Below are 57,671 nucleotides of genomic sequence, written 5' to 3'. Positions count from 1 at the left end.
GGATCACCTCGCGCAGCGAGCGGTGTTCGGTCTCTTGCGCGAAGCGCTCCTTGTCCGGGTCCATCAGCTCGGTACGGCCCTTGTACACCACGCCGGCCAGGTCGGTCACGAAAATGTTCTCGATCGGGAAGCCGAGGTCGACGATCAGGTCGAGGCAGGCCAGCGCGGCCGCGCCGGCGCCGGACACCACCAGCTTGCAGTTCCTGATGTCCTTGTTGACGACTTTCAGGCCGTTCAGGATGGCCGCGCCGACGATGATCGCGGTGCCGTGCTGGTCATCGTGGAAGACCGGGATCTTCATGCGCTCGCGCAGTTTACGCTCGATGTAGAAGCACTCCGGGGCCTTGATGTCTTCCAGGTTGATGCCGCCGAAGGTCGGCTCGAGCGAAGCGATGATGTCGACCAGTTTGTCCGGGTCGTTCTCGTTGATCTCGATGTCGAACACGTCGATCGCCGCGAACTTCTTGAACAGCACGCCCTTGCCTTCCATGACCGGCTTGGAAGCCAGCGGGCCGATGTTGCCCAGGCCGAGGACGGCGGTGCCGTTCGAGATTACGGCGACCAGGTTGCCGCGCGCAGTGTACTTGTACGAGTTGGCCGGGTCCTTGACGATTTCTTCGCAAGGCGCGGCGACGCCCGGCGAATACGCCAGCGCCAGGTCGCGCTGGTTCAGCAGGCCCTTGGTCGGGGTCACGCTGATCTTGCCGGGGCGGGGAATCTGGTGATATTCGAGTGCTGCTGCACGCAGTTGTTGACGCAATTCTTCTTTCTTGTCCGATGACGAGTCCATGCCGGGCAGCCTTCCTGAAACTAGAGGGGAACCTCCAATTTTATCAGACTGGGCTTTGACAAAGGCTACGTATTTTCAACAAGAAGCCATTTGATGTAGAAGGCTTGCCAATAAGTCAAGCTCATCCATTAGCATTGCTTATAAATCGGTACAATCCGCTCCATGCTTTCCGAATTCGACCTCATCAAGCAGTTCTTCCAGCGCGCGCGTCCGGGCAGGGCCGACCTCGGCATCGGCGACGACTGCGCGCTGATCACTCCCGCGTCCGGCCGCCAGCTGGCGATCTCTTCGGACATGCTGGTCGAGGACCGCCATTTCTTCAAAGGCGCCGACCCTTTCATGCTGGGCCATAAAAGCCTGGCCGTGAACCTGTCGGACCTGGCCGCGATGGGCGCGCGCCCGCTCGGCTTCACCCTGGCGCTGGCCTTGCCGGCTGCCGATCCGGTGTGGCTGGAAGGATTTTCGCGCGGCCTGTTCGCGCTGGCCGACGCCCATGACTGCGAACTGATCGGCGGCGACACGACCAAGGGGCCGCTCAACATCTGCATCACCGTGTTCGGCGAGCTGGCGCCAGGCCACGCGTTGCGGCGCGACGCGGCGCGGGTGGGAGACGACATCTGGATCTCGGGGACGCTGGGCGATGCGCGCCTGGCGCTGGCCGGGTACTGGAAGGAAGTGGCGCTGGATGATGCAGACCATGCCCAGGCGGCGCTGCGCATGCACATGCCCACGCCGCGCGTGGCACTGGGTCTGGCGCTGGCGCAGCAGCCAGTGGCGCATGCGGCGCTCGACATCTCGGACGGGCTGGTGGGAGATCTCGGGCATATCCTCGCGGCCTCGCAGGCCGGGGCGACGCTGGATGTCGACGCCTTGCCGGCGGGGCCAGTACTGGCGCGGCAGGCGCTGGACCTGCGGCGCCGGTTCACGGCGGCGGGCGGAGACGATTACGAGCTGTGCTTCACGGCGCCCATCGAGCAGCGCGAGGCGGTACTGGAGGCGGGGCGGGTCAGTGGCACTACCGTGACACGGGTCGGGCGGATCGAGGCCGAGCCGGGTTTGAGGTTCGTTGCTACGGACGGCGCGCCGCTCGACCTCAAGCTCAGCGGATGGGATCACTTCAGCTGAACGCGCTCAGGCGGCGCTTGACCTCTCCTCTTCCCGCGGCGCCTTGCGGTCGTCGTAGGGCCCATACGTCAGCCAGTAATGCCGGAACGCCAGCCGGATGTTCTCGCGCAGCTGCAGGTCATGCCAGGGCTTGGTGTAGAAGCGGTAGATCGCCCCGCGGTTGATCGAATCCAGCACCGATTCCACCCCCGTGTAGCCGGACAGGATGATGCGGATCGTTTCCGGATACATCTCCTTGACCTTGCTGAGGAACTCCGTCCCGCTCATCACCGGCATGCGCTGGTCGCACACGATTACCTGCACCCGGTACAGCGCCAGCAGCTCGAAGCCTTCGGCCGGCGAAGACGCCGTCAGCACGCGGTAGTTGTCGCGCCTGAACAGGCGGTGCAGCGAAGTGAGGACGTTGACGTCGTCGTCCACGATGAGCAGGGTCTGCACCTTGTCGTCATGGGCCGGCGGCTGGTCGGGCTGGGCGCGGTTCTCCTCGACCAGCCGCGCCAGTTCGTCGGCGGGCAAGGCGCGCGAAAAGTGGAAGCCCTGGATCTCGTCGCAGCGGTTGCGCCGCAAATACGCCATCTGTGCGCGCGTCTCCACCCCTTCCGCGATCACCTGCATGTGCAAGCTGTGCGCCATGCTGATGATGGCCAGCGCGATCGCGGCGTCGTCCGGCGTGGTGACGATGTCGCGGACAAAAGCGATGTCGATCTTGAGCTTGTCGATCGGGAAGCGCTTGAGGTAGGCGAGCGAGGAATAGCCGGTGCCGAAGTCGTCGATCGCGATGCGGATGCCGAGATCCTTCAGGCGCCCCAGCACCTCGATGGTGTGCTCGGCGTTCGACATCAACGCGCTCTCGGTGAGCTCCAGTTCCAGCAGGCCCGGCTCCACGCCGTGCTTCTCGAGCGAAGCGCGGATCACGCCTTCCAGGTCGCCTTCGACGAACTGGCGGCTCGACACGTTCACCGCCACTCGCACGTCGCGCACGCCGCCCGCATTCCAGGCCGCGATCTGGCGGCAGGCTTCGTCGACGATCCACTCGCCCACCCGCACCACCAGCCCGGTCTCTTCCATGATGGGCACGAACTCGGCCGGGTAGACCAGCCCGAAGCCCGGACGGTTCCAGCGCAGCAGCGCCTCCACGCCCGAGATGCGCCCGGTGTTCAGTTCCAGCTTGGGCTGGTAGTACAGCACGAACTGGTTGCCTTCGAGCGCGCCGCGCAGCGCCAGCTCGAGGTCCAGGCGCGCCAGCACCTGCACGTTCATGCCGGCGGTGAAGAAGCGGTAGCCGTCGCGCCCTGCTTCCTTGGCGCGCACCATCGCGGTGTCGGCGTATTTGACCAGCGCGCCCGGTTCGGTCGCGTCTTCCGGATACATGGCGATGCCGATGCTGGCCGTCAGCGCGGCCTGCTGGCCGTGCAGGTCGAACGGTGCGCGCAGGGTTTCGCGGATCTCGTTGGCCACGCTCACCGCTTCCTGCTGGTCGCGCGTCATGGTCAGGAACAGCGCGAACTCGTCGCCGCCCAGGCGTCCGACCGTATCGCGCAGGCGCACCACCCGCACCAGGCGCGTGCTGAACTGGCCCAGCAGCTCGTCGCCGCGCGCGGTGCCGAGCGAATCGTTGATGATCTTGAAGCGGTCGAGCGTGATGCACAGCACCGCCACGCGCCAGTTCTTGTCGCGCGCCAGCTCGATGGCTTCGCGCAGGTTCTGGAAGAACAGGGTGCGGTTCGGCAGGCCGGTGAGCGCGTCGTAGCTGGCCATGTGGCGCATCCGCTCCTGCGCGTGCAGGCGTTCGCTGATGTCGCGCGCCACCGCGATCAGCATGCGGCTCTTGCCCAGGTCCTGCAGCTTCCAGCTGATCTCGACCGGCACCGCGCCCGCGCCGCCGGCACGCAGCAACTCGGTCTCGACGATGTCGCCCGGCAGCGCGCCGAACTCCACCTTGCCGTCTCGCTGTTCGTCCGCCCCTTCCTTCCTGGGAGGACGCGCCGGCAGGTCGGCGGCCAGGTGGCGCTCCAGCAGTTCGCGCGTGGCCAGGCCCAGGGCCACCGGGTCGATGCGCAGCAGCGCGTCGCGCGAGAAGCCGAGCATGCGGCAGGCCCCGTCCGAAACGTCGACCATCGCCATGCTGGCGGTATCGATCAGGAAGATCGCATCCGGTGTCGCATCCATCGCGCCGCGGAAACGCGCCAGCTCGGCGGTGCGTTCGCGCACCTCGCGCTCGAGCTGCACGCCGTAGTCCTGCGATTCGCGGTGCAGCAGGCGCACTTCCAGCAGGTTTCGGATGCGCGTCATCACCTCGACCGTGTCGAAAGGCTTGCCGATGAAGTCGCGCGCCCCGGCTTCCAGCGCCGCCAGCTTCTTGTCCGGCTCGGCCGTCACCACCAGCACCGGCAGCCAGGAATCGCTTTCCAGGGGTTTCAGCGCCTCCATCACGTCGAAGCCGTCCATGCCCGGCATGTGCAGGTCGAGGATGATCAGGTCGTAGCGGTGCTTCAGGTGCATCGACACCACCTGGCGCGGGTCGTAGGTCGCCGAGACGTTCTCGTACCCCGTGGTCTTCAGGAGGTATTCGAGCAGCTGGACGTTGACGGGTTCGTCGTCCACGACGAGGATGCGCGCGCGGCGGATGTCGTTCAATGAAATCATTCGGCCTTCCTTTCGGCCGGCGCGTCGTCCCCGGGACGGCGCTGCGCCAGCGTACTGTTGATCGCATCGGTGAACTTGTCGATGTCGATCGGTTTGGTCAGGTAACGGGTGAAACCCGCAGCCATGCCGCGCTCGATGTCGCGCGGCATGGCGTTGGCGGTCAGGGCGATGACCGGAATGCCCGATGTGAGCGGGTCGGCGCGCAGCTGCTTGAGCACCTCGATGCCGCTCATGCCCGGCAGGTTCAGGTCCATCAGGATGAGCTCCGGCTGGTGCGCGCGCGCCAGCGACAGGCCGATGTGGCCGTCCAGCGCCGACAGCAGGCGCAGGTCGGAACGGAAGCGCACGATCTCTTCCACCAGGCGCAGGTTGGCCGGGTTGTCCTCGACATACAGGATCAGGTGGGGCTCGCCTTCATCGGGCACGGTCTGCACGTCGGGCGTTTCGCTCGCCACACCCTCGGCGCTTGGCGCGGCCAGCGGCGCGGTGGTGGCCAGCTCGATCCAGAACACGCTGCCCACCCCCGGGCTGCTAGTGACGCCGATGTTGCCGCCCATCAGTTCGACCAGGCGCTTGGTCACCACCAGGCCGATGCCGGTGCCCTCCTGGCTGCCGCCCTCCTGGCCCAGGCGGTTGAAGGGCTGGAACAGGCTCGCGACCTGTTCGGCGTCCAGGCCCGCACCGGTGTCCTGCACCGACAGGCGCAGCCGGTTTGCGGCCACCTGTTCGCAGGTGACCACCACGGCGCCCGACTCGCGGTTGTACTTCACCGCGTTCGACAGCAGGTTGAGCAGCACCTGTTTCAGGCGCGTGCGGTCGGCCAGCACCACCGCACCCGGCGTGTCGGGGAACAGCACGCGCACACCGCGCGCGGCGGCAATCGGCTCGACCATGGTGCGCGTCTCCGCCAGCGTGTCGCTGAGCGCCACCGGCTCCATCGACAGCGTCACCGTACCCGACTCCACCTTGGCCAGGTCGAGGATCTCGTTGATCAGGGTAAGCAGGTGGCGGCCGCTCTTCAATATATGGCTGGCGAACTCCTTCTTCTGTTCGAGCGTCGAGGGCAGCGAATCGGACGTCAGGATCTGGGCAAAACCCAGGATTGCGTTGAGCGGCGTGCGCAGCTCGTGGCTCATCGAGGACAGGAAGGCCGACTTGGCCTGGTTGGCGCTGCGCGCCTCTTCGATCGCATTCGCCAGTTCGGCATTGGCCAGCGCCAGCTGCAGGGTGCGCTCGTCCACGCGCTGCTCCAGTTGCTCGTTCAGGCGCATCACTTCCTGCTGGGCGCGCGAGCGCTCGGCCGCCTCGCGTGCGATCTCGCTGCTCGAGGTTTCCAGCTCGCGCGTGCGGACTTCGATCTCGGTCAGCATGGCGTTGAAGGAATCGACCAGCTCCCCCGCTTCGTCGTTGCTGATGCGCGGCGCGCGGCGCGAGTAGTCGCGGGTGGCGACGACGTCGCGCGCGATCTCGGTGATGGCGACGATCGGCGCCGTCACCACGTGGCCCATGCGGCGCATCAGCAGGTAGGCCACCCCCATCGCGAACAGTGTCACCCCCAGTGCGATGCTGAGGTAGTCGAGGGTGCGCTGCACCAGCCGGTTTTCGGCGCGCAGGTAGACGGTGCCGAGCGTGTCGCCGTTCTCGACGATGCGCTGGTGGATCACCAGGTCCTCGCCCTCGCTCGACGGCGCGCCGGACAGCGCGGCGGGCAGCGCGCGCGTCTCGCCTGGCGACTGGTAGGAGGCGAACAGGTCGCCGTTGGCATCGTAGATGGCGGCGGCGCGCACCTGCGGACGGGTGCGCAGCAACGCCAGGTTCTCGTTGGCCAGGCGCGGGTCGTCGAAGCTGAGCGCAGCCGAGCTCATGTGGCCGACCAGCTCGGCCTGGGTGGCGAGGTCGTTCAGCAGGCTGCGCTGGTAGCTGCGCAGGTCGTAGACAATGATGATCGCAATCGATACCAGCAGGGCGACCAGCGTGGTGGTCATTACGGCCCGCACCAGCTTGCTACGGATGGAACGGCGCTGGCTCATGCGCTCTCCAGCGCGGGCCGGCCGGGCGAGCGGACGCCGCCAGCGTGGAAATGCCGGCCCATCGGCGGGGACGCAGGGCGGACGGCGGCGGCGCCGCCCGCCTGCGCCGGCCCCATCCGGTCACGCGCATGTCGTTCGAGCGGCATCCAGGGTCCTACGGAAAACGGAAAAGAAGTCGCCGGCCCGGTGGGCGGCGCTGACAGCATAGCCGACCGTTTCGTGTCATGTCGCACGGAACTATTTACGATTCAAATTCATGCCTGGCGGGTAGCTCGCCGTGTTCACCACGGTGCTTTTCCTGCGCGCTTCTGTGTCAGCGCGGCACGGACCGCGCTAGAATGAACCACACGCCCGTGTGCGCCACATCCGCATCAGGGCATCACGGCATCGCCCACGCACCCAAAGGAGCCTCACGTGACGAACGATATCCTAGATCTTGCTACCAAAGTTGGCCGGGCGCTCGAGGCCAAGCGCCTGGTGCTGGCCACCGCCGAGTCCTGCACCGGGGGCGGCGTGTCCCAGGCGATCACCGAAATCCCGGGTTCCACCGGCTGGTTCGACTGCGGCTTCGTCACCTATTCCAACAATTCCAAGACCGAGCTGCTGGAGGTGCCGGCCGCGCTCATCGCGCAGTTCGGCTCAGTGAGCGAGGAAGTGGCCGGCAAGATGACCGAGGGGGCCCTGTCGAACAGCACCGCCGACGTCGCGGTGTCCACCACTGGTATCGCCGGCCCGACCGGCGCGGTGCCGGGCAAACCGGTGGGCACGGTCTGCTTCGGCTGGTCGCGCGGCGACACGACCTATACCGAGCGCCTGGTGTTCCAGGGCGACCGCCAGGCGGTGCGCGAGCAGACCGTGGCGCATGCGCTGCGGGGCCTGCTGCGGATGATCGAATAAGACCCGGGACCTGGCCATGATCCGATTGGGGCAGCCCCTGCTGGCCGGCCTGGCGCTGCTTGCAGCGGCTGGACCGGCCCTGGGCGCCGCCTATACGGTCTACGCGGCCGGCGACATCGCACGCTGCAAGCATCCCGACCCGCGCTGGTCGGGCGCGGCCGCCACCGCCACCCTGGTGGAAGGGCTGCTGCGCGCCGACCCGCAATCCGCCGTCCTGAGCCTGGGCGACCACACCTACCCCAGGGGCGCGGCGGCGGAATTCGCGCGCTGCTACGGCCCGACCTGGGGGCGCTTCCGCGAGCGCACCTGGCCCACGCCCGGCAACCATGAGTACCAGACGCCGGGAGCCCGGCCTTATTTCGCCTATTTCGGCGAGCGCGCCGGCAAAGGCTATTACAGCCTGCGGCTGGGCAGCTGGCTGGTGATTTCGCTCGACAGCAACCTGGCGGGGGCTGCGCACGCCGCCCAGATCCGCTGGCTGCGCGCGGAACTGGCGCGCCAGAGCGCCACCTGCACCCTCGCCTTCTGGCACCACCCGCTGTACAGCTCGGGCGGACACCTCGGTCCGGGCCGCATGCGCGACGCCTTTGCGCTGCTGCACGCGGCCGGCGCCGAGCTGGTCCTGTCGGGCCACGACCACGACTACGAACGCTTCGCGCCGCAGGATGCCGCCGGGCAGCTGGACCCTGCGCGCGGGCTGCGCCAGTTCGTGGTCGGCACCGGCGGCGCCTATGCCACGCCCTTCCTCCAGCTCACCGCGCACAGCGAAGTGCGCGAAGCCAGTTATGATGGCGTCCTCGCGCTGCGCCTGCTGGACGGTAGTTACGAGTGGCGCTTCCTGCCGGCCGACCCAGGTCGCGTGCCGGCCGGCGCCACACTCGACCATGGACGTGCCACCTGCCACTGACCGGAGCACGAGATGAAATTCTCCTGGCTGCTCTTTCCAATATTGATGCTGACAACCTTTACCCCAACGGCCGGCGCCGAACCCGCGCCGGCTCCGCTGCCCGCCGTCGCTTTCGAAAAAACCACCCTGGCCAACGGCCTGCAGCTGATCCTGGTCGAAGACCGGCGCCTGCCGATCGTGGCCGTCAACATCTGGTACCACGTCGGCCCCGCCAACGAGGCGCCGGGACTGACCGGCTTCGCCCACCTGTTCGAGCACCTGATGTTCGCGCAGACCCGCCACATCCCGCGCGGCATGGCCGACCGCCTGCTGGAAGGCGCCGGCGCCACCGACAGCAACGGCGGCACCGGCTACGACCAGACCAGCTACTACGACACCGTGCCCTCGAACCAGCTGGAGCTGGCGCTGTGGGTGCACGCCGACCGCATGGGCTACCTGCTCGACGTGATCGACCACAAGGCGCTGCGCAACCAGCAGGACGTGGTGCGCAACGAGCGCCGCCAGACGGTCGAAGAGGAGCCTTACGGGCTGGTGCACGAGGCGCTGGCCCATGCGCTGTTCCCGAAGGGTCATCCCTACTACGCCTCGATCATCGGTTCGCACACCGACATCCAGAACGCGAAGCTGGAGGACGTGCGCCAGTTCTTCGCCAGCTACTACGGCCCGAACAATGCCAGCATCGTCATCGCCGGCGACATCGACAAGGCCAAGACCCGCGCCCTGGTCGAGCGCTACTTCGGCAGCTTCCGGCGCAGCGCGCCCGTGGCCCGTCCGGCCGTGGTGACGCCGCCGATCACCAGCGAGCGGCGGGTGGTCGTGTACGACCGCGTGGAGCTGCCGCGCGTGTTCATGGGCTGGCTCACGCCGCCGGCCTACCAGAGCGGCGACGCCGAACTGGCGGTGGCGGCGGAGATCCTCGGCGGCGGCAAGTCCAGCCGCCTGTACAAGAAACTGGTCTACGAGCGCCAGATCGCGCAGGACGTGGACGCCAGCCAGAATTCCCAGGGCCTGACCTCGACCTTCGTCATTGACGTCACCGCGCGCCCAGGCATCGAAGCGCGCGCGATCGAAGCGGCGATCGACGCGGAACTCGCCGCGCTGCGCGAGCACGGCCCCTCGCAGCGCGAAGTCGAGCGCGCCCGCAACAGCCTCGAGACGGCGCTCCTGAGCACCATCGAAAAGCTGGGCGGCGACGGCCTCGCGGACCAGCTCAACCACTACAACCAGTACACGGGCGACCCCGGTTACCTCGCCAAGGACATCGAGAGCCTGCGCCGCATCACCCCGGCCGACGTGCAGCGCGCGGTGCGCACCTACCTGGCCAAGCAGGCGCGCGCCGTCGTTACCGGCCTGCCGGGCAAGCCGGTCATCACCGATCCGCGCTTGGCCAAGGCGAAAAGCCCGGCGAAGGCCGCAGCCAAGCCGGACGCCATCGATGCGATCAATGCCCCCGAACCCTGGCGCGCGCAGCAGCCCAAGCCCGGGCCCGCGCCGCGCTTCACGCTGCCGCAGGGCGAAGCCTTCAAGCTGGCCAACGGCCTGACCGTGATCCACCACTACAAGCCGGGCCTGCCACTGGTGTCGGCCGAGCTGGTGGTGCGCAGCGGCAGCGCCGCCAACCCGGACGGGCTGCCCGGCCTGGCTGGTTTCACCGCCCAGATGCTGGAAGAAGGCACGGCCACCCGCAGCGCGCCGCAGATCGCCGACGAGATCGCGCAGCTGGGCGCTTTCCTCGACACCGGCAGCGGCGCCGACGCCTCCACCGTGTCGCTGCTGTCGTTGCGCTCGAGCTTTGCCCCGGCGCTCGACATCCTGGCCGACATCGTGCAGCGTCCCGCCTTCCCCATCGCCGAAGTCGAGCGCCAGCGCGCCGACCGCATCGGCGACCTGATCCAGCAGCGTGACGACGCAGAAGCTGTCGCCGCGGTGACGGCGCTGGGCGCCCTGTACGGCAGCGAGCACCCGAAGGGCTATGGCCAACTCGGCACCGAACCGGCGATCCGCGCCGTCACGCGCGACGACCTGGTCGCGTTCTGGCGGCGCCACTACGTGCCGGAGAACGCGGCGCTGGTGGTCTCGGGCGACATCGCGCGCACCGAGCTGAAGGCGCTGGTGGAAGCGCGCTTTTCCAGCTGGGCGCGCGGCGAGGCGCCGGCCGGGACCCCGGGCGACCCGGCGGGAACGCGCGCGCGCCTGGTCCTGGTCGACCAGCCCGGCGCGGTGCAGACCGCGCTGCGGGTCGGCAGCATTGGCGTCGCGCGCGACAACGCCGACTTCGCGGCGCTGCAGGTGATGAACGGCGCGCTGGGCGGCATGTTCTCCAGCCGCCTCAACAACAACCTGCGCGAGACCGAGGGCTATACCTACGGCATCTACTCGCACTTCCGCTACGACCGCACGCCGGGTCCCTTCATCATCGCCGGCAGCGTGCAGCAGGATGCCACCGGCGCCTCGGTGCGCGAGATCTTCAAGGAAGTGAATGCGATGCGCAACGCGCCGCTCAGCGCCGCCGAACTGAATGCGGCGCGCGACGCCCAGGTGCTGTCCTTGCCGGGACAGTTCGAGACCAATGCCGACATCGGCGCCAGCCTGGCCGAGAGCTTCGTCTACGGCTTGCCGCTCGATTACTACGCGCGTCTGCCCGCCCAGCTTTCCAGCGTGACGGCTGCCCAGGTGCAGGAAGCAGCGCGCAAACACCTGGCGCCGGAAAAGATGGTGGTGGTCGCGGTCGGCGACCGCAAGCGCATCCTGCCGCAGCTGCAGCCGCTCGGGCTGGGCGCGGCGGAAGTGCGCGACAGCGACGGCCAGCTGCCGCCCCCACGCCCTTGAAGATTCATGGAAGCAGAATCAGCCTGAATCCGATCATCGTCAGGAACATCCCTGAGAAGCTCCGGATCCAGGCGCCATACCGGTGGTAGCCTGCCTGCAAGGCTTCAGCCTGGAACATCCGGGCCAGGCCGACGTGGAAGATACTGGACATCGCGGCAATCATGGCGACGATCCCGACGGCGAGCCAAACGGGTGCTTGACCCGGAACGTTGGCGGCGAAGACGCCCGTCCAGAACAAGCCAGCCTTGGGATTGGAAAGGCTTGCTGACAAGCCGGTGCGGAAGGGATGTCGATGCATCCCCGACGCCGATTCCCTCCCTGCCGCCGGACCGAAGGACGGGACGCCTGCGCGCCGTAACATCGACATTCCACACCACATCAGGTAGGCGGCCCCAAGCGCGCGCCAGGCGAAGCCGAATTCCGGATACCGGGCCAGGACCGTGGCCACGCCCGTGATGCTCAGGGTTGCCCAAGTGGTCGAGCCGGCAGCAATGCCAAGCGCGACCTGGACCGCTTCGCGGCGCCGCTGCGACACCGCCAGTTCGCCGATCAGGAACCAGTTGGGGCCAGGGCTGATACAGGCGGCCAGGTAGATGCCGGCCAGGGTGGCCAGCAGCGCGCTCGCCTGGCTCATCCGTCGAAACCGCTCAGGACGATCTTTCCCGACACGTGGCCTTGCCGCAGCGTCGCCAGCGCATGATGCACGTTGGTGCTGTTGATGGGCTGGAGTACCTTGGCCACTGTCGTGCGCAGCACGCCGGCATCGATCAGGTCCGCAAGCTGCGCCAGGATGTGGCCCTGCCGCTCCATGTCCGCAGTCTGGTAATCAGTGCGGGTAAACACCATCTCCCACACCAGGGTGATGCTCTTGTCCCACAACAGATTCAAGTCGACCGGCGCCGACGCTTCGACAGCCGCGCATATCTTGCCTTGCGGCGCCACCACCTCGGCCGCGACCTGGAAGTAGGCCGCGGTGTCGCCCAGCAGCAGCACATAGTCGATGGGCCCCACTTCGAGCTCCCTGATCTGGGCCGGGATATCGCCGAAATGATTGACCACGTGGGACGCGCCCAACTCCCGCACCCAGGCTTCGGACTGCGGTCGCGAGGCCGTGGCGATGACCTGCAGGCCGGCATATCGGGCAGCAAGCTGCACCGCCATCGAGCCGACACCGCCGGCTGCGCCGATGATCAGGATCGACTTGCGTTCGCGATCCGCCTCCTGGTGCGGCGCGATCGCGAGCCGGTCGAACAGCGCCTCCCATGCCGTGAGTGCGCTCAAGGGCAGGCCGGCTGCGGATTCGAAATCGAGGCTTGCAGGCATGTGGGCGACAATGCGCTCGTCGACCGCATGGAACTCGCTGTAGCCGCCGGGACGTCCCAGGTCACCTGCGTAATACACCTTGTCGCCCTGCTTGACGCGGGTGACGGCAGCGCCGACCTCCACCACGGTTCCCGCGACATCCCAGCCGAGAATACGCGGCGTGCTCTCGATCTTGTCCTTCGGCTTGCGCACCCGGTTGTCCAGGGGATTGACTGCCACCGCCTTGACGGCGACCAGCACGTCCCTTTCCCCGATGGCGGGAACCGGGACGTCGAAGTCCTGCAATGAATCGGGCAGTTCCAATGGGAGGTACCGCGTCAGGCCAACTGCTTTCATGAGATCACCTTGATGTGGACAGCGTTCGAAGTGTTTGCATTATCGGGGCGCTCTTCGGCAGAATACAGGCATGGGAATTTGAATTACTTTCAAACAGGATTTGATCATGTTCCACCTGGCCGAACTTCAGCTGTTCATTCAAACGGCACAACTAGGAAGCCTGACCAAGGCGGCGCAGAACCTTGGCCTGCTGGTGGCGACGGCCAGCGCCAGCATCAAGCGGCTGGAACGGACGCTGGAATGCCGCCTGTTCGAGCGCTCGACCCGGAGCATGCGCCTGACTCCGCAGGGCGAGAGCTTCCTGCGCTATGCACGGGACGCGGTCGACACGCTCGATCGCGGGATCGTCCTGCTCAGGGAGGGAGCGCAAAACATATCGGGACTGCTGCGCATCTCGGCGCCGTCCGACGTCGGGCGCCATGTCCTGCAGCCCTGGCTGGACGAGTTCCAGGAGCGCCATCCCGAGCTGCGGGTGCATTTGCAGTGCGTCGACCGGTTTGTCGACATCTTCCAGGAACCATTCGACATGACGTTCCGGTATGGGCGCTTGCGCGATTCCTCGTATATCAGCCAGACGCTCGGAGCAAACCGGCGCGTCATCGTGGCGTCCCCAAGCTATCTGGCACGGCACGGGCTGCCGGGCCGTATCGAGGATCTGGCGGATCACAATTGCCTGATCCATGGCCTGGATGCCGGCGGCTTCAATACCTGGCGCCTGACCGACCGGCGCCGCGCGGTGCAGGTCAAGGTGCACGGCAACCGCTCGAGTGACGATGGCGCCTTGATTCATGCATGGGCAGTGGCCGGGGCCGGCATCGCGTATAAATCGCGGCTCGACGTCCATGCCGAGCTGGCAAATGGCAGGCTGGTCAATCTGTTTCCCCATCTGCTGGGCGAGGATTGGCCCCTGCGGGTGGTCTATCCACACCGCGCCAGCCCCTCGCCGGCTGCAAGGGCATTGACCGGTTTTGTGCGCGAAAAGATCGCAGCGCTTGGTAACGCATGAGCGCAGGCCTACTTGCCAGGCGCGGCGAGCTCACGTAACATGTGAACAAATCTTCATATATTGAATATGACAACAGCTACCGAATTCGGATACGCGGCCGGCGCCGTCGAGGAACTGGCCGACCTATTCCACCTGCTCGGCGACGCCACCCGCCTGCGCATCGTGCTGGCCTGCCTGGCGCAGCCGACCGCGGTGGGCGACATCGCCGCTTCCCTCGAGTTGTCCAGTTCGCTGGTCAGCCACCACCTGCGCCTGCTGCGCGCGGCCCGCATCGTCAAGGCCGAGCGCCAGGGCAAGCAGGTCTTTTATTCGGCTGCCGATGCCCACATCAGCAGCCTGCTCGCCAACATGTTCGAGCACATCGCCGAACCAGCAACCGGAATGGACGCATGAGTAACACGCACAAGCACGACCACGATCACCACGGTCACGACCACCACCACGGCTTCGGCCACCACCATCACCACATGCCGGACCCGGCCGGCCACGGCCGCGCCTTTGCGCTGGCGATCGGCGTCAACACGCTGTTCGTGGCCATCGAATTCATCTACGGCTTCATCGCCCACTCCACCGCGCTGATGGCGGACGCGGGCCATAACCTGTCCGACGTGCTGGGCCTGGTGCTGGCCTGGGGCGCCGCGGTGCTGGCCAAGAGCGCGCCGAAGGGCCGCTATACCTACGGCCTGCGCGGCTCGTCGATCCTGGCGGCGCTGGGCAACGGCCTGCTCCTGATGGTCGCTTGCGGCGCCATCGCGCTGGAAGCGGTGCAGCGCTTCGCCGAGCCGGCCCCGGTGCAGGGCATGACGGTGTCGATCGTCGCGGCGATCGGCGTGGCGATCAACGGCTTCTCGGCCTGGCTGTTCATGGCCGGCAGCAAGGGCGACCTGAACGTGCGCGGCGCCTACCTGCACATGGCGGCCGACGCAGCGCTGTCGCTGGGCGTGGTGATCTCGGGCCTGGTCATCATGAGTACCGGCTGGACCTGGATCGACCCGGCGGTGAGCCTGGCGATCGTGGTCGTGATCGTGCTCGGCACCTGGTCGCTGCTGCGCGAGTCGGTGCAGATGTCGATGGCGGCGGTGCCGCCCAGCGTGGATGCGGGCGCGGTGCGGGGCTACCTGGCCGGCCAGCCGGGCGTAAAGGAAGTGCACGACCTGCACATCTGGGCGATGAGCACCACCGAGAACGCGCTGACGGCGCACGTGGTGATGCCGGGCGGGTATCCGGGCGACCGGGTGCTGGACGAAATGGTGGCGAAGCTGCGCAGCGATTTCGGCATCCACCACTGCACGCTGCAGGTGGAGGAAGGCACGACGCATCATGATTGCGCGCTGGAGGGACAGCACGACCACGATCATGATCATGATCATGATCACGACCACCATCATGCGCATGCGCACTGAGTGCGTTTGGAGCAGAAGGGACGCTACGAACTTGGGTTCCGGCCTTCGCCGGAACGACGGTTTTAAGAGCAGGTGAATAGAAGTAGCGCCATCGTTCCGCCCGCACCATCCGCACGTCGTCCCGGCGAAGGCCGGGACCCAATTCCGATGAGCAGTGAGAACAGAAGCGTTTAGCCCGCCAAATTGGCGTACAGCGCTGTACTCAAATACCGCTCCCCAAACGACGGAATGATCGTCACGATCATCTTCCCCGCATTCTCCGGCCGCCGCGCCACCTGGATCGCGGCCCACAGCGCCGCGCCCGACGAAATTCCGACCAGCAGGCCTTCCTCGCGCGCCGCGGCGCGCGCCGTCTCGAAGGCATCCTCGTTCTTCACGGTGATGACTTCGTCGTAGGCGCTGGTATTGAGTACTGCCGGCACGAAGCCGGCACCGATGCCCTGGATCGGGTGCGGGCCCTTGGTGCCTTTCGACAGCATCGGCGAGGCTTCCGGTTCCACGGCGATCGCCTTGAAGCCGGGTTTGCGCGCCTTGATCACGTCGCTCACGCCGGTGATGGTGCCGCCGGTGCCGACGCCGGCCACCAGGATGTCGACCTTGCCGTCAGTGTCGCGCCAGATTTCCTCGGCGGTGGTGTTGCGGTGGATTTCCGGGTTGGCCGGATTATTGAACTGCTGCGGCATGAAGCAGTTCGGGTCCGACGCCACCAGCTCCTCGGCGCGGCGGATCGCTCCCAGCATGCCTTCGCTGCCGGGCGTGAGCACCAGCTCGGCGCCGTAGGCGCGCAGCAGCATGCGGCGCTCGTTGCTCATGGTTTCGGGCATCACCAGCCTGCAGCGGTAGGCGCGCGCGGCGCACACCATGGCCAGTGCGATGCCGGTGTTGCCGCTGGTGGGTTCGACGATGATGGTGTCCGGCTTGATCAGCCCGGCCCGCTCGGCAGCCTCGATCATGGCCAGGCCGATGCGGTCCTTCACGCTGTGCGCGGGGTTGTGGTACTCGAGCTTGCCGAGGATCTCGGCCCCGGCGTTCGGGGCGAGCCTGCGGATTCGTACGAGTGGAGTGTTGCCGATGAGTTCAGTAACGTCGTTCGCGATGCGCATGCCGCTCTCCCACAGTTTAGGAGGCGGGCTCTGCCCGCCCCTGCTTGGCTTTGACTTACTTGACGTTCACCAGTTCCACGTCGAAGATCAGGTCGGCGTCGGGCGGAATCATACCGCCGGGAGCGCCGCGCTTGCCGTAGGCCAGCGCGCTCGGGATGATCAGGGTGCGCTTGCCGCCCACCTTCATGCCGGCCACGCCCTGGTCCCAGCCCTTGATGACGCGGCCCGCGCCCAGCTGGAAGTCGAGCGGCTCGCCGCGGTCGACCGAGGAATCGAATTTCTTGCCGCGCTGCTTGGGCGCCAGTGGCTTGTGCAGCCAGCCGGTGTAGTGGACGTAGACGGTGCTGCCGACAGTGGCTTCCTTGCCCTTGCCGACCACGCGGTCGATGATCTCGACTTGCGGCGTCGGCACGGCCGGAACGGCCGGTTCGGCCTGCGGCTGGGTCGCCTGTGGCACGTTCTGCTGCTCCGGCGCGGGCTGGGTGGTGGGCTTGGACGCGTCCTGCTGCTGGGCGGTGTCCTGGGCGGATGCGGCAGAAGGTGCAATAACTGCAGCCAGCATCAGCGCGGCGAATACGGTACGACGGATCATGTGGGCTCTTCCATCAAAGTGATCAATAACTGATCCTATGATAGCAAGGCCTCTTCCGCTTGCACAGTTTCCGCTTTGACCACGGGTTCCACCGCCGCCGCATTGGCCGCGTCGGCCAGCTTGCGCAGCAGGTGGCCGGCCGCCACCATGCCGAAGCTGGCGGTAACGACCATGCTCGAACCGAAGCCGGCGCAATTCAGGCCGGTAATGCTGTTCGGGTCGACCGCGCAGGCATCGCCGCTTTCCGGGTAGCGCAGCGGCTCCATCGAGAACACGGCGTCGATGTGGTACTTGTTCTTTTCGCCCTTGGCGAAACCGTACTGTGCGCGCAGGATCTTGCGCACTTTTTTCAGCAGCGGTTCCTGCTCGGTACGGGCCAGGTCGCGCACCTCGATTTTGGTCGGATCCGTCTGGCCGCCTGCGCCGCCGATGACGACCAGCGGCAGCTTGTTGGCGCTGCAGTAGGCGATCAGGGCCGCCTTCGACTTGACACCATCGATGGCGTCGACCACGTAGTCGAAACCTTTACCCGCAATCATGGACTCGAGGTTCTCCGGGTCGATGAAGTCCTCGACCAGGGTCACCTTGCAAAACGGGTTGATCTGCGCGATGCGTTCCTTCAGCGCCTCGATCTTCGCCATGCCGATGGTCGAGGTGAGCGCCTGCAGCTGGCGGTTGATGTTCGATTCGGCCACATTGTCGAGGTCGATCAGGGTCAGGTGGCCCACGGCGCTGCGCGCCAGCGCCTCGACGATCCAGGAACCGACGCCGCCGACACCGATCACGCAAACGTGCGCCGCACGGAAGCGTTCAAGAGCACGCTCGCCATAGAGGCGCGCGATCCCGCCAAAGCGGCGCGCAAAGTCGACTTCATCGTCCAGGGTGCTTGCAAAGGATGGGGTATCGATCAGGTTCATCCCGCCATTTTAACGGACCTTCGTTTCGTAACTGCACTAAAATAACTTCTCGTCAATCAAATTCTTCTCGTGTGTCAACAAAACGCCAATGACTCAACTCCTCCACGACACCGCCCCCGATTTCGACCAGCCGATCGCCGTCCTCAAGCACTGCCACGGACGCATCCGCAAGCAGCTGGCGACCCTCGACAAGCTGCTCGCCCACCTGCCGGAATTCGGCGCCGACGAGCAGGCGCGCCAGGCCGCGCGCGCGGTCCTGAACTACTTCGAGAAGGCGGCCCACCTGCACCACGACGACGAGGAACAGGACCTGATCCCGATGCTGCGCGCCGTTGCCCAGGGCGAGGACGCGGCCACGCTGCAGGCGCTGGCGCCGGTGATCCTGCAGGACCACAAGGACATGGACGCACTGTGGCAGGACTTGCATGAACAATTGACAGCGATTGCAGAAGGCCAGTCGGCGGTGCTGTCGGCCAGCGCGGTGCAGCGCTTCAGCCAGCGCTACTTGTCCCACATGGAGCGCGAGGAAGGCACGATGGCGCCGATGGCGCTGCGCCTGTTCAGTCCGGAACAGATGGCGCAGCTGGGCCAGGCCATGCAGCGCCGCCGCGGCATCGGCGCCGAGCCGGCGCCAGCGGCGATCGGCCAGGCGGTGGCCGACCTGCGCAAGGACTACGGGCAGGCCAGCCTGAACGAGACCGACGTGATGGACGACCCGATGCTGCAGTTCACGCAGTGGTTCGAGCAGGCGCTCAAGGCCGAGGTGAACGAGCCGAACGCCATGTCGGTGGCCACGGTGGCCGCCAACGGCCGCCCCAGCTCGCGCATCGTGCTGGTCAAGCAGTTCGACGAACGCGGATTCACCTGGTACACCAACTACGACAGCCGCAAAGGCCAAGAGTTAGAGGATAATCAATATGCTGCTCTGTTATTCTTTTGGAGCGAACTCGAACGCCAGGTTCGCATCGAAGGAAGAGTTGAGCGCACCGCGAGCGAGGAAAGCGACCGGTATTTCCGCAGCCGGCCACTGAAGAGCCGGCTTTCGGCCATCGCCTCGCACCAGAGCGCTCCCATCGGCAGCCGTGCCGAGCTGGAACAGAATTACGAAGCCGTGGCACGGCAGGCCGGTGACAATCCAGCGCGACCGGATAACTGGGGCGGTTTCCGCCTCGTGCCCGAACGCCTGGAATTCTGGCAGGGGCGCCGCTCCCGCTTCCACGACCGCATCGTCTACGAGCGGCAGGAAGACGGCAGCTGGACGCGCCTGCGCCTGCAACCCTGAGCGGCCGCGGCGCCTCGCTGGCGCACGCCGGCCGGCGATGCCGGAGGTGAGCGTGTTCGAACAGATGATGCTGTCGGCCTGGCGCGAAGGCCTGCGTGACAAGCTTTCCCTGCCCTTGCGGGTCGAACTCTGGGACGGGCGGCAACTCGAGTTTTCGTCCGAGTCGCCGCGCGTGACCATCCGCGTCCCCGACCGCTCCGCCCTGCGCTACCTGCGCTCTCCCTCGCTGTACAACCTCGGCAAGGCCTACGTCGAGGGCGAGATCGACATCAAGGGGCGCGCCGCCGACATCATCAGCGTCGGCAATGCCCTCGCCGCAAGCCTCGACAAGGGGCGCAGCCGCCTGGGCGAGGTGCTGCGCCGCGCCGCGCCGCACACGCGCCACACCGACGCCGAGGCGATCCGCTACCACTACGACGTCTCCAACGATTTCTACGCCGCCTGGCTCGACCCGGGCATGGTGTATTCCTGCGCCTATTTCGAGAACGGCGACGAAGATCTCGCCACGGCGCAGCAGAAGAAGATCGACCACATCCTGCGCAAGATCGACCTGCGGCCCGGCCAGGCGCTACTCGATATCGGCTGCGGCTGGGGCGCGCTGGTGCTGCGCGCCGCACAGCATTTTGGAGCGCGTTGCGTCGGCGTCACGCTGTCCGAGAACCAGGCTGCGTTGGCGCGCGAGCGGGTCGAACGCGCCGGCCTGCAGGGGCAAATCGAGATCCTCCTGCAGGACTACCGCGACGTCGACGGCCAGTTCGACCGCATCACCAGTGTCGGCATGTTCGAGCACGTGGGCGTGCAGCACCTGTCCGAGTATTTTTCACGCGTGAACCGCCTGCTCGCTCCGGGCGGCGTGGTGATGAACCACGGGATCACCACCACGAACGTCGACAACGGCGCCACGCCCTACGGCGGCGGCGAATTCATCGACCAGTACGTCTTTCCCCACGGCGAACTGGCCCACCTGTCGACCGTGGTGCGGGCCATGCAGGAAGGCGGGCTGGAAGTGCGCGACGTGGAAAACCTGCGGCGCCACTACGCGAAGACCTGCGCCATCTGGACCGACAATTTCGAGAGCAATGCGGAGCGCATCCGGACGTTGACGGACGAGAAGCGTTTCCGCATCTGGCACGTCTACCTGGCTGGCTGCGCGTATGCCTTCGCGCATGGCAGGATCAATCTGTACCAGATCGTGTGCGGGAAGGCGGAGGGGGATGTGGAGCAGTTGCCGTGGTCGCGGCGCTACATGTACCCGTAGGGGTGATCTGGTCCAGTGGAGCAGATCACCCCTACTTCAAGCGCTCCGTAAAGGTCTTGCGAAACTTCGCCACCTTCGGCGCCACCACGAAAGCGCAATATCCCTGCAGCGGATGCTGCGCGAAATAGTTCTGGTGATAGTCTTCAGCCTTGTACCAGGTCTCCTGCGGCAAGAGCTGGGTCACGATCGGCGCATCCCACACCGCCGCCATTTCGGCCATCACCTTGCGCGCGGTCGCTTCCTGTTCCGGCGAGGTGGTGAAGATCACGGAGCGGTATTGCGGACCGACGTCGTTGCCCTGGCGGTCCTGCGTGGTTGGGTCGTGGATCGTGAAGAAGATCTCGAGGATGTCGCGGTAGCTGATCACCGACGGATCGAACTCCAGACGCACCACCTCCGCGTGGCCGGTAGTGCCCGCGCACACTTGCTCGTAGCTTGGCTTGTCGACGTGGCCGCCCATGTAGCCCGATTCCACGCGCGTCACGCCGCGCGCCTCCAGGTAGACCGCTTCCAGGCACCAGAAGCATCCGCCGCCCAGGATGGCTACCTCGCTCCCGCTTTGCTCACTCATTGCATCCACCTTTGACATTTCGTCAGTTTTGATAGTTCTTAATGTAACGCAAAGCCGGGTTTTGTGCAGTGCACGCGGGATGCGGAACCGGCGGGACGCCCGACAGTGGCATAATGGCGGTCCAATGAATACACGTGCTCCCCGCGCCACGACGCGCGGTTTCGATTCGGCGCATTTTCGCCACGCTTTGTCGCAATTCGCCACCGGTGTCACTGTCATCACCACGCGCCTTGCCGACGGCAGTTTCCGCGGGCTGACCGCCAGTTCCTTCAACTCGGTCTCGCTCGAGCCTCCGCTCGTCCTGTGGAGCCTGGGCGCCGGCGCCAACAGCCTGCCCATCTTCAGCGGCAACTCCCACTACGTCATCAACGTCCTGGGCGCCGGCCAGGAGGAACTGGCGATGCGCTTCTCGCGCCGCACCGACAATCCATTCGAGGGCGTCGAGTACGAACTGTCACGCACCGGCCAGCCGATCCTGAAAGGCGTCTCGGCCTGGTTCGAATGCCATAACCGCAGCCGCTATCCGGAAGGCGACCACGTCATCTTCGTGGGCGAAGTCGAGGAATGCGCGGTGCACCCACAGCCGGCGCTGCTGTTCCACGGCGGACGATTCGGTCAAACGGGCTAAAGCCGGCCAGAATGCAGCTGGCGACGATCGCGCCAGTTGTCCGGATTTTCAGGCAAGTCCCGGCGCATCCCGCGTCCTACCATTCTCTTCACCTTAACGCCGCTTATGCGGCACAACATGGAGAAGAGAATCATGTCCAAAGTCTGGTTCATCACCGGCGCCGGCCGCGGCATCGGCGCAGAAATCGCCCACGCAGCCATCGCCAGCGGCGACCGCGTCGTTGCAGCGGGGCGCAATCTGGAACAACTGAAAGCCGCCTTCGCGGCAGCCGATCCGGCCCAGGTCGCGCTGGTCGAGCTCGACGTTTCGCGCGAGGCACAGGCCCCGGCCGCCATCCAGGCCGCAGTGGCGCGCTTCGGCCGCATCGACGTGCTCGTCAACAACGCCGCCTACGGGCTGCTGGGCAACTTCGAAGAACTGTCGCCCCAGGAAATCGAGCAGCAGTTCCAGGTCAACGTGTTCGGCGTCATGCACGTGCTGCGCGCCGCCCTGCCGGTCCTGCGCAGCCAGCGCGCAGGCCACGTCATCAACATCAGCTCGATCGCGGGCCTGACCGGCTTCGACGGCGCCTCGGTCTACTGCGCCACCAAGTATGCGATCGAAGGCCTGTCCTCTTCGCTGGCGCTGGAGCTGGCCAAGTTCGGCATCAATATCACCACGGTCGAGCCCGGCTTCTTCCGCACCGATTTCCTCGACCAGAGCTCGGTCCGCTACGGCCAGAAAGTGATCGAGGACTATGCCGCCCACGGCACGGTCGAGAACGCTTACGGCGCCTACCACGGCAAGCAGCTGGGCGATCCGGTGAAACTGGCCGCCGTCGTGGTCCGCCTGGCCGGCATGGAGAATCCGCCGAAGCAATTCCTGGCCGGCAGCGATGCCGTCGCCATGGCCAATGCGGAACTCGATGCACGCTTCAGCTCGTTGAACGGGATGGCGGAGCTGTCGCGTTCGACCGACCATGAGGCGTGAACGGCGCGAGCGCCTGGTGTATCCTGCCTTTTGACAAGGCCATGAACTCACCTGACCAATTGCCCATCCTTGCCGGCGCCCAGCCGGCCACGCAGTCCGCCCTGCCCGCGCTCGCGCGGCTGGCGCGGCTGCTGGTCGCCAATGCGCCGCAGGACGGTTCCTTCGAGACCTGTATCCCGGGCGTGCACGCGATCCGCGCTTCCACCACCAGCGCGGAACTGGTGCACGGCCTGCACCGCCCTGCCCTCTGCATTGTGGCGCAGGGCGCCAAGACCGTCATGTTGGGCGACGAGTCTTACGAGTACGATCCCTCGCGCATGATGATCTTCTCGCTCGACCTGCCGATCGCCGCCATGATCCGGCAGGCCAGCGTGGCCGCGCCCTACCTGTCCTTCCGGCTCGACTTCGACCAGGCGCGCCTGGCGGAACTGATCCTGAAGGCCTACCCGGACGGCGTGCCGGCCGTACCGGACAAACGCGCCATCTACGTAGCCCAGGCGGGCGAAGCCATCGTCGACGCCGCCGCCCGCCTGATGGCCCTGGCCGGCCAGCCGGAGGAAGCGGCCCTGCTGGCGCCGCTGGCCATCGACGAGATCGTGCTGCGCCTGCTGCGCGGCCCCTTCGGCGCCCGGCTGGCCCAGCTCGGCCGCGTCGAGTCGCACCGCATCGGGCGTGTCGTTGACTGGATCCGCCGCAACTACGACCAGCCGATCCGCATCGACGATATGGCCCAGCTGGCGCACATGAGCCCCTCGTCGCTGCACGAGCACTTCAAGTCGCTCACCTCGATGAGCCCGCTGCAATTCCAGAAAACCCTGCGCTTGCAGGAAGCGCGCCGCCTGATGTTGTCGACAGGCATGGATGCCGGCCTGGCCTGCCAGCGCGTCGGCTACGCCAGCCCCTCGCAGTTCAGCCGCGAATACGCGCGCCATTTCGGCTCGGCCCCCACGCGCGACATGCTGCGCCTGCGCAGCGCCGGCCTGGCCGACGCTGTATCATTTACACAATAAAATCGGCGCCTTGCCGGCCGGTCAAAAATGAAAATGCCTGTCGCAGATTCAAAAGATGCGGTGGCGCGGCATTTCTATAATGGTCAGGCTATGGCGGGGCCCAGGGACGGGCACGCGCTTTTACCAAGAACCTATCGAGACAGGAAGATCCATGAGCCACTCCCGTAAAGCAGCCTTCCACTGGGACGACCCGCTGCTGCTGAACAGCCAGCTGACCGACGACGAACGCATGGTGCGCGATGCCGCGGCCGCTTACTGCCAGGACAAGCTGCAGCCGCGCATCCTCGAGGCCTTCCGCCACGAGCGCATGGACATCGAGATCTTCCGCGAGATGGGCGAACTCGGCCTGCTCGGTCCGACCATTCCGGAACAGTACGGCGGCCCCGGCATGAATTACGTCGCCTACGGCCTGATCGCGCGCGAAGTCGAGCGCGTCGACTCCGGCTACCGCTCGATGATGAGCGTGCAATCCTCGCTGGTGATGGTGCCGATCTACGAGTTCGGCAACGAAGCGACCAAGCAGAAATACCTGCCGAAACTGGCCACCGGCGAATGGATCGGCTGCTTCGGCCTGACCGAGCCGAACCACGGCTCCGACCCGGGCTCGATGGTCACCCGCGCACGCAAGGTCGAGGGCGGCTACAGCCTGAGCGGCTCCAAGATGTGGATCACCAACTCGCCGGTCGCCGACGTGTTCGTGGTCTGGGCCAAGGACGACGAAGGCGCGATCCGCGGCTTCGTGCTCGAAAAAGGCTGGAAGGGCCTCTCCGCTCCCGCGATCCACGGCAAGTTCGGCCTGCGCGCCTCGGTCACCGGCGAAATCGTCATGGACGAAGTGTTCTGCCCGGAAGAGAACGCCTTCCCGGAAGTGCGCGGCCTGAAGGGCCCGTTCACCTGCCTGAACTCGGCGCGCTACGGCATCGCCTGGGGCGCGCTGGGCGCGGCCGAAGCCTGCTGGCACACCGCACGCCAGTATGTGCTGGACCGCAAGCAGTTCGGCAAGCCACTCGCCGCCAACCAGCTGGTGCAAAAGAAGCTGGCCGACATGCAGACCGAGATCACCCTCGGCCTGCAGGGCTGCCTACGCCTGGGCCGCATGAAGGACGAAGGCACCGCCGCGGTCGAGATCACCTCGATCATGAAGCGCAACTCCTGCGGCAAGGCGCTGGATGTTGCCCGCACCGCACGCGATATGCTCGGCGGCAATGGCATCTCGGACGAGTTCGGCATCGTGCGTCACATGGTCAACCTCGAGGTGGTCAACACCTATGAAGGCACCCACGACATCCACGCGCTGATCCTCGGCCGTGCCCAGACCGGCATCGCCGCGTTCTGATTCTCCTCTGCGCGTCGCTGCCCGGCGGCGCGCTTTCTCTACGGGCACTGCCCCGTTACAACATTCCTTTTCGGATTTCAATCGAACTGCGTCAATACGGTGCGTTTTTGCGTTAGGATAGTTACCAGCGTCGCATAACTAAATATATACGCAACTCAGACCACTTCGAGAGGCCCGATGAGTGCCCTTGACGGACCGCAATCGCCTGCTGATACGGGGGCCTGTGTCACTGAGGGACAGCCTGGTGACGCCCACGCCTTGTCGCTCGATCTGCTGCTCCAGAACATGCCCGGAGCCGCCTATCGTTGCCGCAACGACGGTGACTGGACGATGGAATATGTCAGCAGCGGCATCGAAAAGCTGACAGGCTACCCGGCTGCCGCCTTTCTGGCGCGGCCCGGGATCAGCTTTGCAGCCATCATCCATCCCGACGATCGCAACGCCGTCGAGCGCGGCGTCGCCATGGCGGTGCAGCAGGGCCGCTCCTTCCAGCTTACCTACCGCATCCGCTGCGCCAACGGCGAACTCAAGTGGGTTTACGAACAAGGCTCGTCCCCGCCCCAGGCGGCCGGCAAGATCCTGGAAGGTATCCTGTTCGACTATACCCAGCTGCGCAACGCCAATATGCTGGTCCACGAACAGGCTTCATACCTGCAGCAGGCGCGCGACGCCATCATCGCGATGGACCTGAATTCGCGCATCATTTACTGGAACAACGGCGCCGAGCGACTGTACGGCTGGAGCGCCTCCGAGGCGCGCGGCAGGAAGTTCTCCGAGTTGCTATGCGAGAATATGCCGGCCTACCAAGCCGCCTACGAGACCACGCTCGCCAACGGCGAATGGAGCGGTGAGCTGTGCCACCTGCGGCGCGACGGCGTCTGTATCGAGACCGACACCCGCTGGACCCTGCTGGCGGCCGACCGCGAATCCGGCGCGTTGCAAAAGATCCTGGTGATCGGCACGGACATCAGCGAGCGCAAGCACAACGAAGCCAAGATCTACCGGCTCGCCTTCTTCGATGCGCTGACCGACCTGCCCAACCGCGCCAGCCTGCTCGACCACCTGCGCCGCGCCCTGCTGGGCAGCGCGCGCACGCGCAAGTGCGGGGCCCTGATGTTCTGCGACCTCGACAACTTCAAGTACCTGAACGATTCGCAGGGCCACGCCGCCGGCGACCTGCTGCTGCAGGCGGTGGCGCGCCGCTTCGAGCACTGCGTACGCGAAGCCGACATGGTGGCGCGCCTGGGCGGCGACGAGTTCGTGATCCTGATCCAGCCGGTGGAAGACACGCGCGAAGGCGCGGCGGCCCAGGCCGAGACCGTCGCCGCGAAAGTGGTGGCGGCGATGGCCGCGCCCTTCCAGCTGGCCGAGATGATGTATTCGGTGTCGGTCAGCGTCGGCGTGACGACCATGTGCGGCACGGTCGACACGGTCGAATCGACACTGCGCCAGGCCGACGCCGCGATGTACCAGGCCAAGGCCTGCGGGCGCAACACCTACCGCTTCCACGACCCGGCGGTGCAGGCCGCGTGGTCGGCGCGCGCCGAGCTGGAAGCCGCGATGCGGCGCGCGCTGCGCGAGAACGAGTTCGTGCTGCACTACCAGCCGCAGCTCGACCGCAGCAGCCGCGTGATCGGCGCCGAGGCGCTGCTGCGCTGGCGCCTGCCGGACGGCCGCCTGCTGTATCCGGCGGAGTTCATCCACGCCGCCGAAGAGAGCGGCCTGATCATCGACATCGGCCGCTGGGTACTGCGCACCGCCTGCGCCGAACTGGCGCGCTGGCAGCGCTGGCCCGACATGGCCGGGCTGACGCTGTCGGTCAACGTCAGCGCCAGCCAGTTCATCGAACCGGATTTCGTGCCGATGCTGCAGGGCGTGTTCGAAGAGACCGGCGTGCAGCCTTCGAGCCTGAAGCTCGAACTGACCGAGAGCCTGGTGGTGAGCGACTTCACCCAGACCGCGCGCACCATGGGCATGCTCAAGCAGCGCGGCATCAGCTTCTCGCTCGACGATTTCGGCACCGGCTACTCGAGTCTGGCCTACCTGCGCAAGCTGCCGCTCGACCAGCTCAAGATCGACCAGTCCTTCATGCGCGACGTGCTGACCGACCAGAACGACGCCTCGATCGTCCGCTCCATCATCGCGCTGGGCGACAGCCTGGGCCTGCAGGTGATCGCGGAAGGCGTCGAGACGCCCGGCCAGCGCCAGTTTCTGTCGGACGCCGGCTGCTTCATCTACCAGGGCTTCCTGTACCAGCATGCGCTGAGCGCGGAGAACTTCACGCAGTACGCGCGCATGGTGCACTAGGCACGGACCCGCACCGGGTGGTCTTCATGCAAGGCCAGCGGCACGCCGCGCGCCCAGCGGTTCGAGGACAGCGAAAATTCGAGCGCACGCACCTGGTGGAACCAGCCGGCCGGCACGTAGAGCATGTCGCCCGGTTCGACCACGCAGGACACCGTCGCTGCCTGGCGCGCCAGCGGATACGCGTCGAAATCGGGCGCTTCCGGATCGAAGGGGGAGCCGAACAGCACCGGGTTGGCTTCGCTGGCGTACACATACTCGTCGTGGTGCGGTGGCGCCAGGAAGATGCGCTTGCGACCCCAGACCTGGGCGAAGATGTTGTCGTCGAAGTCGCAATGCAGCGGCGTCATGGTGCCGACGGGGCCGAGCCAGAAACGGGGCGGCCCCATCTTGCGGAAGTAGGCCGGCCAATGGCACAGGCGGTTCAGTTCGCGCAGCTCGAGGTTGCCCACGTAGGGAGGCGGATCGCCCGCGCCGTGGATGCGCTCGGGCTCGAGGTCGAGGTATTCGCTGAGCAGCATGTCGCGCATCGGGCGGTCGGCGCGGAAGGGCTGGCGGATATAGTCGCCGACGCGGGCGCGCACGTGCAGGTCGCCGTAGCGTTCGCGCATCTGCGCGGGCGTCAGGCCGCACAGGGGCCAGCGTCCGACCAGGCCGGTGATGATGAACGGGAGCCCTTCTATGGCGCGCGCCGCGAAGGCGGCGGCGTCCAGGCGCTTGAAGCGCGGGATCTGGGAGGGAATGGAGAGGCTGCGCGCATGCTCCTTGACGGCGTCGCGCATCGCCGCGATCGAGGCGACGCCGCGCACGGCGGCGTCACGCTCTTCCTGGGCCAGCTTTTTGGCCGCCGCATCTTCCGGCGTCGCCGCCAGGGTCGGCAGCGGCGGCAGCGGCCCCTTGGTAGCACTTCGTTCCTGCATTCTGCTCGACACTCCACACATTAGCCTCACAGGTTAACGTGCGCAGGCCGAAAAGTCGAATCAGGCGCGTCCCGTCACGAAGGGCGTTTCGGCCACGCCGCTCACGCCCGGACGCAGCAGCACGACCGATCCGGCGTCTCCGCCGGCGCCGGGGTCGATCGACGTCACCAGCAAGGTGTCGAGCGCCGGACCGCCGAAGGCGCACATCGAGGGCTTGGCCATCGGCAGTGCGATCTCGCGGTCCAGCTTTCCTTCCGGCGTGAAGCGCTGCACCAGGCCGGCGTCGTTGGCACAGGTCCAGTAGCAGCCGTCGGCATCGACCGCGGCGCCGTCCGGGCGGCCCTTCTGCCCGGTCAGATCGAGGAACACGCGCTTGGTGTGCGGGATGCCCTGCTCGATGTCGTAGTCGAAAGCCCACACCATGCGGCGCTGCGGATGGGAATCCGACAGGTACATGGTGCGCCCGTCCGGCGACCAGGCCAGGCCGTTCTGCGTCAGCATGCTGCTCACGACCGGGCCGTGCAGGCCGCCGTCGACGCTGTAGCGATACAGGCCGCCGACCGCGCGCGCCGCGCCCATGTCCATGAACATGGTGCCGCTCCAGAAACGGCCCTGGCGATCGCAGCGGCCGTCGTTAAAGCGCATGCCTTCGCCCAGCTCGGATAGCGGCGGCGCGGCCAGGCGCGTGGCTTGCGCCTTGCCGTCCGCACTAAGGTCCAGGCGGAACACGCCCGTTTCCACGCCGGCCACCAGGCTGCCGTCGTCGGCGCAGGCGACGCATGCCACCATCTCCGGCGCTTCCCAGTGGCGCGCTTCGCCGCTGGCGTGGTCCAGGCGCCACACGCGGCGCGCCGGGATGTCGACCCAGTACCACGCCTGTTCGAGCGCGTTCCAGGTCGGGCTTTCACCAGTGGCGCAGTGCACGCCCGCGATGCGTTGGATGTCCATGCTTGCCATCACAGGTCGGTGATCTCGCGGTGTGCCGGCACCAGGGCCTTCATCACCAGCCACGCGACCAGGTAGGCCAGCGCGCAGATCGAGAACATGATCATGTAGCCGGTTTCCAGGTGGCCCTGGGCGCCGTAGTAGTCGAACAGCCAGCCGCCCAGCTTGGTGATCAGGACGCCGCCCAGGCCGCCGGCCATGCCGCCGATGCCGACGACGGATCCGACGCTGTGTTTCGGGAACATGTCGGACACGGTGGTGAACAGGTTGGCCGACCAGGCCTGGTGGGCCGAGGCGCCGATACCGATCAGGATCACCGGGAACCAGTAGCCCATGGTGCCGAGCGGCTGCGCGGCCAGGACCACCAGCGGGAACAGGGCGATGGTGAACATGGCGCGCATGCGGCCCTGGTAGATGCTGGCGCCGCGGTCGATGAACCAGGTCGGCAGCCAGCCGCCGCCGATCGATCCCACCATGGTCATGCTGTACAGGACTGCCAGCGGGACCACCATTTCCGGACCGGTCAGGCCGTATTGCGAGGACATGTACTTCGGCAGCCAGAACAGGAAGAACCACCACACGCCGTCGGTCATGAACTTACCGAAGGTGAAGGCCCAGGTCTGGCGGTAGCCGAGCAGCTTGAACCACGAGGCCTTCGGCTTGTCCGCAGCGACGGGAGCGGCTTCCACCGGGGTGCTGTCGCTGTTGATGTAGGCGAGTTCGCCTGCGGAGAGGCGCTTCTGGCGTTCCGGCGTGTCGTACAGCCACAGCCAAAGGCCCATCCAGAAGAAGCCGATCGCGCCGACCGCGATGAAGGCGGCCTGCCAGCCCCAGTACTCGGCGATCAGCGGCACGGTCAAGGGAGCCAGGATCGCGCCGACGTTGGCGCCCGAGTTGAAGATGCCGGTGGCGAAGGAACGCTCGCGCTTCGGGAAGTATTCCGCGGTGGCCTTGATCGCGGCCGGGAAGTTGCCCGCCTCGCCGATCGCCAGCACCGCGCGGCCGACCATGAAGCCGATGATCGAGACCGGCACGGCGGCCAGGCCGAGGGTGGTGAACAGGCTGTTGGCGGCGGTGCCGATGCCAATCGCATAAGCGTGTGCGATGGCGCCGATCGACCACACCACGATGGCGAGGACGAAGGCGCGCTTGGTGCCGAGGCGGTCGATCACGCGGCCGGCGAACAGCATCGAGATCGCGTACACGAATTGGAAGGTTGCCGTGATGTTGGCGTAGTCGGTGTTCGACCAGCCGAATTCCTTGGTGAGCAAGGGAGCCAGCAGGCTCAGGACCTGGCGGTCGAGGTAGTTGATGGTGGTGGCGAAGAACAGCAGACCGCAGATGGTCCAGCGGTACTTGCCGACCGTGGAGGCCAGCTCCGGGGTCTTATCAAGGCTTCGGCTCAAGACTTGCTGATTCATGATTGATCAGTTCTTTTCAAGTGAAACAGCCGGTGTCTCCGCCGGCTGGTGCTTCGATCATCAAAAGGGGCGCCTTGGCGCCCCCGGGTATTACACCGCGACTTTCAGGTCCCCGTCCAGCACGCGTGCCAGGCCGAGTGGATTGTCGTCGCGCAGCGCCTCCGGCAGCAGATCGGCCGGCAGGTTCTGGTAGCACACAGGCCGCAGGAAGCGGTCGATCGCGGTCGCGCCCACCGAGGTGGTGCGGCTGTCGCTGGTGGCCGGGAATGGGCCGCCGTGGACCATCGCATGCGACACCTCGACGCCGGTCGGGAAGCCGTTGAACAGCACACGGCCGACCTTGCGCTCCAGGACCGGCAGCAGCCTGGCCGCCAGCGCATGGTCCGCCGGTTTGGCGTGCACCGTGGCGGTCAGCTGGCCATGCAGCTTTTCGGCAGCCTGCAGCATCTGTTCTTCGCTGTCGAAGCGCACCACCAGGGCGGCTGGGCCGAAGATCTCGTCCTGCAGCTCCGGATTCGAGAAGAAGTCCAGTGCATCGACCTCGTACAGAGCGGCCTGGGCGGCGCAGCCGACGCCCTCGGTGCTGCCTTGGGCGACCAGGCGCAGGCCCTGCGCCGCGCCGAAGCGTGCGATGCCGCTGTTGTAGGCGTCATGGATGCCGGCGGTCAGCATAGTGCCGGCGCCCTTGCTCGCCAGCGCGGCAGTCGCCGCGGCGGTGAACGCGTCCAGTGCCGCGCCCTTGACCGCGAACACCAGGCCCGGGTTGGTGCAGAACTGGCCGACGCCCAGCGTCAGCGAATCGACGAAGCCGTTCGCCAGGGCAGCGCCACCCTCTTCCAGCGCCTTGGGGAGCAGGAACACCGGGTTCACGCTGCTCATCTCGGCGTAGACCGGGATCGGTTCCGGACGCGAAGCAGCAGTACGCATCAGCGCAGTGCCGCCGCCACGCGAACCGGTGAAGCCGACCGCCTTGATGGCCGGGTGGCTGACCAGTTGCTGGCCGATGGTGCGGCCGTCGCCGAACAGCATCGAGAACACGCCTTCCGGCAGGCCGGACTCCTGCGCGGCGCGCTGGACGGCGCGGCCGACCAGTTCCGAGGTGCCGAGGTGGGCGCCGTGGGCTTTCACGATGACCGGGCAGCCGGCGGCCAGGGCCGATGCGGTGTCGCCGCCCGCGACCGAGAAGGCCAGCGGGAAGTTACTGGCGCCGAAGACCACGACCGGGCCGAGGCCGATCTTGGCCAGGCGCAGGTCGGGACGCGGCGGCGTACGTTCCGGCAGCGCGCTGTCGATGGTCGCGCCGAGGAAGCGGCCGTCGCGCACCACCTTGGCGAACAGGCGCAGCTGGGTCACGGTGCGCATACGTTCGCCTTCCAGGCGGGCTTGCGGCAGGCCGGTTTCCTGCTGGGCGCGTTCGATCAGTTCCGAACCGATGGCCAGGATCTGTTCCGCCACCGCTTCCAGGAAGCGGGCGCGCTGCTCGAGCGGCAGTGCGCGGTACGGGTCGAAGGCTTGGGCTGCGAGTTCGCAGGCACGTTCCACGTCGGCGCCGCTGGCCTGGCCAAAGCCAGGTTCGAATTCGGCGCGGGTGGATGGATTGTAGGCGCGCTGCTCGCCCGCGGTACCGCGGACCAGCTGGCTGCCGATGATCATTTCACCAGTAATCGTCATGGCTTACACCGGGTTCTTTTGTTTCTTGATCAGGTCCAGCAGCATCTGGTCTTCTTCCGCGGTCAGGTCGGTCAGCGGAGGACGCACTGGACCTGCGCCGTGGCCGACCAGGCGGGCGCCGGCCTTGACGATGCTGACGGCGTAGCCGCCCTTGCGGTTGCGGATGTCCAGGTATGGCAGGAAGAAATCGTCGATCAGGCGGTTGGTGGTGTCGGTGTCGCCCGCAGCGGTGGCGTTGTAGAAGTCCATCGCCAGCTGCGGCACGAAGTTGAACACGGCCGACGAGTACACCGGGGTGCCCAGTGCCTTGTAGGCGCCGGCGTAGACTTCAGCGGTCGGCAGGCCGCCCAGGTAGCTGAAGCGGTCGCCCATCTTGCGGTAGATCGAGACCATCAGTTCGATGTCGCCGATGCCGTCCTTGAAGCCGATCAGGTTCGGGTTGCGGTCGGCCAGCTTGGCCAGCGACTCCGGGGTCAGGCGGCAGGCGGCGCGGTTGTAGACCACGACGCCGATCTTCACGGAGCGGCACACCGCTTCAACGTGGGCAATCAGGCCATCCTGGTTCGATTCGGTCAGGTAATGCGGCAGCAGCAGCAGGCCCTGCGCGCCCTGGCGCTCGGCTTCCTGTGCGTGGGCGATGGCCGCGCGGGTCGGGCCGCCGCAGCCTGCCAGGATCGCGACGCCGGTGCCGGCGCAGGTGTCGACCGCGGTCTTGACGATCTGGCTGTATTCATCGCCGTGCAGCGAGAAGTATTCACCGGTGCCGCCGGCGGCGAACAGCGCGGTCGCGCCGTACGGCGCCAGCCATTCGAGGCGCTTCTGGTAGCCGACTTTATCGAAGTCGAGTTCGGCGGTGAAGTCGGTGATCGGGAAGGACAGCAGGCCGTGCGACAGGACTTTTTGTAGTTCGAGCGGTTGCATTACAGGGTCTCCAGGACAAGTGATGGGGTTGCTGCGTTAAGTTGTATGTCATCGTACAACCTAAGTGATGACCTCGCAAGCGAAATGTGCGAAGTTTTTTAAGCGACCATTGATTCGATGCGCTGCTGCGCCTGCACCAGCCGTTCGCGGCTGTTGGACAGGTGGGTGCGCATGGCCGCGCGCGCGGCCTCGGGATCGCGGCGCTCGATGGCCCGGTAGATGTCGTCATGCTCGCGGCTGACGCGCTCGTTGAAATTGGCGGGTTTGTCCTGTTCCAGCTCCACCGTGTTCAGGCGCGCACGCGGAATGATCGCGTTGCCCAGCTGGGCCAGGATGTCGGCGAAATAGCGGTTGCCGGTGGCCTGCGCGATCAGGAGGTGGAAGCGCTTGTCGGCGTCGGCCGCCGGGCGCCCTTCCGCCATCGCCGCATGCATTTCGGCCAGGGCCGCGCCCAGCTCGCGCACCTGCTCATCGCTGCGGCGCACGGCGGCCAGACCAGCGGTTTCGGTCTCGACACCGATGCGCAACTCCAGGATCGACAGCACGTCGCGCAGGGTCAGGATGCTCTCGGCATCGATGCCCAGGCCTGAACTAGGCGCCGGCTCCAGCACGAAGGTGCCGATGCCGTGGCGCGTCTGCACCAGGCCGGAGGCCTGCAGGTGCGAGATCGCCTCGCGCACGACGGTGCGGCTGACGCCGTGCTGCGCCATCATCGACGATTCGGTCGGCAGCTTGTCGCCCGGCTTGAGCAGCCCCTGGCGAATGCTGCTGCCGATCTGCTCGACGACGCCCTGAGCAAGATTGCGGGGTTTGCGCTGGATGGGGACCATGGGATTTTGAAGGTTGAGAGAGGGATAAGACGATTATATATCAAGACAAGATGTCTGACGTCTTACGACAAGACGTCTCTTTATTCTGTCTTTTTGGCACGACACTCTCCGCCCGGCCTGACCGCTTGATAAATTGGTCAGGCCAAAATAGAATCGGACGATCCTTTAGGAGCCTGCCCATGCCTCGTCCGTTCCGTTCCCTTTCCTGCCTCATCCCTCTGCTCTTTGCCGCCCATGCCTATGCCGCTCCCGCCCTGCCCGACCGCGTGATCCTTGTGGGCGATTCGACCATGGCCAGTACCACCGGCTACGGCGACGCGCTGTGCGCGCGCTTTACACCGGAGACAAGCTGCGTGAACCTGGCGCGCGGCGGCCGCAGTTCGAAGAGCTTCCGCGCCGAAGGCCGCTGGGACGAGGTGATGGGACTGCTGCGCGATGGCGCGGGCTTCCGCAAGACCTATGTCTTGATCCAGTTCGGCCACAACGACCAGCCTGGCAAGCCGGGGCGCTCGACCGACTACGCCACCGAATTCCCCGTCAACATGAAGCGCTATGTCGACGAGGCGCGCGAAGCCGGCGGGGTGCCGGTGCTGGTGACGCCGCTCACCCGCCGCAGCTTCAAGGACGGCTATGTGCACAACGACCTGGCGCCCTGGGCCGGCACGGTGCGCTCGATCGCACGCGACACGAAGACGCCGCTGGTCGACCTGAACGCGCAGTCGCTGGCGGCGGTGCAGGCGATGGGCCCGAAGGAAGCGGACAAGATGGCGCGCACCGGCTCCAATTTCGACTACACCCACCTTGGCCCGGAAGGCTCGCAACGCTTTTCCGGCATCATGGCCAAGGAGCTGGTGCGCAAGCTGCCGGCCCTGGCAGCCGACATGCGGGGCGCACGATGAGCGCCTCCCGCATGACGGTCGCGATCGCACTCGCATTGGCCAGCGCCGCTGCCGTAGCCACGCCGGTCCTCACCACCGGTGCCCTGGCCGAGCGCCAGCATGCCCCTTCCGATGGCTGGGCCGCCTCGGGCGGCGGCACCCGCGGCGGCGCCCTCGCAAGTCCTGAGCACGTCTACACCGTGCGCGACCGCGCCCAGCTGCTGGCTGCGCTGACGGCGCCTGCGCCGGCGCGCATCGTGCGGATCGCGGCCAGCATCGACATGAGCGAAGGCCGCGCCTTCCGCGATACCGAGGACCAGGCGCAGCGCGGCACCGTGCGCATTCCTTCGAACACCACCCTGATCGGCGTGGCGCCGGGCGCCGGCTTCGTCAACGGCTCACTGGCGGTGGCGAATGTCTCGCAAGTGGTGATCCGCAACCTGGCGATCCGCAATCCCTGCGATGTCGGTCCGCGCTGGGATCCGAAGGATGGCGCGAAGGGCAACTGGAACTCGTCCGTCGACGGCATCCTGGTCTCCGGCTCGCACCATGTCTGGATCGACCACAACAGCTTCACCGATGCGCCGGACACCGACGACAGGCAGCCGGTGGAGAACGGCATGCTCAAGCAGTGCCACGACGGCGCGCTCGACATCAACCAGGCCGCGGACTTCGTCAGCGTCACCTACAACCGCTTCGCGCAGCACGAGAAGAACATGCTGATCGGCTCGAGCGACCACGCCACCGGCGACCAGTCGCACCTGCGCATCACGCTCAAGGGCAACCTGTTCGAGGACATCGCCGAACGCGCCCCGCGCGTGCGCTACGGCCAGGTGCACGTGCTGAACAACTACTACGTGGGCGACCGCAAGCGTCCGGTCTACGACCACCACTACAGCATCGGCGCGGCCCATGCCTCGCACATCATCTCGGATGCGAATGCCTTCGACATCCTTGGCGCGGACAACTGCGCCCAGATCGTGCGCGACCCGGCCTCGAGCCCGGGCGTGTTCGTGGACAGCGGCTCGCTGCTGAACGGCGCGCCCATGAAGGACTGCCCCTACGGCGGCGCGGTCGGCTGGCGCGTACCTTACAGCTACACACCGCTGCCGGCCGCCGAGGTACCCGGCCACGTGCGCGAGAATGCCGGCCCGCGCGCCCTGCCAATGCTGGCGGACGGCTTCGCCGAGGCCCGCTTCGTGCCCAGCCCCGGCGCCCCGTTCGTGCTGCGTGCACGCCAGGACGCCAATGGCGACTGGCAGGGCGCGAGCCTGCAGCTGTCCGACGACGGCAAGATGATCGTGGTGGAGCTGCTGGAATCGCGCGGCGGCGAGATCAAGCGCATCAAGCAGGTGCGCCGCAATGCGCCGCCGCCGGGCCCGCTGACGCTGCGCTACTCTGCCGAGCCTGGGCCGCAGGGCAATATGCTGCACGTGCTGGTCGATGGCGAACGGGCCACCTGGCTGGTTGCCGCAGCGATGCCCGCGGTGCAGCCGGTCTCCTGGGACGCCGGCGCCAGCCGCCTGCTTGACCTGCGCGGCGGTCCCGCCGGCCAGCCCGAGCGCGTGACCCCGCACCTGGTCGACCGCCTTGTACTGCAGGCCGGCGATACGCCCCAGGCCGTGCGCGTGGGCGGCGCCACGCGCCTTGCCGCCGAAGCGGCTGATCCAAGCGTCGCCACGGCTGACGCGAACGACGGCGTCCTGCGCGTGACTCCCCTGAAAGCAGGCCGCACCACCGTGACCGTGCGCAGTCTGGACGATCCATGGGCGCAGGCGATCTTCACAGTGGACGTCGGCGCGCCCTTCGCCGCGCCGGCCACTACCACCCTGCCCGGCTCGGCCAATCCGGCCAACGGCGAACGCGGCGTGCCGCCCGACACCCCGCTGCGTCTCGTGTTCGTGGACGCTCCGGTGCTGAGCGGCCAGGGCAGCGTGCGCGTCTACCGCAAGCGCGACAATGCGCTGGTAGCCGTCGTGCGTCCCGGCGAAGGCGTACTCGCCTTCGGAGCCCAGGGACGCCAGCGCCTGGTGCGCCAGCCTTCGATCACGGTGGATGGCAAGGAAGTGCGCGTGCGCCTGCCCCAGGCACTGGAATATGGCGTCGACTACGAGGCCGTGGTCGATGCCGGACTGGTACGCGCGAGTGGCTTCAAGGGCGCGCGTTGGTCCTTCCGCACCACGCCCTACACGCCGGTCGGCGACAGCGTGACCGTGGACGCAACTGGCCGCGCCGACTTCCGCACCGTGCAGGGCGCGCTCGATTACGCGATGTCGCTGCCGCGTGATAAAGCGATCACCGTCAACGTGCGAGACGGCGTCTATCCCGAACTGCTGTACCTGGGCGACAAGGACAAGGTGACCCTGCGCGGCCAGAGCGTTGACGCCACCATCATCCGCGCCGCGAACAGCGAGACGCGCAACCCGGGCTCGGGCACGGCGCAGCTGCCTGGCAGTGCGGGCATCGGCGGCGGCCGCGCCCAGTTCCTGGCCCAGGGCAGTGACCTGCTGGAGATCCGCGACATCGCCCTGCACAACAGCACCCGCCGCAGCGACGGCCATTCGGCCCAGGCCGAGACGATCTTCTTCGCCAGCGACCAGGGCCGCCTGCAGGTGCGCAACGCGCACTTCAAGAGCGAGCAGGACACGCTGCAGCTCTGGGGCTACGCCTGGTTCTACAAATCGCTCATCGAGGGTAACGTCGATTTCGTGTGGGGGAACAACCATGCGGCCCTGTTCGAAGAGAGCGAACTGCGCACCGTCGGCGACAGCGCCAACCCGGCCAGCGGCGGCTACATCGTGCAGGCGCGCACCATGGGCCGGGACGATCCGGGCTTCGTGTTCCTGCGCTCACGCATCACGCGCGGTCCGGGTCCACTCGGGAACCTGCCGCCGGATGGCGCCACCTATTTCGCACGCTCGCCGGGCACCGCCAACACCTGGGACAAGGTGGCCTTCATCGAATGCAGCGTCGGCCCACACATCGCCCCGGACGCCTGGTACCGCAAGCCGGTCCCAAACCCGGTCCAGGGCGGCTGGAGCGAATACGGGAACAAGTCGGAAGACGGCCAGCCGCGCGGCTACGGCGGCTTCCTGCTGGAGCGCGAGGCGGCCGCGCGCCTGACCAGCCGCGCCGCCGTGTTCGCGGGCCGCGGCTGGAATCCTCAGCCTTGATACACGCATGAAGGCTTGACACTACCGTTTACAGATGTAATCATTAATTCAGATTACAACTGTAAATGGTACTGTCATGTCGAATACCCCAACGATCAACATCAGCGACGCCGAGTCGCACGTGATGGAAGTGCTGTGGCGCGCCCCCGGTCCGGTGGTGGCCGAGCAGGTCGTCGTCGCCCTGCATGAGAGCCAGCACTGGCAGACCGCCACCGTCAAGACCCTCCTCAACCGCCTGCTCAAGAAAGGCGCCATCGCCGCCGAGAAGGATGGGCGGCGCTTCCTCTACACAGCCATCCTGCCGCGCGAAGCCTGGCTGGCGCGCGAAAGCGAGAGCCTGGTGCAGCGCCTGTTCGGCGGCCGCATCGCGCCGCTGGTCGCGCACTTCGGCAGTCAGAAGAAGCTGTCCCAGTCGGATCTGAAGGAACTGCGCAAGCTGATCGACGAGCTCGATGATGGCAAGTGAACTGATGCCGCTTGTGCTACGCGCTGCGCTGTTCGCCAGCCTGGCGATCCTCGTCCTGCTGGCCGTGCGCCGGCCGCTGCTGCGCTGGGCCGGCGCCGCCCTCGCCTACCAGGCCTGGCTGCTGGTGCCGATCGTCGTAGCGGCCAGCGTGCTGCCGGGCCGTCCTGCCGCGATCATGCAATCGGTGCAGGTGCTGCGCCCGGTACAGGCGCTGGCCGCCCAGGCGACGACACCTCCGTCAGCCGGCCAGGCCGATACGCTGCTGCTCGTCTGGGTCGGCGGCCTGGTGCTCACTGCGCTCTGGTTCGCCATCGAACAGCGTGCCTTTTTGCGCCAGGCCGATGCCGGCATTGCCGGCCCGGCGTCGCTTGGGCTGCTGCGCCCGCGGATCGTCCTGCCGCAGGATTTCTCGGCGCGTTATTCGCCCGCCGAGCAGGCCCTCGTGATCGCCCATGAAGGGGCCCACATCGCCCGCGGCGACCTGCATGCAAACCTGCTGGCAGCCCTATTCCAGTGCGTGTTCTGGTTCAATCCGCTGGTTTACTTCGGCGCACGGCGCTTCCGCCAGGACCAGGAACTTGCCTGCGACGCCGCCGTCATGCTACGCCATCCGGGCCAGCGCCGCAGCTATGCCGAAGCCCTGCTCAAGTCCCATACCGGCGTCCCCCGCGCCGGCCTGCACTGTCACTGGCAATCTCCCCACCCTACCAAGGAGCGCATCATGAGTCTGCAGCACACCCCACCCGGAATCCTTCGCCGCGCCGCCGGCCGCTGCATCCTCGCCCTGCTGGCCACGGGGGCGTTCGCCGCCACGCTTGGTGCACGCGCCGAGCAGGCCGCGTCCACGGCTGCGCCCCGGTATTCGATCGAACTGGCCCTGACGACGGTGAGCGCACCGGACATCACGCTGAAGGCAGATTCCTTCCTCAAGCAAGAGGACAAGAGGGTGATGCCGCGCATCCTGACGGCGGCCGGACAACAGTTCGCAGTAGCCTCCGGCGAATGGCGCGTCGAGATGACCGTCCGGCCGGGCAATGCGCCGGACCAGGTCTGGCTGGACGGCAAGCTCTTCAAAGGTTCGAACCTGATCAGCGAACCCCGGCTACTGACGCAGCTCGGTGAACGGGCGGGCATCAAGGTCGGCAATGGCGGTAGCAACGACTTCAGCATCGCGATGACCGTTACGCAACAGCCCTGAACACGTCCGTTGTCATATAATTGGTTGGTCCACTTGCAACATTACCAGTACCAAACTAAGATTCCTTAGTTTTGGCATTGGCCACCAATTATCCACGACGGACCATCGATGAAGAAAAACGCTGCGCTGAACGACAACGGCGCCAACGAGCCGCGCTTGTACCGGGTGGTATCGGCCAGGATCGAGGAGCTGATCCGCGCCGAGAACATCCGCCCGGGCGAGCGCCTGCCGGCCGAACGCGAGCTCGCGACCAAGCTTGGCGTCAGCCGCACCTCGCTGCGCGAAGCCCTGATCGCCCTGGAACTGGGCGGCACGGTCGAAGTGCGCGGCGGCTCCGGGGTCTACGTCAGCGAACAGGCCACTCCGCAGGCCGAGGTGCCCACCGCCGGCCCCGGTCCCTTCGAAGTGCTGGCGGCGCGCCGCCTGATCGAAGTGGAGGTCGCGGCGCTGGCGGCCAAGCATGCCAGCGATTCGGCCATCGACGCCATCCTGCGCGCGGTCGAAGAGATGGAGCAGCACCACGAGGAACGCAGCGGCAACGAGTCGGCCGACCGCAACTTCCACCTGGCGATCGCGCGCGCCACCGGCAACAGCGCGATGGTCGGCGTGATCGAATACCTGTGGAGCCAGCGCGGCTCGCTCTGGCACAAGCTGAAGGAGCACTTCCAGACCGAGGAACTGCGCCAGCAGACCCTGCTCGACCACCGCAACATCTTCGCCGCCATCGCCTCGCACGACGTGGCCGGCGCCCGCACCGCCATGCGCGCCCACCTCGACCGCGTCACCCGCACCTTCTCGCGCGGCTGATCGATCCGGCCGGGCCCTTGGCCCGGCTTCCCCCTCCCCTCCCGCAAGCCATAACCGCTCGTTTCACCATCGCGATGGCGTGCGCAACAATATTGCTTTATCCATAATTGGCCCAACCAATTCATGATGTATTGACATTGCAGAAATTAAGTGGCAAGTCCAGATTGCGAAAGCGGTCAGACCAAAGTAGAATCGCCAACGAACCAATCACCTGCTGAATATCCTTCATGGCGCTGCTGAATGACTCGGCTGCCGGAAACGACAGCCGTGCATTGGCATCACTCGCGCGATCCAGGGTTTACACCGGACGCAATCGACGATTCAAAGCAGGAGACATGCAGTGAAACACCAAAGCATCAAACAACCGCGCTTCATCATGTCGGCAGTCGCTGTCGCAGTGCTGACCTTGATGAACACCGCCACGGCGCAGGAAGCGCCGATGCAGCGCGTCGAAGTCACCGGTTCCTCGATCAAGCGCCTCGCTTCCGAGAACGCCCTCCCCCTCACCACCATCAAGGCAGAAGAACTGCAGAACCGTGGCCTGACCACGATGTCGGAAGTCGCCGTGGCCCTCACCGTGGGCTCGACCAACGAGCCGGTCGGCGGCGGCGGCAGCGGCACCATGATCAACATGCGTGGCCTGAACACCAACCGCACCCTGGTCCTGCTCAATGGCCGCCGCCTGGCCAACGAAGCGCTGGGCGACAGCTCGGTCAACGTCGACGTCATCCCGATGGCCGCCATCGAACGCGTCGAAGTGCTGCGCGACGGCGCCTCGGCCCTGTACGGCACCGACGCGATCGCCGGCGTGGTCAACTTCATCACCAAGCGCTCGATTACGGGCGTCACCGCCAGCGCCAGCACCGTGCAGCCGGAAGCCTCGGGCGGCGGCGCCCAGCGCCGCGCCGGCATCGTCGCCGGCAAGGGCGACCTGGCCACCGATGGCTGGAACGTCTACACCGCCTTCGACGTCCAGCGCCGCGATTCGCTGCTGCAGCGCGACCGTCCGAACATCACCGACCCGGCCAAGATCGCCCAGCTCGGCGGCACCCCGTTCACCCCGAATACTTCGGGCGGCTCGGCCTCGCCGGCGAACTACACCATCTACCGTAACGGCAAGACGGCCAACATCACCGGCAACCCCTACTTCGCGGCCGGCTGCGTGACCCCGTACGCGGTCCAGACCACGGTGCCGTCGACCCGCACCAACGCCAACGGCGGCAAGACCTGCATCACCGATCCGACCTATTATCCGGAGCTGCTGCCGGAAGCCCAGCAGGCCACCCTGTTCACCAAGGGCAGCCTGGCGCACGGCGACGGCGGCGTGCTCACCGTCGAACTGAACCTGTCGAAGTCCTATATCGACGCGTCCGACGCGCCGCAGCCTTTCGGCGCCAACACCGACTACGACCGCCTGACCGCATCGCGCAAGCCGCTGATGATCACCAAGGCCAGCAAGTGGTACCCGGGCGGCAGCGGCGGCGTGCCGGCCGTGGCCGGCCTGAACGGCGAAGACCTGGCCCTGACCTGGAGCCTGGACGAACTCGGTGCGGTCACCAGCCATGACGAGCAGGTCAACCACCGCCTGGTGGTGCAGGACGAAGGCCAGCTCAACCTGATGGGGAACTGGGACTACCGCGTCGGCGCTTCCTACGCCTACAGCAAGCGCAACATCGGCTTCAAGGACAACTTCGTGCGCACCCCGGGCCTGTACGCCGGCGTCGCCAACGGCACCCTGAACCCGTTCGGCCCGCAGGACGCGGCCGGCCAGGCCTACCTCGAGAGCATCTCGGCCGACGGTCTGGAGTACCGCAATGCCGATGTGCGCTACTACGGCGCCGACCTGAACCTGTCGCGCAGCCTGATGGACCTCAAGGGCGGCTCCCTCGGCCTGGCGATCGGCGCCGACTGGCACCGCGAGAGCTTCGAAGAGAACATGAACATGCTGGGCGACGAAGTGGTCTACAAGGTGTCGGGCACCCCGGGCCGCAATCCGAGCGGCGCGCGCCGCGTGATGGGCGCCTACGCCGAGCTGGATGCGCCGGTCACCAAGCAGCTGAACCTGAACTTCGCCGTTCGCGCCGACCACTTCAGCGATTTCGGCAGCACCGTCAATCCGAAGGCCAGCTTCCGCTACCAGCCGATGAAGGAACTGATGTTCCGCGGTACCGTGAGCAAGGGCTTCCGTGCGCCGACCCTGCCGGAACTGTACGGCAGCGAGCGTACCCTGACCCCGTCCACCTCGAACTGGGATGACCCGCTGCTGTGCCCGAGCGCCACCCCTGGCGTGACCGGCACCGGCAGCGTGACGACCGACCCGCGCTACGCCGGCCTGAACCTCGATCCGACCCGTGTCTGCAACACCCGACTGACCACCCTGACCGGCGCGAATCCGGACCTGGAGCCGGAAAAGTCGAAGACCATCACCGTCGGTGTCGTGGTCGAGCCGTTCAAGAACTTCGTGGCCACCGTCGACTTCTGGAAGATCGACATGACCGGCACCATCGCCCAGGTCTCGGAAGACACGATCTTCAACAACATCCAGAAGTACGGCGACCTGTTCGTGCGTAACCCGGACGGCAGCCTGCAGTACATCACCAAGACCCGCCTGAACATGGGTGGCCTGCGTACCCAAGGCATCGACATCGGCCTGAACTACGTGTACCCGACCTCGAACTGGGGCCGCTTCGGCTTCTCGGCGGACGGCACCTACACCGACAAGTACGAAGGCCAGAACGAGTCCGGCGGCGAATGGTTCGACAGCGTCGGCAAGAATGGCGCCCTGTCCACCGGCGCAACCGCATCGAACACCTACGTGTTCAAGTGGAAGCACCAGGCGCGCGTGAACTGGTCCTACGGTCCGTTCTTCGCCCAGCTCACCCAGCAGTACGCGTCGAGCTATGAAGACACCAACGCCCTGCCGACCCAGAAGCCGGGCCAGCCCTTCTTCAACCGCATCGCCCCGTACAGCGTGTACAACCTGTCGGCCAGCTGGAAGGTCAACAAGCAGCTGAAGATCGGCGCCGGTGTGAACAACCTGTTCGACGAAGATCCGCCGCTGTCGAACCAGCGTCTGAGCTCGCGCGTGGTGTTCGCACGTAACGTCGCCAAGCCGATCGGCCGCACCTACACGGTGCGCGCGGACTACGCCTTCTAAGCGTCAGCCCACCCCGGCGCGGGATGGACGATCAACCGTCCATCCCGCGTCTTCGCAAGCAGCTTCTTCGCTGATACATTTGCCGCACCGATGTACAGAACGACCCACGCTCTCCCGCCGTCCCACGACTAGGAAAACGACATGACAACGAACCCGATCAATTCGCACCGCCGTTCCCTGCTGCGCGCCGCCTCGGCATCGGTGGCCGGCCTGAGCGTGGGCGGACCGGCGCTGGCCGCCAAGGCCCCCGCCAAGACCGACCCATGGGCGCGCGCCCAGAGCATCATCAACCAGTTCAAGAAGCCCCTCAGCTTCCCCAAGCGCGACTTCGTGATTACGTCCTACGGCGCCGAGTCCTGCGAAGCGATCAATGTGAGCGGCTACGTCGCCCACCACGAAGAAGGCAAGGTCAGCACCCCTGCGCCCGGCGCCAAGGACAGCTACGCCGCGATCGCGGCTGCCATCGCGGCCTGCAGCGCGGCCGGCGGCGGCCGTGTCGTGATCCCGGCCGGTAACTGGCTGGTGAAGGGTCCGATCGTGCTGAAGTCGAACGTCAACGTGCACCTGGCCAAGGGCGCGCACGTCTACTTCAGCAATGACCCGGACGACTTCGCAAAATATGGCGAGTACGACTGCGGCCCGAGCGGCAAGCTGGTCATCTCGCGCTGGCAGAGCAACGACTGCCTGAACTATTCGCCGATGGTGTACGCCTACGGCCAGACCAATATCGCCCTCACTGGCGAAGACTGGACCAGCATCCTGGACGGCCAGGGCGGCGTGCCCCGTGCCGACGGCGAGACCTGGTGGGACTGGAAGGGCAAGGCCAAGGGACGGGACCCCAAGCGTTCGCAGATCGCTGTGAATCCGCTCACGCCGACATCGATCAAGGAAATCGCGCCGAACCTTACCGCGGCCCAGGTTGCGCTCATGGAGGGCAAGGACGACAAGTGGCGCACCGACGAAGCCTTCCTGCCGACCCTGTCGGAAGCGGGCGTGCCGGTGGCCAAGCGCATCTTCGGCCGCGGCCACTACCTGCGTCCCTGCATGGTCGAATTCATCGGCTGCACCAACGTGCTGCTGCAGGGCTACCAGCTGAACCAGGCGCCGTTCTGGCAGCACCACCCAGTCAATTGCAGCAAGCTGGAGATCCGCGGCGTGCACATGGACAGCATGGGCCCGAACAGCGACGGCTTCGATCCTGAAGCCTGCAATACCGTGCTGGTCGAGAACTGCACCTTCAACAGCGGCGACGACTGCATCGCGATCAAGGCCGGCAAGAACCTGGACACCCAGTTCGGCCCGACCCAGAACGTGGTGATCCAGAAGTGCGTCATGAACAGCGGCCACGGCGGCGTCACCCTGGGCAGCGAGATGTCGGGCGGGATCCAGCACGTGTACGCGCAGGACATCGAGTTCCGCAACGAGCACTGGGCGACTGACCCGCTGAACACCGCGATCCGCCTGAAGACCAACATGAACCGCGGCGGCTTCCTGCGCCACTTCTACGTGCGCAACGTGACCATGCCGAACGGCGTGAACCTCAAACCCCAGGTCTACAACCCGCTGCCCGGTTCGCCGATCCCGCCGAAGACGGTCGGTTCCTCGGCCGGCGCGGTGGTGACCTTCGACTGCGACTACGCGCCGACCGCCGACAATGTGCGCACCCGCCCGCCGATCGTGGAAGACGTGCACATCTCGGGCGTGCGGGTCGGGAACGTCGCGACCCCGGACGGCCCGCGCTCGTGCTACCAGGCCCTGCTCCTGCTCGGCCCGGTCGCCTTCGACTACAACGGCGAGAAGCCGGCCGAGATCCTGCCGATCCGGAATGTCACCATCACCGACTGCGACTTCGGCACCCCGGTGAACGCGGCCCAGCCTTGGTTCATCTACAACGTCCGCAACGTCAAGCTGAGCAACGTGAAGATCGCGGGCAAGGTGTACAACACCACCCTGCAGGCGTAAGCAATCCCGTCACAGGCGGCCCGCGGCGAGCAGTTCGCGGGTGCGCTTGAGGGTCGACAGCAGTGCGGCCCGATAACCCTTCTCGCTGTCCATCGTGGCCTGTTCAAGCTGTTCTTCCGGCCCGCCCGGCGCCTTGCCGCGCAGGCCGAGGTAGCAGTAGAAACGCAGCTGCAGCCGGCCTTCCGCATCTTCGAACAGCTCATTGATGATCGCGCCTTCACGCGGGCCGCTGGCCTGGAAGAAGCTCAGCTTGTGGCCCGGCTCGAAACTGATGATCTCGCGCAGGTCGTCGCCGGCAATGGTGGCTTCGCGCACGAGGTGCGTCGCGCTCTCCTCCACCACGTCGCAGCGGGTGCACAGGCCGGGCGGCAGGAACTGGCGCGCGTCGCGCGCCTTGAGAACCAGGCCGGCCCAGGCCTGCTCGCGGGTGAGTACGGTATCGCCGTCAGGGTTGACGGGGACGGTGGCGGTCGAATAGATCATCATGTTCTCCTAGACGGTGGCCTGCGCCGCGAAGTCGCGATAGCTGCGCAGCGGACGGCCCAGCAGCGTGGTGAGCCGTTCGACGTCGCCCGCTTCCGGCACCATGGCGTCAACCAGGAAGCGTTCGCCCATCAGGCGCATGTCGTAGGCCATCCAGGCCGGCATCGCCTGGCGCAGGTTCTGCTCGAAGGCCTGGGTGTCGCCGCCGCCGTAGGCGACCGGGCGTCCCTGCACTTCCGACCAGATTGCGGCCACGTCCGGGCCGCTCAGGGTTTCCGGTCCAACCAGGTTGAAGCGCGTCGACGGCAGCGCACTTTCTGCACGGTCGCGGCGTACCAGTTCGATCGCCGCGACCTCCGCGATGTCGGCGGTGTCGACCATCGCGATGCCCCGCGCGCCGAGCGGCATCGGGTAGACGCCGTAGCCCTGCACCACGTCCTTGACCGCCAGGTCGTTCTGCATGAAGTAGGCGGGACGCAGGATGGTGGCGCCGAAACCGAGATCTGCGATGGCACGCTCGACGCCGTACTTGCCGGCGAAGTGCGGCACGTTCGCGTACACGTCGCTGTGGATGACGGACAGGTAGACCAGGCGTTCGATGCCCGCCTCCTTGGCCAGGTTGAGCGCGACCAGCGCCTGGGTGAACTCGTCGGGAACGACGGCGTTCAGCAGGAACAGGGTGGACACGCCGGCATACGCGCTGCGCAGGGAATCGGGGTCGAGCAGGTCGCCCTGCACCACCTCGACGCCGGCCGGGAACTCGGCCTTTGCCGGGTCACGCACGAGGGCGCGCACCTTGGCCCCGCGTTGAATGAGTTGCTGGACGACCTGGCGGCCGATCTGGCCGGTAGCGCCGGTGACGAGGATGCTCATGGTGTTCTCCTTCGGGTGTGGTTGAAAGTGAGTCCATGTTAGCCATCCCACCCATGGTACGATAGCCATCAAAATTGGACATACCGTCTCACAGGTGGAACACATGGATTTGCTCGCACTGGTCGACTTCAACCTGGTAGCCCGCCATGGCGGCTTCGGCCGCGCGTCGCGCCTGAGCGGTCGTCCAAAGGCAACGCTGTCGCGCCGCGTGGCGGAACTCGAACGCGACCTCGCGCTGCGCCTGTTCGAACGCGGCGCGCGCAGCCTCAAGCTCACGCAGGAGGGGCGCATGCTGTACGAGCGCACCGTCGTGCTGCTCACCGAGATCGACGAGACGGCGGCAAGCATCGCGTCCGGTGGCGAACAGCCGCGCGGCCTGCTGCGCATCAGCGCACCCCTGCTGTTCGCGCAGACTGCAATGGGCAGGCTGGCGGCCGGCTTCGCATTGATGTATCCGGAAGTGCGGCTCGAAGTCACGGCGGACGACCGCTACGTCGACATGGTCGAAGAGGGCTACGACCTGGTCATCCGGGTCAATCCGGCGCCCGACGCGAACCTGGTGGGACGGATCTTTCTGCGCGACCGGCTGGTGGTGGTTGCGCATCCCGCCATGCGTCGGCCGCAGGGCGATGCGCCGGTGCCCGCGGTCGTGCGCGATGCGCGCGACGGGGCCAGGACGTGGCAGCTCAAAGGCGCGTCCATAGCGATCGATCCGGTGCTGTCGCTGTCATCGCTGGTGATGGTGCGCGACGCGGTGCGCACGGGGGTGGGCGCGGGACGGCTGCCGGTATCGCTCGTCAGCCACGACCTGGCCGCCGGGACGCTAGGCAACTGGGGCGATGTGGACGGGCCCGAGATCGCCCTGTGGGTGCTCTACCCTTCGCGGCGGCTCCTGAGCGCGCGCGTCTCGGCCTTCCTCGACTACCTGAAGGACGCTTTCCCGAAGGGGACGCCGGACGAACTGGCGGCCTATCTTGCCGGGACCGCGGGCTGAGCAATTGACCGGTGGCAGGCCTGCAGCCCCAGCTCCCTTTGCTATCGAGACTATACAAAAACACAATTGGATACCTTGGTTTGGCCGCCTTATGCTGGCGTGGTCGAGCTGGGCCCTGCTCGAGGAGCCCTGACGGCCTGGCGACCCCATCCAACCAAGGAGACACAGCATGAACGACACACCGGATTTGCAGAGCGCCGAAGCGGAACTGAAATGCCCTGTCGCCCACGGCGCGAAGCCCAGGCAGACGCGCACCAATGCCCACTGGTGGCCCGACCAGCTGAACCTGGGCGTGCTGCACCAGCATGCGCGGCTGGGCGACCCGATGCTCGAGGATTACGATTACAAGCACGAGTTCCGCAAGCTCGACCTCGACGCGGTGATCGCCGACCTGAACGCCCTGATGACCGATTCGCAGGCATGGTGGCCGGCCGACTACGGCCACTACGGTCCCTTCTTCATCCGCATGGCCTGGCATTCGGCCGGCACCTACCGTATCTTCGACGGCCGCGGCGGCGCGCGTTCGGGCGAGCAGCGTTTCGCCCCGCTCAACAGCTGGCCCGACAACGGCAACCTGGACAAGGCGCGCAGGCTGCTCTGGCCCATCAAGCAGAAGTACGGAAAGAGCCTGTCCTGGGCTGACCTGATGATCCTGGCCGGTAACGTAGCGCTCGAATCCATGGGCTTCAAGACCTTCGGTTTCGGCGGCGGCCGCGAAGACATCTGGGAACCGCTGCCAATCGACTGGGGCCCCGAATCGACCTGGCTGGGCGACGAGCGCTACAGCGGCGAACGCGAGCTCTCGAAGCCGCTGGCGGCAGTGCAGATGGGCCTGATCTACGTGAACCCGGAAGGCCCGAACGGCAATCCGGATCCGGTAGGGTCGGCGCGCGACATCCGCGACACCTTCGGCCGCATGGCCATGGACGACTACGAGACCGTGGCCCTGGTCGCCGGCGGCCACACCTTCGGCAAGTGCCACGGCGCCGGGCCCGCCAACCACCTGAGCGCCGATCCGGAAGGCGCCAACATCGAAGAACTGGGCCTGGGCTGGAAGAGCACCTACGAAAGCGGCATCGGCCCGCACGCCATCACCAGCGGACTGGAAGGCGCGTGGACGGCGACGCCCACCACCTGGGACATGAGCTACCTCGAGACCCTGTTCGGCTTCGAGTGGGAGCAAACCAAAAGCCCGGCCGGCGCCCGTCAGTGGAAGCCGAAGGGCGATGCGGGCCGCAACGTCCCCGATGCCCACATCCCGGGCAAGCTGCACCAGCCCATGATGACGACGGCCGACCTGGCGCTGCGCGCCGATCCGGCCTACGAAAAGATCGCGCGCCACTTCCTGGCCAACCCGCAGGAGTTCGCCGACGCCTTCGCGCGCGCCTGGTTCAAGCTGACCCACCGCGACATGGGGCCGAAGGTGCGCTACCTGGGGCCGCTGGTGCCGCAGGAAGACCTGATCTGGCAGGATCCGCTGCCCAGCGTGGACCACCCGCTGATCGAGGACGTCGACATCGCGGCCTTGAAAAGCAGGCTGCTGCAGTCCGGCCTGTCGATCCAACAGCTGGTGAAGACGGCCTGGGCCTCGGCCTCCACCTTCCGCGGCAGCGACCTGCGCGGCGGCGCCAACGGCGCCCGCATCCGCCTGGCTCCGCAGAAGGACTGGGAAGCGAACGACCCGGCCGAGCTGGCGGAAGTCTTGCGCCAGCTGGAAGCGATCCAGCAGGAGTTCAACGGCTCAACGGGCGCGAACGGCAAGCGGGTGTCGCTGGCCGACCTGATCGTGCTGGGCGGCTGCGCCGCGGTGGAAGCGGCGGCGAAGGGGGCCGGGCACGACATCAAGGTGCCGTTCCGCCCCGGGCGCGTGGACGCCTCCTTGGCGCAGACCGACGTCAATTCCTTCGAGGTGCTGGAACCGGCGGTGGATGGCTTCCGCAACTATATCCACTCCGGGGCGGTGAGCAACGTGGCCAATGCCATGCTCGACAAGGCCAATCTCCTGATGCTGACCGCGCCGGAAATGACGGTCCTGGTGGGCGGCATGCGCGCCCTGGGTGCGACCAGCGGCGGCGTCCAGCACGGCGTGTTCACCACCCGGCCCGGCACGCTCACGCCCGACTTCTTTACCAACCTGCTCGACATGCGCACCGCCTGGAGGCGTGTGGAAGGCAGCCAGCACCTGTTCGAAGGCACCGACCGCGCCAGCGGCGAACGGCGCTGGACCGCCACCCTGGCCGACCTGATCTTCGGCAGCAACGCCCAGCTGCGCGCGCTGTCGGAGGTCTATGCCGCCCGTGATGGCGAGGCCCACTTCGTGCACGACTTCGTGAAGGCCTGGAACAAGGTGATGGAGCTCGACCGCTTCGACCTGCGCTACCCCCAGGCAGCGTAAGGGAGCGCCGCTTGCCGACGCCTAGCGCCCGTCCTGGGCGCGGGCTTCGGCGCGGCGCCAGCGCAGCAGGCCCGCGGCGTAAGCCAGGTAGTAGGCCGCGACCACGCCCATGATCCCCATGGTCAGCGGGCTGCTGCCGAACGCCGGCGTCTGCTGCGGGCCCAGCGTGAACATCTCGAAGACGCGGTACAGCACGCGGGCGATGAAGATCATCGCGACCACCATCCCGATCGGGGCGAAGGGCGTATAGAAATAGTCGCTGCCGACGCGTTCGAATCCGGTACGGCGAATGGCCGCGACACCGAGCGCGCCACCCACTGCGGCGCCGGCCAGCAGGCAGGCCAGGACGGGCGGCTTCGCCATCAGCATGAAGGCCATCGCCAGCAGCGCGACGGGCAGGAAAGTCACCCCGAACCAGTGGCGCCACAGGCGCGACTTCTGGCGCACGGTCAGGCGCTGGATGCGCTTGTACACGCGCCACATGATGAGTGGCGAGGCTGCGAGCAAAATCATGTGCGACTGCGTCATGGCTGCCTTTTCATTTGGCGAAGGGGGACTTGTATTCTAAATGGAGTTGACGCGTATCAACCATGCAAGGTATGACTACAATGTTGCCAATTGACGACTGACCGAGGAATACCACCCCGTGCTTGACCTGATCAACGCCATACCGCGCAGCCTGATCCTGCCGCCCGCCAACCTGTTCCTGCTGATCCTGATCGGCCTGCTGGTCTGGCGCCGCTGGCCGCGCGCCGGACGCATCGTCGCCGGCACTGGATTGGCGCTGCTGGCCCTGCTGTCGACCACCGCAGTGGCGGACCTGTTCGTCACACCGGTGGAACGGATGACCAGCCCGCTGCGCGCGCCCGAAGGCGCAGGCGCCCAGGCGATCGTGGTGCTAGCCGCAGGACGAATGCGTGATGCGCCGGAATACGGCGGCCGCGACATCCCCGATTACACGGCGCTGGCGCGCCTGCGCTACGCGGCGCACCTGCAGCGCCGCACCGGCTTGCCGATCCTGGTCAGCGGCGGCACCGGCGGTACGCCTTCGCGTGACGAGCCTCCCTACTCGCTGGGCGCTGCGATGGCCGTGGCGCTGCGCGAGGATTTCGGGGTGCCGGTCCAGTGGGTCGAAGACAAGTCGCGCGATACGGCGGAGAACGCGGCGTTCAGCGCGGCGCTGCTCAAGGCGGGCGGCGTGCGGCGCGTGCTGCTCGTGACCGATGCGATGCACATGGCCCGTTCTCACGCCGCGTTCGAACGGGCCGGGCTGGAGGTGGTCGATGCGCCGACCATTTTCTTCAGCGGGCAGGCGCGCAGCATCCATGCCTGGGTGCCCAGCGCGGAGGGCATGCGCCGCTCCTGGTATGCGATTTACGAACTGATCGGGCTGGTGTGGTATCGCGTGCGTTCCGGCGGCAGCTGAGCCTCACTGCCGGTTGAACTGCTCGATATGGTCCAGGAAGGCCACCGCGACGGGAGACAGCTTCTTCCCTTTGCGGTACAGAGTCGACCAGTTCGACTGGACCGGGAAGCCGTCGACATCGAGCACCGCGATCTGTTCGGCGTCGCTCCGCTCGCCCAGCGCATGACGTGAAATCACCGCCAGCCCGAGGCTGGCGGCAACCGCCTGCTTGATCGCCTCGTTGCTGCCCAATTCCATGCGCACGTCCGGCCGGAATTTCAAGGCCTTGAAGTGGCGATCGCAGGCGAGCCGTGTGCCCGAGCCTTTCTCGCGCAGGATGAAACGCATCGAAGCCAGTTCGTCCAGGGGAATCTGCCGGCGGCCGGCAAGCGGATGCGAGGCGGCTGCGATCACGTCGAGCGGGTTGGCCAGGAAGGCATGGCGTTCCAGCTCCATGTCCTCGGGCGGCATCGACATGATGTACAGGTCGTCCAGGTTGTCGCGCAGGCGCCTGACGACGCCGTCCCGGTTCAGCACCTCCAGCGCAATGTCCACTTCCGGGAAGGCGGCGCAGAAGCTGCCGAGCAGGCGCGGTACGAAGTATTTTGCGGTGCTCACCACGGATACCCGCAGGCGTCCCCGTGTCACGCCCTTGACCGCATCGATGTGCTGCTCGAACGCGGTCCATTCGTCCAGCATGGCGCGCGCGGTGCGCGCAAGCGCTTCGCCGGCCGCGGTGAGGTACAGCCGCTTGCCCACCTGTTCGTACAGGGGCATGCCGACGCCGTCGGCCAACTCCCGCAGCTGCATGGAGGCCGTCGGTTGCGTGACATGGCAGGCACGGGCCGCCGCCGTTACGCTGAGGTGTTCGGCAAAGGACAGGAAAAGACGCAGCTGGCGGAAGGTCGCGTTCATAGATTTTTCTCTATAGTAGCCATCATAATAATCGATTTTTCTCGATCATTGAAAACGCTTAGGATGCAGGACCTTTCAGTAAAGACGAGATCATGCACAACTTCCTTGACCCCGCCATCCTGTTTTTCGCGTTCGGCATCCTCGCCGGCTGCATCAAGTCCAATCTCGAGATTCCCCAGCCGATCTCGCGCTTCCTGTCCCTCTACCTCCTGATGGCGCTTGGCCTGAAAGGCGGCTTTGCCCTGGCAAAGTCGGGCTTGACGACGGAGATCGCGGCCAGCCTTGCCTGCGCCATCCTGCTGGCCGTCCTGATTCCCATGCTTGCTTACCAGCTACTCAAGCGCCGCGTGCCCGCTTTCGACGCCGCCGCGGTGGCGGCCACCTACGGCTCGGTCAGCGCGGTCACCTTCATCACCGCTTCCCAATACCTGGACACCCACGGCATTGCCTACGGCGGCCACATGGCGGCGGCGATGGCCCTGATGGAGTCGCCGGCGATCGTGATCGCGGTGGTGCTGGCCAACACGCTGCGGCGCCAGGCGGCCGGCGCCAGCGTCCTCGCTTCGGCAAACGGTACGGCGCAACTGGGGAATGCGGGAGGCCCGCCTGTCGGCCTCGGCAAGATCCTGCACGAGTCCTTCACCGACGGCACCCAGCTCCTGCTGCTCGGCGCGATGGCGGTAGGCCTGCTGACGGGCGAAGCGGGCAAGGCCGCCATGGCGCCCTTCTCCATCGACCTGTTCAAGGGCATGCTCGCCTTCTTCCTGCTCGACATGGGCCTGCTCACCGCCCGTAACCTCGGCAAGCTGCGCGGCCAGTCGGCCTGGCTGCTGGCCTACGCGGCCTGCGCGCCGGTGGTCCATGCGAGCCTGGCGCTGGGCCTGTCGATGCTGTTTGGTTTCTCGGCCGGGAATGCCACCTTGCTGATGGTCCTGGCGGGCAGCGCCTCCTATATCGCGGTCCCGGCGGTGCTGCGGTACTCGATTCCGGAAGCGAATCCGTCCGTGTACTTCAGTATGTCGCTCGGTATTACCTTCCCGCTGAATATCCTGGTCGGCATCCCGGCCTATGCCTGGATCGCGACCACGGTGCTGGGAGGGATGTGATGGACAGGGCAGCTTGCCCGCTGCGTATCCTTGTGGTCGATCGCCGTCCGGAAGTGGCGGACAATCTCGCCGCGCTGTTGAGCGCACACGGCCACGTCGTCCAGGCAGCGCCTTGCGCGTCGACGGCGCTGCGGGCGGCCAAGGCGTTCCGGCCCGATGCGGCACTGATCGATCTCGGCGACGACGGCAGGGAGACCTATGCAGTGGCGAGGGCGTTCCGGGACGCGCCCGAACTGTCGAAGACCTTTCTCGTCACGATGGCCGATGGAAGCGCGCCGATGTCAGCGTTCATGGACCGGGGCCCGGTCGACGTCCACCTGGTGACGCCTGCCGCCTACCGCGTGGTCGCCGGCGCGCTGCAATGCCACTTCGCGCTCGCTTAGGCCGGCCGGTTCTGCGTGCCTTCACCACGCGTCACATGCAGCATGCGGGAGGGTAGACGCAGCTTGGCGGTATGCCACACGCCGCGTGGCACCACGACGGCGCCGCTGCCCTCCATCGCAATCGTCTGAATCTCGCCGCCCCGATCGAGCAGCAGTTCGACGGAGCCGGACAGCAGGTAGACGATCTCATCCCCTTCCGGATGCATCTCCCAGGTCGGCCAATCCTCGGTGAACGCGAATTCGGACACCAGCCAGCCCTTGCCGAAACGCTCGAACTCTTCGGGCGGCAATTGCCAGAAGCTGTCGCCTGAAACCTCTTGCGCCTTGCCGTCATCTGCAAGATGCACGTAGGTGTGCTGCGGATTGATGACCATGCTGGTAGCTCCAGTCGTCGGAAACGAGGTGCGGCAATACTATCATTGCTGACAGAGATTGCCGCCGGAAGCTCAAGGGGTGATGCGTACGTGGTCGATATCGGCGTAGGCGCCGGCAGCGCCGGTTGCGAACAGGCCGATTTGTGCGCCGACCCAGCGCCCCATACTGGCCTCGAACGGCAGCCCGAGCTGGGTGTAGCGCACGCCGTCCACGCTGTACGAGAACGCGACGTAGGCGCCGGCCGTGACGTGCATGCGCAGGTGCGCCGCGAAGCCGGGCAGCGCCTCGCCCAGCTCCTCGGTACACTTGCCGTCCTGCGCGCAGCTGACCATCACCACGCGCGCCTTGCCGTCGACGCGGCGCAGGCCGAACCACTTGCTGGCCAGGCCCATGCTGCCCAGGCCCACCTGGTCGCCGTCGCGCTGCGCGTGCAGCTCGACCTTGGCCGTGACGCCGAACACGGGCGCCGGGAATTTCTGGGTCAGCACCGACGCCAGGCTGCGTACCGGCGCATCGGGCTGCGCGAACAGACGCAGCTGGCCCGGACGCGCATCGAGCGCATACCAGCCGCGCGCCGGATTGGCCGCCCATTGCCATTGCGGGCCCAAGGCCTTGCCATCGAATTCGTCGCTCGTGGCCGGCACGCGCTGCGGGAAGCTGCCGGCTACCGGCTTGGCGTATTCGAGCACCGGCTGGCCGATGCCGGGCGTGCTGGAGGGCTCGCCGATCAGCGGCCAGCCGTCTTCCCAGCGCATCGGCTGCAGGTGCACCACGCGGCCATAGGCGCGGCGGTCCTGGAAGTGGAAGAACCAGTCGGCGCCCTGCGGCGTCGTGACCCAGGCGCCCTGGTGCGGGCCGTTGACCGGGGTCGATCCCTGGTTCATCACGATGCGCGCCTCATAGGGTCCGTCGATGCTGCGCGAGCGGAATACCGACTGCCAGCCCTGCTCGACGCCGCCCGCCGGAGCGAACACGTAGTACCAGCCGTTCTTCTTGTAGAGCTTCGGGCCTTCCAGCGTGCGGTAGCCGGGCAGCTTGTCGCCGTCGATGACCACCTTGCCTTCGCTGTCGAGCAGGCTGCGGCCACTCGGGTCCATCCTGCGCAGGGTGAGCACGTTGTTGAAGCCGGCGCGGCTCTTGGCCCAGGCGTGGATCAGGTAAGCCTTGCCATCGTCGTCCCACAGCGGCGCCGGATCGATGATGCCCTTCCCCGCCAGCAGCAGGTGCGGCGCGCTCCACGGTCCCTCAAAACTGGTGGCGGTGGTGACGTACACGCCCTGGTCTGGGTCGGGATAGAAAATCCAGAACTTGCCGGCGTGGTAGCGCAGACAGGGCGCCCACACGCCCTTTCCGTGCTGCGGGGACTGGAACTGCGCGCCGGGGACCAGCTGCGGCAACGCATTGCCCTTCAGCTCCCAGTTGACCATGTCTTTCGAGACGAGCAGCGGCAGGCCCGGCGCGTTGGCGAAGCTCGACGACACGATGTAGTAGGTGTCGCCGACGCGGATCGCGTCCGGGTCGGAATAGTCGGCGTGCAGGATCGGGTTGCGGTAGCGGCCATCGCCGAGGTCGGGCGACCATGCGGCGCGCGGCGCTACCGGTCCGAGCACGCGATCGAAGAAGGCCGTCATGGCATCCACGGTCGGCGACACCCAGGGGTCGAACAACCAGAACGAGTGCGGGGTGCCCGGCAGCGCCACAGTATCGCTATAGACGCCGTGCTCGGCCAACTTCGCGGCCATCGCTTCCTTGCCCACCGAGAAGCGCGGCACGCCGCTGACGATGAACAGCACCGGCGGACTATCCTTGCCGGCATGGGTGATCGGAGAAGCATCGCGCCACAGCGCTTCCTTCTCGCTATAGCGGCCGCCGAACCAGGCGCCGGCAGCCGACGGTTTCTTGGCCGGGTCGTCCTCGTACTTGCGCGCTTCCTCGGAAGTGAAGTCGGACAGGCCGTCGATGCTGACCACGGCGCGGATCGCCTTCGGCTCGAGCATGCCGACCAGCGAGGCGATCTGGCCGCCGGCGGAACCGCCCGCGATGGCGACGCGGTCCGGATCGACATTGAAGCCGCCCGCGCCCTTGCGCAGCCAACGCACCGCTTCCTTGACGTCATCGATCGCGGCCGGATAGCGCGCCTGACCGGACAGGCGGTAGCTGACGGTGGCGGCGGCAATGCCGCGCGCCGCGAGCCGTGCCGCCAGCGGCGCCATGTTGGCGCGCTCCCCGCTGGCCCAGCCGCCGCCGTGAACCAGTACGACCAGCGGCGCCGGCTTGCCGGCCGGTCCCGGCAAATAGAGGTCGAGTCCCAGCGCCAGCTCGCCGCGCTGCGCGTAGACCAGGTTCTTGCGCACCTGGACCGGGGCCGGCGCCTCAACGCTGGCGATGCGGATATAAGGGTAGTCGCGCACCAGCTTGCGGTAGGTGGTCTCGGCATTGTACGGCGCCTGTGCGCTCGCTGCGCTTGCCGCCAGCGCCAGCAGCAGGCCTGCCGCAAGGCGCATCACAGCGCGGCTCCGCGGAACACGCAGCGGCGGCGCAAGGTGGCGCCAGGCGCCAGCACCGTCAGTCCCGGGTGCCCCGGCAGGTTGTGCGCATTGATCGGGTGATCCACCGGCTCGAAGCAGAAGAAGTCGCGTCCGGGCGGTGCGTAGAGAATGAAGTAGTCCATGTCGGCCTGCACTTCCAGGGCCAGGCCGCGTGCCGGCCAGGCGATACGGGCGGCCCCATGCCAGCCCTCGAATACGTTGTCGACCCCGTCCTGCGGCAGGGCTGCGGGATTGTCGAAGCTCCAGTGGGCGGGAATGTCCTGGCGCATGAGCGGGAGCTTGTCCGGGCCGGCCATCCACACGCTGTTGGCGCGGGCTTCCAGGCGCGCGCCGTCTGGATCCGGCATCCACGGATGCAGGCCGATCCCGAAGGGCAGCGCGCTGCGGCCGGCGTTGCGCACGCTGATTTCCACCACCAGCGCATCGCCGCTCAGGGTGTAGTGCAGTTCCGCGGTGTAGGAGAAGGGTTCGGCGTCCCAGCGGTCCAGGCTCAGGATCAGCGAGGTGTCGTAATGGGCCGCCACGCGCCAGGGCTGCTGCCAGGCGTCGCCGTGGATCGGGCAAGGCTCGCCCGCGCGGTTC

Annotated in this window: 48 protein-coding genes (2 of these 48 cut by a window edge); 26 read left to right on the top strand and 22 right to left on the bottom strand. The window is 66.7% G+C overall.

Annotated features, from left to right (window positions below; genetic code table 11):
* Window positions 1-790, bottom strand: the beginning of a protein-coding gene (locus GV068_RS18125; RefSeq protein WP_159700908.1) for an NADP-dependent malic enzyme. Its footprint begins 1,523 nt before the window's first position; the window shows 790 of its 2,313 coding nt (coding positions 1-790); the start codon lies at window positions 788-790; the stop codon falls past the left edge of the window.
* A gap of 162 nt (window positions 791-952) precedes the next feature.
* Here GV068_RS18125 and thiL point away from each other — a divergent pair, with 162 nt between their 5' ends.
* Entirely contained in the window at window positions 953-1,915 is a 963-nt protein-coding gene (thiL, locus tag GV068_RS18120; protein WP_159700905.1) for a thiamine-phosphate kinase, read from the top strand.
* A 6-nt stretch (window positions 1,916-1,921) separates the two neighbouring features.
* Here the strand turns inward: thiL and GV068_RS18115 are convergent, their stop codons facing one another.
* A complete protein-coding gene (locus GV068_RS18115; protein WP_159700902.1) occupies window positions 1,922-4,561 on the bottom strand; it encodes an EAL domain-containing protein in 2,640 nt (879 codons plus the stop codon).
* On the bottom strand, window positions 4,558-6,591 hold the full coding sequence (locus GV068_RS18110) for an ATP-binding protein (RefSeq protein ID WP_159700899.1): 2,034 nt from the start codon (window positions 6,589-6,591) through the stop codon (window positions 4,558-4,560). The genes GV068_RS18115 and GV068_RS18110 overlap by 4 nt, the downstream gene beginning before the upstream one ends.
* A 414-nt stretch (window positions 6,592-7,005) precedes the next feature.
* Between GV068_RS18110 and GV068_RS18105 the strand changes: the two genes are divergently transcribed.
* Genes GV068_RS18105 through GV068_RS18095 form a run of 3 tightly spaced genes read left to right on the top strand, consistent with a single transcriptional unit; the run spans window position 7,006 to window position 11,224 of the window.
* Window positions 7,006-7,488 carry a CinA family protein gene (locus GV068_RS18105; protein ID WP_159700896.1) on the top strand — a complete coding sequence of 161 codons (483 nt, stop codon included), beginning with the start codon at window positions 7,006-7,008 and terminating at the stop codon, window positions 7,486-7,488.
* Window positions 7,489-7,504: 16 nt separating this feature from the next.
* A complete protein-coding gene (locus GV068_RS18100) occupies window positions 7,505-8,395 on the top strand; it encodes a metallophosphoesterase (protein WP_229464308.1) in 891 nt (296 codons plus the stop codon).
* 45 nt (window positions 8,396-8,440) lie between these two features.
* Entirely contained in the window at window positions 8,441-11,224 is a 2,784-nt protein-coding gene (locus GV068_RS18095; RefSeq protein ID WP_229464307.1) for a pitrilysin family protein, read from the top strand.
* 4 nt (window positions 11,225-11,228) lie between these two features.
* Here GV068_RS18095 and GV068_RS18090 read toward each other — a convergent pair whose 3' ends face one another.
* Complete coding sequence (locus tag GV068_RS18090; protein WP_159700890.1) at window positions 11,229-11,858, bottom strand: LysE family translocator; 630 nt, start codon at window positions 11,856-11,858, stop codon at window positions 11,229-11,231.
* The gene (locus tag GV068_RS18085; RefSeq protein WP_159700887.1) at window positions 11,855-12,883 is read right to left on the bottom strand and encodes a zinc-binding alcohol dehydrogenase family protein; all 1,029 of its coding nucleotides are present in this window, start codon (window positions 12,881-12,883) and stop codon (window positions 11,855-11,857) included. Before GV068_RS18085 ends, GV068_RS18090 begins: the two co-directional genes overlap by 4 nt.
* 106 nt (window positions 12,884-12,989) lie before the next feature.
* Here GV068_RS18085 and GV068_RS18080 point away from each other — a divergent pair, with 106 nt between their 5' ends.
* The 3 genes from GV068_RS18080 to GV068_RS18070 all read left to right on the top strand — a co-directional run bounded on the left by GV068_RS18080 (window position 12,990) and on the right by GV068_RS18070 (window position 15,292).
* On the top strand, window positions 12,990-13,889 hold the full coding sequence (locus GV068_RS18080; protein ID WP_201303310.1) for a LysR family transcriptional regulator: 900 nt from the start codon (window positions 12,990-12,992) through the stop codon (window positions 13,887-13,889).
* A 66-nt stretch (window positions 13,890-13,955) separates the two neighbouring features.
* A complete protein-coding gene (locus tag GV068_RS18075) occupies window positions 13,956-14,282 on the top strand; it encodes a helix-turn-helix transcriptional regulator (RefSeq protein ID WP_159700880.1) in 327 nt (108 codons plus the stop codon).
* Window positions 14,279-15,292, top strand: a complete 1,014-nt coding sequence (locus GV068_RS18070; protein WP_159700877.1) for a cation diffusion facilitator family transporter — start codon at window positions 14,279-14,281, stop codon at window positions 15,290-15,292. Before GV068_RS18075 ends, GV068_RS18070 begins: the two co-directional genes overlap by 4 nt.
* A 170-nt stretch (window positions 15,293-15,462) precedes the next feature.
* Here GV068_RS18070 and cysK read toward each other — a convergent pair whose 3' ends face one another.
* Genes cysK through tcdA form a run of 3 tightly spaced genes read right to left on the bottom strand, consistent with a single transcriptional unit; the run spans window position 15,463 to window position 17,904 of the window.
* Entirely contained in the window at window positions 15,463-16,395 is a 933-nt protein-coding gene (gene cysK / locus GV068_RS18065; RefSeq protein ID WP_159700874.1) for a cysteine synthase A, read from the bottom strand.
* A gap of 55 nt (window positions 16,396-16,450) precedes the next feature.
* A complete protein-coding gene (locus tag GV068_RS18060; RefSeq protein WP_159700871.1) occupies window positions 16,451-16,987 on the bottom strand; it encodes an FKBP-type peptidyl-prolyl cis-trans isomerase in 537 nt (178 codons plus the stop codon).
* Window positions 16,988-17,022: 35 nt separating this feature from the next.
* A complete protein-coding gene (tcdA, locus tag GV068_RS18055) occupies window positions 17,023-17,904 on the bottom strand; it encodes a tRNA cyclic N6-threonylcarbamoyladenosine(37) synthase TcdA (protein WP_159700868.1) in 882 nt (293 codons plus the stop codon).
* Window positions 17,905-17,992: 88 nt separating this feature from the next.
* Between tcdA and pdxH the strand changes: the two genes are divergently transcribed.
* Together pdxH and GV068_RS18045 are read left to right on the top strand one after the other, a co-directional pair.
* The gene (pdxH, locus tag GV068_RS18050) at window positions 17,993-19,186 is read left to right on the top strand and encodes a pyridoxamine 5'-phosphate oxidase (RefSeq protein WP_159700865.1); all 1,194 of its coding nucleotides are present in this window, start codon (window positions 17,993-17,995) and stop codon (window positions 19,184-19,186) included.
* 52 nt (window positions 19,187-19,238) lie between these two features.
* On the top strand, window positions 19,239-20,444 hold the full coding sequence (locus tag GV068_RS18045; RefSeq protein WP_229464304.1) for a cyclopropane-fatty-acyl-phospholipid synthase family protein: 1,206 nt from the start codon (window positions 19,239-19,241) through the stop codon (window positions 20,442-20,444).
* A gap of 31 nt (window positions 20,445-20,475) precedes the next feature.
* Here the strand turns inward: GV068_RS18045 and msrA are convergent, their stop codons facing one another.
* Window positions 20,476-21,015 carry a peptide-methionine (S)-S-oxide reductase MsrA gene (gene msrA / locus GV068_RS18040; protein ID WP_159700859.1) on the bottom strand — a complete coding sequence of 180 codons (540 nt, stop codon included), beginning with the start codon at window positions 21,013-21,015 and terminating at the stop codon, window positions 20,476-20,478.
* Between the two features lie 124 nt (window positions 21,016-21,139).
* Between msrA and GV068_RS18035 the strand changes: the two genes are divergently transcribed.
* The 5 genes from GV068_RS18035 to GV068_RS18015 all read left to right on the top strand — a co-directional run bounded on the left by GV068_RS18035 (window position 21,140) and on the right by GV068_RS18015 (window position 27,265).
* Window positions 21,140-21,643: a flavin reductase family protein gene (locus tag GV068_RS18035; protein WP_159700856.1), complete on the top strand. Its 504-nt coding sequence runs from the start codon at window positions 21,140-21,142 to the stop codon at window positions 21,641-21,643.
* A 132-nt stretch (window positions 21,644-21,775) separates the two neighbouring features.
* Window positions 21,776-22,612, top strand: a complete 837-nt coding sequence (locus tag GV068_RS18030) for an SDR family NAD(P)-dependent oxidoreductase (protein ID WP_159700853.1) — start codon at window positions 21,776-21,778, stop codon at window positions 22,610-22,612.
* Between the two features lie 41 nt (window positions 22,613-22,653).
* On the top strand, window positions 22,654-23,622 hold the full coding sequence (locus tag GV068_RS18025) for an AraC family transcriptional regulator (protein WP_159700850.1): 969 nt from the start codon (window positions 22,654-22,656) through the stop codon (window positions 23,620-23,622).
* A 151-nt stretch (window positions 23,623-23,773) separates the two neighbouring features.
* Window positions 23,774-24,958 (top strand): acyl-CoA dehydrogenase, encoded by a 1,185-nt coding sequence (locus tag GV068_RS18020; RefSeq protein ID WP_159700847.1) that lies wholly within the window; start codon window positions 23,774-23,776, stop codon window positions 24,956-24,958.
* Window positions 24,959-25,288: 330 nt separating this feature from the next.
* On the top strand, window positions 25,289-27,265 hold the full coding sequence (locus tag GV068_RS18015) for a bifunctional diguanylate cyclase/phosphodiesterase (RefSeq protein ID WP_159700843.1): 1,977 nt from the start codon (window positions 25,289-25,291) through the stop codon (window positions 27,263-27,265).
* Here the strand turns inward: GV068_RS18015 and GV068_RS18010 are convergent.
* The 6 genes from GV068_RS18010 to GV068_RS17985 form a co-directional block, all read right to left on the bottom strand.
* A complete protein-coding gene (locus GV068_RS18010) occupies window positions 27,262-28,182 on the bottom strand; it encodes a cupin-like domain-containing protein (protein ID WP_159700840.1) in 921 nt (306 codons plus the stop codon). The two genes, GV068_RS18015 and GV068_RS18010, sit on opposite strands and share 4 nt — an antisense overlap.
* A 60-nt stretch (window positions 28,183-28,242) precedes the next feature.
* Window positions 28,243-29,130 (bottom strand): SMP-30/gluconolactonase/LRE family protein, encoded by an 888-nt coding sequence (locus tag GV068_RS18005; protein ID WP_201303309.1) that lies wholly within the window; start codon window positions 29,128-29,130, stop codon window positions 28,243-28,245.
* 8 nt (window positions 29,131-29,138) lie between these two features.
* Complete coding sequence (locus GV068_RS18000) at window positions 29,139-30,548, bottom strand: MFS transporter (protein ID WP_159700837.1); 1,410 nt, start codon at window positions 30,546-30,548, stop codon at window positions 29,139-29,141.
* A gap of 90 nt (window positions 30,549-30,638) precedes the next feature.
* Window positions 30,639-32,219 (bottom strand): aldehyde dehydrogenase (NADP(+)), encoded by a 1,581-nt coding sequence (locus tag GV068_RS17995; protein ID WP_159700834.1) that lies wholly within the window; start codon window positions 32,217-32,219, stop codon window positions 30,639-30,641.
* A 3-nt stretch (window positions 32,220-32,222) separates the two neighbouring features.
* On the bottom strand, window positions 32,223-33,140 hold the full coding sequence (gene kdgD, locus GV068_RS17990) for a 5-dehydro-4-deoxyglucarate dehydratase (RefSeq protein WP_159700831.1): 918 nt from the start codon (window positions 33,138-33,140) through the stop codon (window positions 32,223-32,225).
* Window positions 33,141-33,238: 98 nt separating this feature from the next.
* Window positions 33,239-33,970, bottom strand: a complete 732-nt coding sequence (locus GV068_RS17985) for a FadR/GntR family transcriptional regulator (RefSeq protein WP_159700828.1) — start codon at window positions 33,968-33,970, stop codon at window positions 33,239-33,241.
* 179 nt (window positions 33,971-34,149) lie between these two features.
* On the opposite strand from GV068_RS17985, the gene GV068_RS17980 reads away from it, so the two are divergent.
* From GV068_RS17980 to GV068_RS17950, 7 genes are all read left to right on the top strand, one after another.
* Entirely contained in the window at window positions 34,150-34,869 is a 720-nt protein-coding gene (locus GV068_RS17980) for a rhamnogalacturonan acetylesterase (RefSeq protein ID WP_159700825.1), read from the top strand.
* Window positions 34,866-38,021 (top strand): pectinesterase family protein, encoded by a 3,156-nt coding sequence (locus tag GV068_RS17975; RefSeq protein ID WP_159700822.1) that lies wholly within the window; start codon window positions 34,866-34,868, stop codon window positions 38,019-38,021. Before GV068_RS17980 ends, GV068_RS17975 begins: the two co-directional genes overlap by 4 nt.
* A 76-nt stretch (window positions 38,022-38,097) precedes the next feature.
* Window positions 38,098-38,487, top strand: a complete 390-nt coding sequence (locus GV068_RS17970; protein ID WP_201303308.1) for a BlaI/MecI/CopY family transcriptional regulator — start codon at window positions 38,098-38,100, stop codon at window positions 38,485-38,487.
* Complete coding sequence (locus GV068_RS17965; RefSeq protein WP_159700819.1) at window positions 38,474-39,685, top strand: M56 family metallopeptidase; 1,212 nt, start codon at window positions 38,474-38,476, stop codon at window positions 39,683-39,685. The genes GV068_RS17970 and GV068_RS17965 overlap by 14 nt, the downstream gene beginning before the upstream one ends.
* 108 nt (window positions 39,686-39,793) lie before the next feature.
* On the top strand, window positions 39,794-40,492 hold the full coding sequence (locus tag GV068_RS17960) for a FadR/GntR family transcriptional regulator (protein WP_159700816.1): 699 nt from the start codon (window positions 39,794-39,796) through the stop codon (window positions 40,490-40,492).
* Between the two features lie 340 nt (window positions 40,493-40,832).
* The gene (locus GV068_RS17955) at window positions 40,833-43,649 is read left to right on the top strand and encodes a TonB-dependent receptor (RefSeq protein ID WP_159700813.1); all 2,817 of its coding nucleotides are present in this window, start codon (window positions 40,833-40,835) and stop codon (window positions 43,647-43,649) included.
* Window positions 43,650-43,790: 141 nt separating this feature from the next.
* Window positions 43,791-45,611 carry a glycoside hydrolase family 28 protein gene (locus GV068_RS17950; RefSeq protein WP_159700810.1) on the top strand — a complete coding sequence of 607 codons (1,821 nt, stop codon included), beginning with the start codon at window positions 43,791-43,793 and terminating at the stop codon, window positions 45,609-45,611.
* 9 nt (window positions 45,612-45,620) lie between these two features.
* On the opposite strand, the gene GV068_RS17945 is transcribed toward GV068_RS17950, so the two are convergent.
* Window positions 45,621-46,097, bottom strand: coding sequence for an AtaL-like protein (locus GV068_RS17945; RefSeq protein ID WP_229464302.1), 477 nt, complete (start codon window positions 46,095-46,097; stop codon window positions 45,621-45,623).
* Between the two features lie 6 nt (window positions 46,098-46,103).
* The gene (locus GV068_RS17940) at window positions 46,104-46,967 is read right to left on the bottom strand and encodes an SDR family oxidoreductase (protein WP_159700807.1); all 864 of its coding nucleotides are present in this window, start codon (window positions 46,965-46,967) and stop codon (window positions 46,104-46,106) included.
* Window positions 46,968-47,070: 103 nt separating this feature from the next.
* On the opposite strand from GV068_RS17940, the gene GV068_RS17935 reads away from it, so the two are divergent.
* On the top strand, window positions 47,071-47,961 hold the full coding sequence (locus GV068_RS17935; RefSeq protein ID WP_159700804.1) for a LysR family transcriptional regulator: 891 nt from the start codon (window positions 47,071-47,073) through the stop codon (window positions 47,959-47,961).
* Between the two features lie 169 nt (window positions 47,962-48,130).
* Window positions 48,131-50,356, top strand: a complete 2,226-nt coding sequence (gene katG, locus GV068_RS17930) for a catalase/peroxidase HPI (RefSeq protein WP_159700801.1) — start codon at window positions 48,131-48,133, stop codon at window positions 50,354-50,356.
* 21 nt (window positions 50,357-50,377) lie between these two features.
* On the opposite strand, the gene GV068_RS17925 is transcribed toward katG, so the two are convergent.
* Window positions 50,378-50,869, bottom strand: coding sequence for a hypothetical protein (locus GV068_RS17925; protein WP_159700798.1), 492 nt, complete (start codon window positions 50,867-50,869; stop codon window positions 50,378-50,380).
* Window positions 50,870-51,002: 133 nt separating this feature from the next.
* Between GV068_RS17925 and GV068_RS17920 the strand changes: the two genes are divergently transcribed.
* Complete coding sequence (locus GV068_RS17920) at window positions 51,003-51,782, top strand: YdcF family protein (protein WP_159700795.1); 780 nt, start codon at window positions 51,003-51,005, stop codon at window positions 51,780-51,782.
* Window positions 51,783-51,785: 3 nt separating this feature from the next.
* Here the strand turns inward: GV068_RS17920 and GV068_RS17915 are convergent, their stop codons facing one another.
* Window positions 51,786-52,676, bottom strand: a complete 891-nt coding sequence (locus GV068_RS17915) for a LysR family transcriptional regulator (protein WP_159700792.1) — start codon at window positions 52,674-52,676, stop codon at window positions 51,786-51,788.
* A 92-nt stretch (window positions 52,677-52,768) separates the two neighbouring features.
* On the opposite strand from GV068_RS17915, the gene GV068_RS17910 reads away from it, so the two are divergent.
* On the top strand, window positions 52,769-53,782 hold the full coding sequence (locus GV068_RS17910) for a sodium-dependent bicarbonate transport family permease (RefSeq protein WP_159700789.1): 1,014 nt from the start codon (window positions 52,769-52,771) through the stop codon (window positions 53,780-53,782).
* Window positions 53,782-54,165, top strand: a complete 384-nt coding sequence (locus GV068_RS17905; protein WP_159700786.1) for a hypothetical protein — start codon at window positions 53,782-53,784, stop codon at window positions 54,163-54,165. Before GV068_RS17910 ends, GV068_RS17905 begins: the two co-directional genes overlap by 1 nt.
* On the opposite strand, the gene GV068_RS17900 is transcribed toward GV068_RS17905, so the two are convergent.
* From GV068_RS17900 to GV068_RS17890, 3 genes are all read right to left on the bottom strand, one after another.
* Window positions 54,162-54,539: a cupin gene (locus GV068_RS17900; protein ID WP_159700783.1), complete on the bottom strand. Its 378-nt coding sequence runs from the start codon at window positions 54,537-54,539 to the stop codon at window positions 54,162-54,164. The two genes, GV068_RS17905 and GV068_RS17900, sit on opposite strands and share 4 nt — an antisense overlap.
* Before the next feature lie 72 nt (window positions 54,540-54,611).
* Window positions 54,612-57,044 carry a family 43 glycosylhydrolase gene (locus GV068_RS25260; protein ID WP_159700780.1) on the bottom strand — a complete coding sequence of 811 codons (2,433 nt, stop codon included), beginning with the start codon at window positions 57,042-57,044 and terminating at the stop codon, window positions 54,612-54,614.
* On the bottom strand, window positions 57,044-57,671 hold the 3' portion of the coding sequence (locus tag GV068_RS17890) for an aldose 1-epimerase (RefSeq protein WP_159700777.1). The gene runs 254 nt beyond the window's last position; 628 of the gene's 882 nt are visible here — the last part of the coding sequence; the start codon falls outside the window, past its right edge; the stop codon is at window positions 57,044-57,046. Before GV068_RS17890 ends, GV068_RS25260 begins: the two co-directional genes overlap by 1 nt.

It is taken from the genome of Massilia sp. 9I, assembly GCF_902506415.1.
Classification (GTDB): domain Bacteria; phylum Pseudomonadota; class Gammaproteobacteria; order Burkholderiales; family Burkholderiaceae_D; genus Telluria.
This window is presented reverse-complemented; position numbering and strand designations above follow the sequence as displayed.

Coding starts and splice junctions, on each gene's coding strand:
- thiL (WP_159700905.1), top strand. CDS start 953: ATGCTTTCCGAATTCGACCTCATCAAGCAGTTCTTCCAGCGCGCGCGT.
- GV068_RS18115 (WP_159700902.1), bottom strand. CDS start 4,561: ATGATTTCATTGAACGACATCCGCCGCGCGCGCATCCTCGTCGTGGAC.
- GV068_RS18110 (WP_159700899.1), bottom strand. CDS start 6,591: ATGAGCCAGCGCCGTTCCATCCGTAGCAAGCTGGTGCGGGCCGTAATG.
- GV068_RS18100 (WP_229464308.1), top strand. CDS start 7,505: ATGATCCGATTGGGGCAGCCCCTGCTGGCCGGCCTGGCGCTGCTTGCA.
- GV068_RS18095 (WP_229464307.1), top strand. CDS start 8,441: ATGCTGACAACCTTTACCCCAACGGCCGGCGCCGAACCCGCGCCGGCT.
- GV068_RS18090 (WP_159700890.1), bottom strand. CDS start 11,858: ATGAGCCAGGCGAGCGCGCTGCTGGCCACCCTGGCCGGCATCTACCTG.
- GV068_RS18085 (WP_159700887.1), bottom strand. CDS start 12,883: ATGAAAGCAGTTGGCCTGACGCGGTACCTCCCATTGGAACTGCCCGAT.
- GV068_RS18080 (WP_201303310.1), top strand. CDS start 12,990: ATGTTCCACCTGGCCGAACTTCAGCTGTTCATTCAAACGGCACAACTA.
- GV068_RS18075 (WP_159700880.1), top strand. CDS start 13,956: ATGACAACAGCTACCGAATTCGGATACGCGGCCGGCGCCGTCGAGGAA.
- GV068_RS18070 (WP_159700877.1), top strand. CDS start 14,279: ATGAGTAACACGCACAAGCACGACCACGATCACCACGGTCACGACCAC.
- cysK (WP_159700874.1), bottom strand. CDS start 16,395: ATGCGCATCGCGAACGACGTTACTGAACTCATCGGCAACACTCCACTC.
- GV068_RS18060 (WP_159700871.1), bottom strand. CDS start 16,987: ATGATCCGTCGTACCGTATTCGCCGCGCTGATGCTGGCTGCAGTTATT.
- tcdA (WP_159700868.1), bottom strand. CDS start 17,904: ATGAACCTGATCGATACCCCATCCTTTGCAAGCACCCTGGACGATGAA.
- pdxH (WP_159700865.1), top strand. CDS start 17,993: ATGACTCAACTCCTCCACGACACCGCCCCCGATTTCGACCAGCCGATC.
- msrA (WP_159700859.1), bottom strand. CDS start 21,015: ATGAGTGAGCAAAGCGGGAGCGAGGTAGCCATCCTGGGCGGCGGATGC.
- GV068_RS18035 (WP_159700856.1), top strand. CDS start 21,140: ATGAATACACGTGCTCCCCGCGCCACGACGCGCGGTTTCGATTCGGCG.
- GV068_RS18030 (WP_159700853.1), top strand. CDS start 21,776: ATGTCCAAAGTCTGGTTCATCACCGGCGCCGGCCGCGGCATCGGCGCA.
- GV068_RS18025 (WP_159700850.1), top strand. CDS start 22,654: ATGAACTCACCTGACCAATTGCCCATCCTTGCCGGCGCCCAGCCGGCC.
- GV068_RS18020 (WP_159700847.1), top strand. CDS start 23,774: ATGAGCCACTCCCGTAAAGCAGCCTTCCACTGGGACGACCCGCTGCTG.
- GV068_RS18015 (WP_159700843.1), top strand. CDS start 25,289: ATGGAATATGTCAGCAGCGGCATCGAAAAGCTGACAGGCTACCCGGCT.
- GV068_RS18010 (WP_159700840.1), bottom strand. CDS start 28,182: ATGCAGGAACGAAGTGCTACCAAGGGGCCGCTGCCGCCGCTGCCGACC.
- GV068_RS18005 (WP_201303309.1), bottom strand. CDS start 29,130: ATGGACATCCAACGCATCGCGGGCGTGCACTGCGCCACTGGTGAAAGC.
- GV068_RS18000 (WP_159700837.1), bottom strand. CDS start 30,548: ATGAATCAGCAAGTCTTGAGCCGAAGCCTTGATAAGACCCCGGAGCTG.
- GV068_RS17995 (WP_159700834.1), bottom strand. CDS start 32,219: ATGACGATTACTGGTGAAATGATCATCGGCAGCCAGCTGGTCCGCGGT.
- kdgD (WP_159700831.1), bottom strand. CDS start 33,140: ATGCAACCGCTCGAACTACAAAAAGTCCTGTCGCACGGCCTGCTGTCC.
- GV068_RS17985 (WP_159700828.1), bottom strand. CDS start 33,970: ATGGTCCCCATCCAGCGCAAACCCCGCAATCTTGCTCAGGGCGTCGTC.
- GV068_RS17980 (WP_159700825.1), top strand. CDS start 34,150: ATGCCTCGTCCGTTCCGTTCCCTTTCCTGCCTCATCCCTCTGCTCTTT.
- GV068_RS17975 (WP_159700822.1), top strand. CDS start 34,866: ATGAGCGCCTCCCGCATGACGGTCGCGATCGCACTCGCATTGGCCAGC.
- GV068_RS17970 (WP_201303308.1), top strand. CDS start 38,098: ATGTCGAATACCCCAACGATCAACATCAGCGACGCCGAGTCGCACGTG.
- GV068_RS17965 (WP_159700819.1), top strand. CDS start 38,474: ATGATGGCAAGTGAACTGATGCCGCTTGTGCTACGCGCTGCGCTGTTC.
- GV068_RS17960 (WP_159700816.1), top strand. CDS start 39,794: ATGAAGAAAAACGCTGCGCTGAACGACAACGGCGCCAACGAGCCGCGC.
- GV068_RS17950 (WP_159700810.1), top strand. CDS start 43,791: ATGACAACGAACCCGATCAATTCGCACCGCCGTTCCCTGCTGCGCGCC.
- GV068_RS17945 (WP_229464302.1), bottom strand. CDS start 46,097: ATGATGATCTATTCGACCGCCACCGTCCCCGTCAACCCTGACGGCGAT.
- GV068_RS17940 (WP_159700807.1), bottom strand. CDS start 46,967: ATGAGCATCCTCGTCACCGGCGCTACCGGCCAGATCGGCCGCCAGGTC.
- GV068_RS17935 (WP_159700804.1), top strand. CDS start 47,071: ATGGATTTGCTCGCACTGGTCGACTTCAACCTGGTAGCCCGCCATGGC.
- katG (WP_159700801.1), top strand. CDS start 48,131: ATGAACGACACACCGGATTTGCAGAGCGCCGAAGCGGAACTGAAATGC.
- GV068_RS17925 (WP_159700798.1), bottom strand. CDS start 50,869: ATGATTTTGCTCGCAGCCTCGCCACTCATCATGTGGCGCGTGTACAAG.
- GV068_RS17915 (WP_159700792.1), bottom strand. CDS start 52,676: ATGAACGCGACCTTCCGCCAGCTGCGTCTTTTCCTGTCCTTTGCCGAA.
- GV068_RS17910 (WP_159700789.1), top strand. CDS start 52,769: ATGCACAACTTCCTTGACCCCGCCATCCTGTTTTTCGCGTTCGGCATC.
- GV068_RS17905 (WP_159700786.1), top strand. CDS start 53,782: ATGGACAGGGCAGCTTGCCCGCTGCGTATCCTTGTGGTCGATCGCCGT.
- GV068_RS17900 (WP_159700783.1), bottom strand. CDS start 54,539: ATGGTCATCAATCCGCAGCACACCTACGTGCATCTTGCAGATGACGGC.
- GV068_RS25260 (WP_159700780.1), bottom strand. CDS start 57,044: ATGCGCCTTGCGGCAGGCCTGCTGCTGGCGCTGGCGGCAAGCGCAGCG.